This window comes from Rhodococcus sp. MTM3W5.2, assembly GCF_001984015.1.
GTDB classification, from domain to species: Bacteria; Actinomycetota; Actinomycetes; order Mycobacteriales; family Mycobacteriaceae; genus Rhodococcus_G; species Rhodococcus_G oryzae.
In genome coordinates, this window is sequence record NZ_CP019572.1 from 1,374,724 (window position 1) to 1,432,394 (window position 57,671).

The window sequence follows — 57,671 nt, forward strand, 5'->3', positions numbered from 1 at the left end:
CCACGACCGTCACCTGCGTCATCGGCTGCTGGGCGGGTTGTACGAGCAGAAGCCGCTCGGCGTCGTAGCCGGGCCACGCGTCCTCCGTCGCGGCCGGCTCCGAACTCGCGCGCGGATCGCTCAGCGGGCTTCCCCGAGCGCACCGGACCCGCGGCGTTCCGTGGTCGTCGATCAGGACGATGGTCCCGGCCTCGAGCACCGCCTGGAATGACGTGGCGCGTTGTCCGCTGTAGCCGTGGTTGGTCACCCTCGTGTCCGCGCGCAGCAGTACGGGTGTGAGGGTCCGCACGTAGCTCCGCACGTCGTCGACATCGAGCACGCCGGACCAGGCCTCCACCTTGATGGGATCGCTCTCGAGGTCCGCGACCAGCCGCTCCCGGTCGCACAGGACCCGGTCGAGGCTTCCGCCGTACAGACCGACGCGATCCCCTGAGACGCTGAGGCCTGCGTCCGCGCTCGGGAGGTCGGCGCCCGGCGGACCGGGCGGGACGACAGTCGGGATCTGCGGGGGTAGCAGGCGGTCGGTCCATGGCAGTCGGCCGTCGGAGATCACACGGTCAAGCGCCAGGGGCCGCGGCTGCGTCTCCGGCCCGTTCGAACACGCCGCGACCAGCACGGCACACGCGACCACGAGCCATCGCCCCGGCACGTGTCCCACACGCGGACCGGTCCTTGCGACAGTGCTTCGTCGGGCAAACCGTGCGGCCTGCCCGGCGATGACGGTGGCCACGCACACATCGTAAGCACTGTGGTGGGGAGCCGGGCTCTATTGCGGGACCTCGGGCGCGCTGCTCAGCGAGCCGGTTCGGGCTCCAGGTCCGCGGCCGCGGTGGGGGCGACGACGGACGCGGGGACCCGACGCGGGATGAAGGCCGCGATGAGCAGCGCCAGCATCGCGGCCGCGGCACCGATCAGGAACGTCACCACGAACGCCCGGTGCGTCGGCACAAGGGCAGGGCCGAACGACATGGTCATGTTGGCGAGCACCACGGTCATCACGGCACTCGCGAACGACGTTCCGACCATCCGCATCAGGGAGTTGAGGCCGTTCGCGGCGGCCGTCTCGTGCAGTGGGACCGAGCGCATGATCAGCGCGGGCATGGCCGCGTACGCGATGCCGATTCCCGCGCCGATGATGGTCGAGACGAGCGCGATCTGCCAGACCTCGTTCATCAGCACGGCGCCGATCAGGTAGCCGACGGCGATGACGACGGTGCCGACCATCAGCGTGGTCCGCGGGCCGTACCGGTTGGTGATGCGGGCCGACACCGGCGAGAGCAGCATCATCACGATGCCTGCCGGCGCCATGCACAGCCCGGCCATGACCATCGACTGGCCGAGTCCGTAGCCGGTCTCGGGCGGTGACTGCAGCAGCTGCGGAACCGTCAACGACGTTGCGTACATGGCGAATCCGGTCATGACCGAGGCCAGGTTGGTCAGCAGGATCGGTCGGGAGGCGGACACCCGGAGGTTGACGAGGGGCTCCGCCGTGCGCAGCTCGGCGAACCCCCACACGAGGAACACGACGACGGCCGTGGCGAGCAGCCCGAGGGTGGTCGCACTGGTCCAGCCCCACTCGGCACCCTTGGTGATCGCCAACAGCAGCGAGACGAGGCCGGCCGCGAGCCCCACCGCGCCGAGGTAGTCGAACCGACCCGGATTGCGGACGGGTGACTCGGGGACCAGGATCGCGACCGCGATCGCGACCAGGGTGCCCAGCACGGCGGATGCCCAGAACAGCATGTGCCAGTTGAAGTTCTGCGCCGTCGCCGCGGCCAGCGGCAGGCCGATCGCACCGCCGACGCCCATCGTCGAACTCATCACCGAGATCGCGCCGCCCACCTTCTCGGCGGGCAGTTCATCGCGAAGGATGCTGATGCCGAGCGGAATCGCCCCGGTCGCCGCGCCCTGCAGGATGCGGCCGATGATCACAAGGGGGACGGTGTCGCTCAGCGCGCACACCACCGATCCCGCGACCAGGAAAGCCATGCTGACCAGGATCATTCGCCGCTTGCCGAACATGTCGCCGAGGCGGCCCGAGACCGGCGTGACGACGGCCGCGGCCAGCAGGGTGGAGGTGATGACCCAGGATGCGGTGGACGCCGAGGTGTTCAGCAGCTCGGGCAGGACGTGGATCAGCGGCACGACGAGGGTCTGCATGAGCGAGACCACGATGCCGGAGAACGCCAGCGTGGCGAGGATCCAGGTGGAGGAGCGGGTGCGCCGCGTCGCGCTGTCGGCAGCAATGGTCACGACGGACCTCTTCTCTTGTGTTCTATGCACTGATCGAGTTCGAAAAAGGGCAGCAGATGTGTACGGTACACATCGTATGTATCGTGCACAATCGGCAGGAGTATGACGGCGTGATGCGAGGATGACCCCGATGGAATCCGAGGAGATCGACCCGGGTCGCGGGTTGGAGCGCGAGATCACGCTGATGGCCCGCCACACCACCCTGGTGACCAAGCGTTGGCTGGAACAGCAGGCGCTCGACCGATCGGCGTATCTGCTGTTGAGTCGCCTCGAGATCGGCGAGCCGATGACGTTGAAGGAACTGGCGGACTCGTTCGGCCTCGACGTCTCCACGATCAACCGGCAGACCGCTGCTCTCGTCCGGCAGGGACTGGCCGAGAGAATTCCCGACCCGCATGGCGGCACGGCGAGGAAACTCCGGCCGACGGACGGGGGACTGCGCGCGCTGCGTTCCGACCGGCAGCACAACGTCGACGGCATCAACTCCCTCGTCGCCGATTGGGACGAGAAGGATCGACGGGATCTGGTTACCTTGTTGCGGCGGCTGAACGAACAGATCGAGGACCGACAGGGTCTCAGCTGGCCGAGGGACTGACCGACAAGCTGCGAGGGAGTTGCACGGATGGGCATCAACGAGGGACGCGTCGTGATCGTGACCGGCGCCGCGGGCGGCATCGGCCGTGAGCACGCGCTCGAGTTCGCCAGGCAGGGAGCGAAGGTCGTCGTCAACGACCTCGGGCCCGCCGAGGCGGTCGTCGAGGAGATCAAGGCGCTCGGCGGCGAGGCCATCGCGAACAAGGACGACATCTCGGACTTCGACGGTGCGGGCCGGCTGGTGCGCAGCGCGATCGACACGTTCGGGACCGTGCACGTGCTCGTCAACAACGCTGGCATCCTCCGCGACAAGATGTTCGTCAACATGACGGTCGATCAGTGGGACGACGTCATGCGCGTGCACCTGCGGGGGACGTTCGCGCCCTCGCAGCACGTGGCGTCGTACTGGCGGGAACAGCACAAGGCTGGCACCCCGGTCGCGCACCCGCGCATCATCAACACCTCCTCGCCCTCGGGCCTGTACGGCAACATCGGGCAGGCGAACTACGGCGCCGCGAAGGCGGGCATCGCGGCGTTCACCGTGATCCTCGCCGACGAGCTCGCCCGGCTCGGCGTCACCGTCAACGCGATCGCCCCCACCGCTCTCACCCAGATGACCGCGGGCCTCGAGGGTTTCGTCGCCGCGATGGAGGCCGAGAAGGAACGCACCGGCTTCGATGCCGCCGCACCGGCGAACATCTCACCGACCGTGGTCTGGCTCGGATCGCCGGAGTCCGACGGCATCACCGGCCGGATCTTCAATGTGCACGGCGGTTCGATCAGCGTCGCGGAGACATGGGTGGCGGGCCCCGGGGTGTCGAAGAACGCCCGTTGGGATCCGGCGGAGCTGGGGGAGGTCATCCCGACGCTGGTCGCCGAGGCGCGACCGAACTCGGACATGGCCGGGCAGTCGCGCAACGAGAACTCGCGTCAGGGCCTGTAGCCCCGCGCTCACCCCTGCCCGAGCAGATCGAGAGCGAAGCGCGCGTACTCCGCGGCGATCTGCTCGGGCGAGGACGGTCCATCGATCCGGAACCACTGCGGCAGTGATGTGCACATCGTCGAGATGGCCCGTCCGGCATCCCTCGGATGCCGCGTCGTGAGGCTTCCCTCGGCGATCGCGGCGTCGATCTCGTCGTCGAGAAGGTATTGAATCTGATTGCGGGAGTCGGTGATCCGCGCCCGGTTCGCCGGTTCGAGGCTACGCATCTCGCTGGCGCCGATGAACGCGAGTTCCCTGCGGTGCGTGTGATAGAGCGCGAGCGCCTCGACGATGAGGCCGACCCGCTCGATCCCGCCGGTGCCCTGGTCCCGGGCCGCCCGCACCCGCCAGTGCAGCTCGTCCATCGTGAGATCGAGCGCCCGCACCAGTAGCTCCTGCTTGTCCCGGTAGTGGTGGTACATGCCGGGAACGCTCATGCCCGCCCGCTCGGCGATCGACCGCATGGTCGCGCCGTGATACCCGGTCTCCACGAACGAGTCGATCGCGGCCGCGAGCACCGGGTCGATGCGCAATGACGGGAACACCCGCCAGTCACCCGCCGACTGTGTAGCTGCCGTCGCCGCTCCTGGGGATTCGCGCCGGGAAGTGCGCACTCGGCGGTCCGCCGTGGAGTGTCCGCGGGCGGAGGTGGTGCCGGCGTCACCCATCAGCTGTGCGGCGGTGGTGCCGAGCGCCCCGGCGAGGGCGTGCAGTCGCTCGACCGAGACGCCGGTCTTGCCGTTCTCGATGGCGCTGAGCGTCGCCGGGCTGATCGCCAGCCGCCCCGCGAGCTCTCGCAACGTCAGGCCCGCCGACCGGCGCGTCCGCCTGATCGCGTCGGGCAGGGGTTCCGGCTTGGTCAACTCTCCATCCAATCTGTTCAGTAATACTGAACATGCTACATGTGGTCGTCTGCTGAACTCCTTTGACGGCCAGCCAAACCTGTGCAATCGTGGAGAGGCCATGGGCCGAGCGATCGTTCGGCCAAGCGCTGCAGGAGGAGCGAGTGTGTCGATCGATCTGAGCTATTCCCCCGAGGTGCGGGACCTCATCGACCGCACCAGGACCTTCACCCGCGACGTCGTCCTGCCCATCGAGGACGAGCATGCCGGCGACATCACGGCAGGCGGCGGCGACGCGCTGCGGATCGGCATGCAGCAGGCGGCCAAGGACGCCGGGGTGTTCGCCCCGCACGCCCCGCTCGAGTTCGGCGGCCACGGGTTGAACATGTCGGACCGCGCTCCGGTGTTCGAGGAGGCCGGCTATTCACTGTTCGGTCCCACCGCGTTGAACATCGCGGCGCCCGACGAGGGCAACGTCCACATGCTGGCGCACATCGCCAACCCGGAGCAGAAGCAGCAGTTCCTCGCGCCGCTGGCCCACGGGACGTCCGTTCGGCCTTCGCGATGACGGAGCCGGCACCAGGAGCGGGATCGGACCCGTCGGCGCTGACCACCCGCGCGGTCCGGGCGGAGGGCGGCTGGCGGATCAACGGGCACAAGTGGTTCATCACCGGCGCCGACGGCGCCGGCTTCTTCATCATCATGGCGCGCACCTCGGGCGAGCCCGGTCAGCGCGGCGGCGCCACGATGTTCCTGGCGCCCGCGGACAGCGCCGGGATCCGGGTTGGACGACACATCGACACCCTGGACCGGGCGATGATCGGCGGGCACTGCGAGGTCTTCTTCGAGGACCTGCTGGTTCCCGACGCCGCGGTGCTCGGCGAGGTCGACCGCGGCTTCGAGTACGCCCAGGTGCGGCTCGGCCCGGCGCGGATGACCCACGTGATGCGCTGGCTGGGTGCCGCGCGCCGCGGCCATGATGTCGCGGTCGCCCGGGTGGCCGAGCGGGAAGGCTTCGGATCCAGGCTGGGCGACCTCGGCATGGTTCAGAAGATGGTGGCGGACAACGAGATCGACATCGCCGCCACCCGGGCGCTGCTGGTGCGGGCCTGCTGGGAGCTCGACAGCGGCGACCCGGCGTCGAATGCGACATCGATCGCGAAGACCTACGCCGCCGAGGCGGTCTTCCGGATCGTGGACCGCAGCATGCAGATGTGCGGCGGGATGGGGTCTCCGGTGACCTGCCGCTGGCGCGGCTCTCGCGCGAGGTCCGTCCGTTCCGGGTCTACGACGGGCCGTCCGAGGTGCACCGTTGGGCGATCGCCAAGCGGGTCGTCGGGGCGGCCAAGCGCGAGCTGAGGGGCGAGAAGTGAGCCTTCCCGGAATGAACATTGCTGCGCTGCAGCGGTTCCTGTCCGACAGCTGCATCGAGCTGAGCGGGGAGCTGCATGTCGAGCTGATCAGCGGTGGCCGATCCAATCTGACCTATCGGGCCTGGGACGACCGGTCGTCGTGGGTGGTGCGGCGGCCACCGACCAGTGGGCTGACCCCGTCGGCGCACGACATGGCTCGGGAGTACACCGTGACCTCGGCGCTGCAGGGCACGGCCGTGCCGGTTGCGCGGACCGTCGCCTTCGATGCCGACGGCTCTGCCCTCGGCGCGCCGATGACGGTGGTCGAATTCGTCGAGGGCACGGTGGTGCGGGATCAGACCGACCTCGCCGGGCTCTCCGACGATCAGGTCGCGGCCAGTGCCGACACGCTGGTGCGAGTCCTGGCAGATCTGCACGCGGTGGATTACCGGGCGGTGGGGCTGGGCGACTTCGGGCGGCCCGACGGCTTCGTCGCGAGGCAGGTGAAACTCTGGGCGGGACAATGGGATCGGGTCAAGACGAGGGAACTGCCCGATGTGGCGGTCCTGCATGCCGCGCTCACCGAGGCCATGCCCGCGACCTCGGCCGCGTCGATCGTGCACGGCGATTTCAGAATCGACAACACGATCCTGGATCCACGTGACCCGGGCGGGTCAGGGCCGTGGTGGATTGGGAGATGTCGACGCTGGGTGATCCGCTGACCGACGTCGCCCTGATGTGCGTGTACCGGGATCCGGTGTTCGACCTGGTGCTCGGATCCCAGGCGGCCTGGACGAGCGATCGGCTGCCGTCGGCGGGGGCGCTGGCGCAGAGCTACGCCGTCGCGTCCGGCCGCGACCTCGGCGACTGGAACTTCTACCTCGCGCTCGCCAACTTCAAGTTGGGTGTGATCGGTGAGGGCATCACCCATCGCGCGCTGCAGGGATCGGACTCCGGCGCGGGAGCGGTGCGGGCCGCAGAGGCGACGCCCGAGTTCATCGCGGCGGGGCTGCGGGCACTGAAGGGAGTGACGCTGTGAGCGGCGGCGAGAACAGGACTGCCCTGGTCACCGGGGCCTCGCGGGGATCGGGCTCGGGATCGCGACTCGGCTCGCGCAGTCGGGATATTCGTTGACGATCACGGCAAGGGACCCCGCGCGGCTCGACTCCGTCGCGGATGGACTGCGCGCCGCAGGGGCGCCCGAGGTGGTGCCGATCGCGGGCGACATGGCCGACGAGACCGATATCGCCAGGGTGACGGCGGTACACGCGGACCGGCTCGGCCCGATGACCGCGCTGATCCTGAACGCGGGAGTCGGCACCGCGGGGGAGATCGGGGACTTTCCGTTGCGCCGGTTCGACAAGACCGTTGCGGTGAACTTCCGCGGGCCGTTCCAGTTGCTCCAGGAGTCGCTGCCGTTGCTGCGGGCGGGCGCCGCCGCGAACCCGGGCCGTGGCGCCAAGGTGATCGCGCTCGCGTCCATCACCGGTGTGTACGCGGAGCAGGGCCTCGCGGTTTACGGCGCGACGAAGGCGGCGCTGATCAGCATGGCGGCGACGTTGAACGCCGAGGAGTCCGGCCGAGAGGTGTGCGCCACGACCATTGCGCCCGCGTTCGTGGACACCGATATGAGCGCGTGGACCCACGAGCAGGTGCCGCCGGAGGCGATGCTCGAGGTCAACGATGTCGTCGAGGTGGTCGACGCGCTCCTGAGGCTGTCGTCGCGGGCCGTGATCCCGAATATCGTCATGGCCAGGGCGGGCACCGACGGCTATCGCGCCTGAAAGTCGCGCGCGCGGCGGCCTGACCGCGTAGCCTCCCGCGGGTGATCACTCTGGCCGATCCCGCGATACGCGAGTTCCTGTCGGCGGGCACCCGGACGGGCAAGCTCGGTTTCACCGCGTCCGACGGCAGGCCGCTGGTCGCTCCTGTGTGGTTCGTCGTCGACGGTGACGATCTGGTCTTCAACACCGGCGCCGGCTCCGCCAAGGGCCGCGCCGTCGCGCGCGATGGCCGGGTGGTGCTCTGTGTGGACCTCGAACACCCGCCGTATGCCTTCGTTCAGGTGCAGGGCGTGGCGACCGTGTCCGAGGACCCCGACGAACTGATCCGGATCGCGACCGCGATCGGTGGCCGGTACATGGGGCCGGACCGCGCGGAGGAGTTCGGACGTCGAAACGGCGTGCCCGGGGAGCTGGTGGTGCGGCTCCGTCCGACCAAGGTGATCGCCGATCTGGACGTCACCGGATGACCAGATCGTGTCCCAAGGTCACGGCCTGTGACCGAATCACAATACCGCTGTGACTAGCGCACAAGGCCCGTTCATGCTCCGTGAAACGGCGTTGACCTGGGCAAATGATCGAATCGGCGCCGCGTAGGAGCGCTGGGTGAGCGTGCGAATCGCGACAATCCGGGCGAGGTCTTGGACGCTTGTTAGAAGAAATACCAAAAGGGCATGACCGGACCTGGTTGAGATGTAGATTACATCCTGCGGTGCGGGCAGAACTCGCCGCGATTTCGGGACGTTGCCACTCGTGGCGGCGTGATTGTTCCTCGGGAGGGCGATCAATGAGCGCAGGGTGGATCCATGGACTCGGTGCGCAGGGGGCTGCTTCGGTGTCCTCCACGATGAGGTTGAGACCTCGTCGCAGTTCGGCGATTGCGCGAACCGCGGGAAGTTGTGTGACCACGTGACAGGTCGCATGACCAGACGATAGTTCTCAGTGCGCACGGCGCGCACCCGTTCCCGCTCGCACTTCTCGGCGATGCGGTCTCTTCCTTGTCGAATCTGATTTGGATCCCTATCTGTCTTTGCTGCGCCCATGGGCTGGGGGCGAGGGATTCAAGTGGTTGTTTGGGACTCCGCGGTGTTCCGGAAAATGAGGTATCAGTTGAAGCCGACCATGCTCAACGGAGACAACGACGGCCGCAGCTCGCTCGAGTGCCAGCCCGATGTCTTTCCGCTGTCGCCCGCGCAGCTCGGAATGTGGTACGCGCAGCATGTCGACCCTGAGGTCCCCATCAACATCGCGCAGTTCGTGGACCTGCGTGGCCCGCTTGATCTGCAGATCCTCGACGACGCCAGCCAGATCGGATCCGCTGAGTTCGGCACCGGGTTCCTCCGCCTGATCGAGGTGGACGGAACCCCGCACCAGGTGATCGACCTGACCATCGACGACCATGTCGGTTACCAGGACTTCCGCGGTTACGAGAACCCGGAACGCGCCGCGCACGACTGGATGCAGGCCGAGTTCAGCGCACCCATCGACCTGCTCGAAGACCGTCTCATCGCCGCGGTCGTGCTGCAGATCGAGGATGAGCGCTACTTCTGGTACTCCCGCGTGCATCACATCGCGCTCGACGGCTTCGGCGCGATGGCCTACATGACCCGCGTCTCCGAGCTGTACTCGACGCTGATCGAGGGGCGCGAGCCCGCTCCGTCCAACGCGAGCACGCTGCGCAGCCTCTACGAATCCGAGGTCGCGTACCGCGAGAGCACCCGGTTCCAGTCCGATGCCGCCTACTGGGCCGAGCGCGTCAAGGGCATGGAGGAGGGCACCAGCCTGACCGAGCGGACCGCGCCGCCCGCCGCGCTCAACGGCATCGCGAGCGCGGCGCTGTCCGGCGGCACCGAGGCGCTGATGGCCGAATCGGTGGCCAGGCACGACTCGTCGCCGTCGGGGCTGCTCATCGCGGCGTTCGCCGCGTACCTGGCCCAGATGACCGACGCCGGCGACGTGATCCTCAGCCTGCCGGTGACGGCTCGGACGACGGCCTCGATGCGCAAGTCCGGCGGCATGCTCTCCAACGTGGTGCCGCTGCGGCTGCAGGTGGGCACGGGCACGACCGTCGAAGAGCTGCTCAAGTCCGTTCAGGTCGCGGTCGCCGGGGCGCTGCGCCACCAGCGGTACCGTCACGAGGACATCCGACGCGACTCGTCCAACAGCACGATGGCGCGCGAGTTGCTCGGCCCGCTGGTCAACATCATGTTGTTCCACAACGAGCTCGCCCTCGGTCCCGTCGTCGGCCAGCTCAGCATCCTGTCCACCGGCACGGTCGAGGACCTCGCCGTCAACTTCTACCAGAGTGTCGCAGGCACCCGGACGCACGTAGATTTCGAGACCAACCCGAACCTGTACACCGAGGAGCAGGCGAAGGGGCACCACGACCGGTTCCTCGCCTTCTTCGATCAGTTCCTCGCCGCGGACCCGGCCCAGCGGGTGTGGGACCTGACCGTCACCACCGAGGCCGAGCGGACCCTCGCGCTGTCGGGTTGGAACGCCACCGATCGGGTGGTCGAGGACGGCACGTTGGTGTCGATGTTCGACGCTCAGGTGGTGCGCTCGCCCGGTGCGGTCGCGATGTCGTTCGACGGTGAGTCGGTGACCTACTCGGAGTTCGATACTCGGGTGAACCGCCTTGCACGGCACCTGATCTCGCGGGGTGTGGGACCCGAGTCGTTGGTGGCGTTGGCGATGCGTCGGTCGATCGACCTGTTGGTCGGCGTGTACGCGGTGGTCAAGGCCGGTGGTGCGTACGTGCCGGTGGATCCGGATCAGCCGGCGGATCGAATCGGGAACATCCTCGACACCGCCGCGCCCGCGTGCGTTCTGTCGACGTCGCGTGACGAGTTCACGGCAGCGGGGGAGAGCCCTGTCCTTCTGATCGACTCGGTGGATCTGACCGGGGTCGACGGTGGGCCGGTGTCGGATGTGGATCGGTTGGCGCCGTTGGTGCCGGAGAACACGGCGTATGTGATTTTCACGTCGGGTTCGACGGGTCGGCCGAAGGGTGTGGCGGTCTCGCATGCGGCGATTGTGAATCGTTTGTTGTGGATGCAGGGTGAGTATGGGCTGACCGCTGATGATGTGGTGTTGCAGAAGACTCCGGTGACGTTCGATGTGTCGGTGTGGGAGTTGTTCTGGCCGTTGCAGGTTGGTGCTCGGATGGTGATCGCGGTGCCGGATGGTCATCGGGATCCGGCGTATCTGGCTCGGGTGATCGTGGAGGAGTCGGTGTCGACGGCGCATTTTGTGCCGTCGATGTTGGCGGTGTTCGTGGCGGAGCCGTCGGTGGTGGGGGCGTCGTCGTTGCGGCGGGTGTTCGCTTCGGGTGAGGCGTTGCCGGCGCAGACGGCGGCGTTGTTGCGTGAGGTGTTGCCGTCGTCGCGGTTGCACAATCTGTATGGGCCGACGGAGGCGGCGGTGGATGTGACCTTCCATGAGGTCACTGCGGCGGATGAGGTGTCGGTGCCGATCGGTGCGCCGGTGTGGAACACGCAGGTGTTCGTGTTGGATTCGCGGTTGCGGCCGGTGCCGGTGGGGGTGCCGGGTGAGTTGTATCTGGCGGGTGTGCAGTTGGCTCGGGGGTATGTCGGTCGTGCTGATCTGACGTCGGATCGGTTCGTTGCGAATCCGTTCGGGGGTTCGGGTGCGCGGATGTACCGGACCGGTGACCTGGTTACTTGGACCGCTGCGGGCGAGCTGGAGTACATCGGCCGTACCGATTTCCAGGTGAAGTTGCGCGGTCTGCGGATCGAGCTGGGCGAGATCGAGGCCGCCCTGCTCGCCGACGAGCGCGTGGCGCAGTCGGTGGCCATGGTGCGCGCCGACGCGGGTGCGGGTGAGCGCCTGGTCGCCTACGTGGTGCCCGCCGCGGGCGCGGTCGTGGACGTCGAGGAGCTCGAGACCGGGGTCGCGGCGGTCCTTCCGTCGTACATGGTGCCGTCCGTCGTTGTCCTCGAGGCGTTCCCGCTGAACGCATCCGGAAAGTTGGACCGCAAGGCACTGCCGGTCCCCACCTTCGCGCCTCGCGACGCCGTGTTCCGCGCGCCCCGCAGCCTCTCCGAGGAGATCGTGGCCGGCATCTTTGCCGACGTGCTCGGCCTCGGCCGGGTCGGGATCGACGACAGCTTCTTCGAACTCGGCGGCGACTCGCTCGTCGCCAACCAGGTCGTCTCCCGCATCGGAGCGGCCTTCGGGGTCCGGCTCGGGGTGCGGACGCTGTTCGAGGCGCCGACGGTGCTCGGCCTCGCCGCGCGGGTCGAGGCACTGTCGGATTCGGCCGATGCCCGGCTCGAGCTGGTCGCCCGCCCGCGGCCCGAGATCATGCCGCTTTCGCTTGCGCAGCAGCGCATGTGGTTCCTCAACCAGTACGACCCGTCCGCTCCCACCTACAACCTGCCCTTCGTGGTACGCCTGACCGGCCGGGTCGACGCGGCGGCACTGGCGTCGGCGCTGACCGACGTCCTCGAACGCCACGAGTCCCTGCGCACGGTGTTTCCCGACTCCGAGCAGGGGGCGCATCAGGTCCTCGTCCCCACCCACGAGATCGACCTGTCCACCGTTGCCGAACCGGTCACGGAGGGCGACCTGCCGCAGCAGCTGGCCGAGTTCGCCGGCGTCGGCTTCGACGTCACGACCGAGATCCCGATTCGTATCCGGGTGTTCGAGGTGGCCGGAGCCGCCGCGACCGAGGAGCGTTCCGAGTTCGCTGTCGCGATGGTGGTCCATCACATCGCCGCCGACGGGGTCTCCCTGGCCGTGTTCGCCAGGGATGTCGTGGCCGCCTACACGGCCCGTCACGAGGGCGAGGTGCCTGCCTGGGCACCGCTGCCGGTCCAGTACGCCGACTACACCCTGTGGCAGCGTGAACTGCTGGGCTCCGAGGACGATCAGGATTCGTTGTCGGCCAAGCAGATCGACTTCTGGCGGATGCGCCTCGCCGGGCTGCCCGATCAGCTCGACCTGCCCGCGGACCGCCCGCGCCCGGCCATTCAGTCCTTCGAGGGCGGTCGGCTCGGGTTCGAGATCCCGGCCGCCACCTATGAGGCGCTCGGTGGATTCGCGCGCGCGCGGGGGTGACGCCGTTCATGGTGACGCACGCCGCGCTGAGCGTGCTGCTCTCGCGGCTGAGCGGCACCTCGGACATCGCGGTGGGCACCGTGGTCGCGGGACGCGGCGAGCAGGCGCTCGACGACCTCATCGGCATGTTCGTCAACACGCTGGTGCTGCGGACCGAGGTGGACCCGAACACCTCCTTCGCCGACCTGCTGACCCGGGTGCGAGACGAGGATCTCGCCGCGTTCGGCCATGCCGACGTTCCGTTCGAGCGCCTCGTGCAGGTGCTCAACCCGGCCCGATCGACCGCCCGCCACCCGCTCTTCCAGGTGGTGCTGTCCTTCGAGAACATGGACAGGGCCGAGGTCGAGCTGCCCGGCCTGACGGTGTCGGCCGACGAGGTCCGCGTGGACGTGTCGAAGTTCGACCTGCAGCTGACGATCGCCGATCGGTCGGTCGACACCGGCGCTGCCAGGACGGGTGTCGCCGCCGAGTTCATCTATGCGAAGGACCTTTTCGACGAGTCGACGGTCAACGGATTCGCCGAGCGGTTCGTCCGCATCCTCGATGCCGTCCTCGCCGATCCCGGAGCGCCGGTCGGCGACGTCGAGATTCTCGACCCCAGCGAGCGTGCGGATCTCTCCGACCGGTGGGGTGGCGTGCTGCCCTCCGTGCCGTCGGACATGCCTGCGCCGCAGACGATGGACCAGATCTTCGCGGCGGCGGCCGGCGTGGACCCCGACGCGATCGCGCTGGTCGGTGCCGGTGGACGGGAGCTGACCTACCGCGAGCTCGACGAGCGGTCCTCGCGCCTGGCGCGCGTCCTCATCGCCGAGGGTGCCGGTCCGGAATCCACGGTGGCCGTGGCGATCACCCGATCGATCGAATCGGTGCTCGCAGTGTGGGCAGTGGCGAAGGCCGGTGCCGCGTTCGTGCCGGTCGACCCGAACTACCCCGCCGAGCGCGTCGCGCACATGGTGTCCGACTCCGGCGCGGTGATCGGTGTGACGCTCGGGGAGTTCGCGGACCGGCTACCCGGTGCGCTGCGCTGGTTGGCGCTCGATGATGCCGAACTCGTTCGGCGCAGCGCGGACTTCTCGCCCGCTCCTGTGTCGAACGCCGACCGGACCGCCCCGCTTCGGCTCGAGCACCCGGCCTACGTCATCTACACCTCGGGGTCGACCGGTCGTCCCAAGGGCGTCGTCGTCACCCACATGGGACTGATGAACGTCGTCGAGCACCAGAAGGTCCTTTACCGCCTGGCGCCGAGTTCGCGTTCGCTGCACGTGGCCTCGCCGAGCTTCGACGTCGCCGTCTACGAGGCGCTGATGGCCTTCGGGTCGGCGGCGACCATGGTGATCGTCCCGCCCGGCGTGTTCGGTGGCGTGGAGCTCGCCGAGCTGCTGCGCGATCAGCGGGTCACCCACGCGATGATCACCCCAGGCGCGCTCGCGACGGTGGATCCGAGCGGACTCGACGACCTCGCGACGCTGATGGTGGCGGGCGAGGCCTGCCCGCCCGAGCTGATGGCGCGGTGGTCGGTTGGTCGCCGCTTCATCAACGCCTACGGTCCGACCGAGTCGACCGTGCTCGCCACCAGCACCGGCGTGCTGTCGGCAGGCGACCTGGTCACGATCGGCGGCCCGGTCGCAGGCCTCGGCGCGATCGTGCTCGACGGACGGCTGCACCCGGTGCCCGCCGGTGTGGTCGGAGAGTTGTACGTGTCCGGACCCGGCCTGGCTCGGGCCTACCGTGGTCGCCCCGACCTGACGTCCGAGCGTTTCGTGGCCAACCCGTTCGGGGAGCCGGGACAGCGGATGTACCGCACCGGCGACCTGGCGCGCTGGACCGCGGACCGCGAGATCGAGTACCTGGGCAGGTCAGACTTCCAGGTGAAGGTCCGGGGGTTCCGGATCGAGCTCGGTGAGATCGACGCCGTGCTCGCGGCGCAGCCCGGCGTCGACTTCGCGGTGACCATCGGTCACCAGGGTGCCGGGGGCTCCACCTCGCTGGTGTCCTACCTGTGCGGGGCCGACGGAGTCGACCTCGATGTGGCCGCGATCAGGGAGGCCGCCGCGCAGGTCCTGCCCGCGCACATGGTGCCCTCGTCGATCATGGTCCTCGGTGCGATTCCGTTGACCCCGGTCGGCAAGCTCGACCGAAAGGCCTTGCCGGAACCTGTTTTCGAGCTCCGAGCCTTCCGTGCCCCGTCGACGCGGTTCGAGACGATCGTCGCCGAGGTGTTCGCCGAGGTGCTCGGTCTCGAGCGGGTCGGCGTCGACGACGACTTCTTCGAGCTCGGTGGCAACTCGCTGATCGGCACCCAGGTGACCGCACGGCTGGGGGCCGCGCTCGACGCGACCGTCCCGGTCCGCGCGCTGTTCGAGTCGCCCACCGTCGCCGCACTCGCCGTGCGCGCCGAGTCGTACCTCGGCGAGCGCAGGACGGCGCTGACCGCGGGCGAGCGTCCCGATCGCATTCCGCTGTCGCCTGCGCAGCAGCGGATGTGGTTCCTCAACCGATTCGACCCGGAGTCGGTCGCGTACAACCTGCCTCTCGCGATCGCGATGTCGGGCGAGCTGGACGTCGATGCGCTCGAACTGGCCGTCGCGGATGTGATCGGGCGCCACGAGGCGCTGCGGACGATCTACCCGGACGCCGAGTCGGGTGCGCACCAGGTGGTCCTCACCGCCGAAGGAGTCGCGCCCACGCTCGCCCCCGTCGCGGTGGCGGAGGCCGACCTGTTCGGTTCGCTCGCCGCGTTCTTCTCAGCCGGCTTCGACGTGACCGAGCAGGTTCCGCTGCGGGTGGTGCTGATGCAGACCTCCGCGACCGAGCACGTGCTGGCGATGGTCGTGCACCACATCAGCGCGGACGGCTGGTCGATGGCACCGCTTGCCCGCGATGTGATGGCCGCGTACGTGGCGCGGGCCGCGGGAGCGGAGCCGGTGTGGTCGCCGTTGCCGGTGCAGTACGCGGATTACGCGCTGTGGCAGCGTGAGGTGCTCGGGTCCGAGGAGGATCCGGCATCGGTGGTGTCGGCGCAGTTGGCGTACTGGACCCGGGCGCTGGCCGGCTTGCCGGATCAGTTGGATCTGCCGAGTGACCGGCCGCGGCCGGCGGTGGCGTCGTACCGCGGTGCGATGCATCGCTTCTCGATCGATGGGGATCTGCATCGGTCGTTGAGTGGGCTGGCGAGCGAGCAGGGTGCGACGCTGTTCATGGTTCTGCACGCTGCTTTGTCGGTGTTGCTGGCGCGGTTGTCGGGTACCTCGGACATCGCGATCGGCGCGCCGGTGGCCGGGCGCGGCGAGGCCGCGCTCGACGACCTGGTCGGCATGTTCGTCAACACGCTGGTGTTGCGGACCGAGGTGGACACGGACCGCTCGTTCACCGAGATTCTCTCGCGGGCTCGGGCAACCGATGTGGGCGCGTTCGGGAATGCGGACGTGCCGTTCGAGCGGTTGGTGGAGGTGCTCAGCCCGACGCGTTCGCAGGCACGGAACCCGCTGTTCCAGGTGGTGCTCTCCCTGCAGAACCAGGCCCGCACGGAACTGGAGCTGCCTGGCCTCAGTGTTCGCGCGCTCGAGTACGACGAGCAGATCTCCAAGTTCGATCTCCAGCTGAACCTGACCGAGACCGCAGGCGACGATTCCGGTGCTGCCGGTCTGGCGGCGGAGCTCACCTACGCGACCGATCTGTTCGACGCGGAGACGATTCACGAGTTCGAGCGCCGTTTCGTCGGGGTCCTCACGGCGATCGTGGCCGACCCGGCTGCGCCCGTCGGCGACATCGACCTGCTCGGCGCGGACGAGCGTGAATGCGTTCTGACGCAGTGGAACTCCTCCGGTGTCGACTCCGGAGTCGAGCGGACGCTGGTGGCAGGGTTCGAGGAGGTCGCGGTTCGCCGCGCCGACTCGGTCGCCGTGCGGTTCGAGGACGTGTCGCTGACCTACGGGGAGCTCGACGAGAAGGCGAACCGCCTGGCCCGCGTGCTGATCGAGGCGGGGGTGGGTCCGGAGTCGCTGGTGGCGGTGGCCCTACCCCGAAGCGCCGACCTGGTGGTCGCGCTCGTGGCCGTGCTCAAGGCAGGCGGTGGGTACCTCCCGGTCGACCCGACTTACCCGGCGGACCGCATCGAGTACATGCTCTCCGACGCGGCACCGGTGTGCGTGGTGACCTGGACCGGCCGCGAGATCGGGCTGCCAGCCGGTCTGCCGGTGATCGAGCTCGACGCCGTGGACCTGGACGCGGTCTCGGCCGCGGCGATCTCGGATGCGGACCGCCGTTCCCCGCTGCTGCCGGACAATGTCGCGTACGTGATCTACACGTCGGGTTCGACGGGTCGTCCGAAGGGTGTGCAGGTTCCGCACCGGACGGTGGGTCGACTGATGTCGAACACCGAGGATCGGTTCGGTTTCGACGAGTCCGATGTGTGGACGATGTTCCACTCGTATGCGTTCGACTTCTCGGTGTGGGAGCTGTGGGGTCCGTTGCTCTACGGCGGCACCCTTGTGGTCGTCGACTACTACACCTCGCGTTCGCCGGAGCAGTTCCTTGAGCTGCTGGCGCGTGAGCGGGTGACGGTGCTGAACCAGACCCCGTCGGCGTTCTACCAGCTGGTCGAGGCGGATCGGCAGGCTCAAGCGGAGCTGTCGCTGCGGTATGTGATCTTCGGTGGCGAGGCGCTCGAGCTGCGTCGCCTGAGCGACTGGTACGACCGGCACCCGGACACGGCTCCGACGTTGGTGAACATGTACGGCATCACCGAGACCACGGTGCACGTGTCGTTCCGCCAGATCGACGCGGTGATGGCGGCGTCGGCGTCGGCCTCCGTGGTCGGCCAGGCGATCGCGGGATTGCGCGTCTACGTCCTCGACGAGCGACTCAGCCCCGTTCCCGTCGGCGTACCGGGTGAGATGTACATCGCCGGTGCGCAGTTGGCGCGTGGCTACCTCGGACAGCCGGCGCTCTCGGCGTCCCGGTTCGTCGCCGATCCGTTCGGAACCGGCGGTTCGAGGCTGTACCGCTCGGGCGATGTGGCGCGCTGGAACCGCAACGGGGACCTCGAGTACCTCGGCCGCGCGGACGATCAGGTGAAGGTTCGCGGCTTCCGCATCGAGCTCGGCGAGATCGAGTCGGCGCTGCTGGCCCAGGAGTCCGTCGCGCAGGTCGCGGTGATCGTGCGCGAGGACGTCCCGGGTAGCGCGCGGCTGGTCGCCTATGTGGTGCCCGCCGCCGGTGTGACGGTGGACGTTCCCGCCGTGCGCGAGGGCACGGCCGCGGTGTTGCCGGAATACATGGTGCCGTCGGCGTTCGTGGTGGTCGACGAGATCCCGCTCACGGCAAACGGCAAGCTGGACCGGCGCGCGTTGCCCGCTCCCGCCGCCGAGGTCCGCGAGTTCCGTGCGGCGTCGACGCCCGCCGAGGAGATCGTGGCAGGCGTGTTCGCCGAGGTGCTCGGTCTCGAGCGCGTCGGTCTGGACGACGACTTCTTCGAGCTCGGCGGCAACTCGCTGATCGCCGCGCAGGTTGCGGCCCGGATCGGCGCGGCGCTCGATACCCGCGTCCCGGTGCGGATCCTGTTCGAGTCCTCGACCGTCGTCGCGCTCGCGGCCGCGGTCGGCGTCCTCGCGGGCGAGGGCGGACGACTGGCACTCGTCGCCGGGCCGCGCCCGGAGCGGATCCCGCTCTCCTCGGCTCAGGCGCGGATGTGGTTCCTCAACCAGTTCGACACCGAGTCCGCGATGAACAACATCCCGGTCGCGGTGCGGCTGACCGGTTCGGTCGATGTCGAGGCGCTGCGTGCGGCCGTCGCCGACCTGCTCGACCGTCACGAGGTCCTGCGCACGGTGTACCCGGACACGGCCGACGGCCCGGTCCAGGTGATCGTCCCTGTCGCGCAGGCGATGCCCGATCTGACGCCCGTCGCGGCGAACGAGAGCGAGATGTTCGACGCGCTGGTTCGGGAAGCGGCGACCGGGTTCGACGTGACCGATCAGGTCCCGCTGCGGGTGACGCTTCTGCAGACCTCGGCTACCGAGTACGTTCTTGTGTTCGTCGTGCACCACATCAGTGCCGACGGCTGGTCGATGGGCCCGCTGGTGCGGGACGTGATGGCCGCGTACGCGGCGCGCGCCGCGGGTGCGGTGCCGGCATGGTCGCCGTTGCCGGTGCAGTACGCGGACTACGCGCTGTGGCAGCGCGAGCTGCTCGGGTCCGAGGAGGACCCGCAGTCGTTGGTGTCGACGCAGCTGCAGTACTGGTCGGAGGCGCTGGCCGGATTGCCGGACCAGCTGGACCTGCCGAGCGATCGTCCGCGGCCTGCGGTGGCGTCGTACCGCGGTGCGGCGCATCGTTTCACCATCGACGCCCGCCTGCATCGCGACCTGAACGGCTTGGCTCGCGCCAAGGGCTCGACCCTGTTCATGGTCGCCCATGCGGCGCTGTCGGTGTTGCTGGCGCGGTTGTCGGGTACCTCGGACATCGCGATCGGTGCGCCGGTGGCCGGGCGTGGCGAGGCCGCGCTCGACGACCTGGTCGGCATGTTCGTCGGCACCCTGGTGCTGCGCACCCAGGTCGACACCGGGGCGAGCTTCGAGGAGATCCTCGGGCGGACCCGATCGGTCGACGTCGCGGCCTTCGCCAACACGGACGTGCCGTTCGAGCGGCTCGTGGAGGTCCTCAGCCCGGCCCGCTCGCAGGCAAGGCACCCCCTGTTCCAGGTGGCACTGACCTTCCAGAACATGGACGTGCCGACGCTCGAACTGCCCGGGCTGACCGTGAGCGGCGTCGAGATCGACGCCCGCGTCGCGAAGTTCGACCTCCAGGTCACCCTGGCGGAGACCTTCTCCGACGACGGTGTGCCGTCCGGGATCTCGGCTGAGCTCACCTACGCCACCGATCTCTTCGACGACGCGACGATGCGCGCGTTCGCGCAGCGGTTCGTGCGACTGCTCGACGGGGTCGTCGCCGACCCGACCACCGCGGTCGGCGACGTCGACCTGCTGTCGGACATCGAGCGTCATCAGGTTCTCGAGCACTGGCCTGCGGCGGGACCGGATGCCGGTGCCGACACCACCCTGGTCGAGTGGTTCGGTGCCGTTGCGGCCCGATTCCCCGAGCAGGTCGCGGTGCGCTTCGGCGAGGGGGAACTGACTTACCGGGATCTCGACGAGCGGACCAACAGGCTGGCACGCGAGCTGATCGCATCCGGCGTCGGGCCCGAAACCCTTGCCGCGGTGGCGCTGCCGCGCTCGCTCGACCTGGTTGTCGCGCTGCTCGCCGTGCTCAAGGCGGGCGGCGGCTACCTGCCGGTCGACCCGACGTATCCGGCGGACCGCATCGAGTACATGCTCGCCGATGCGGCGCCGGTGTGCGTCGTCGCGGAATCGAGCCGCACAATCGCGTTGCCCGACGCCCTGCCGGTGCTCGAGCTGGACACGATGGACCTGTCCACGCGCTCGGCCGATCCGGTCACCGATACCGACCGGATCGCTCCGCTGCTGCCGGAGAACGTCGCGTACGTGATCTACACGTCGGGTTCGACGGGGCGCCCGAAGGGTGTGCAGGTGCCGCACCGCACCGTGACCCGCCTGATGCGGAACACCGAGCGGCGGTTCGATTTCGACGAGTCGGACGTGTGGACGATGTTCCACTCGTATGCGTTCGACTTCTCGGTGTGGGAGCTGTGGGGTCCGTTGCTCTACGGCGGCACCCTTGTGGTCGTCGACTACTACACCTCGCGTTCGCCGGAGCAGTTCCTTGAGCTGCTGGCGCGTGAGCGGGTGACGGTGCTGAACCAGACCCCGTCGGCGTTCTACCAGCTGGCTGAGGCGGATCGGCAGGCTCCGGCGGAGCTGTCTCTGCGGTACGTGGTCTTCGGTGGTGAGGCGCTCGAGTTGCGGCGCCTGAGCGACTGGTACGACCGGCACCCGGACACGGCTCCGACGTTGGTGAACATGTACGGAATCACCGAGACCACGGTGCACGTCTCCTACCGACGAATCGATGCCGCGACCGCGGCCGCGGCGTCCGCGAGCATCGTCGGCCAGGCCATCGACGGCCTGCGCGTGTACGTGCTCGACGAGCGCCTGCAGCCCGCACCGGTGGGTGTGCCGGGCGAGATGTATGTCGCCGGTGTGCAGTTGGCCCGTGGCTACCTGGGTCAGCCGGCACTGACCGCCGGTCGGTTCGTGGCCAACCCGTTCGACGCGCAGGGGTCTGCGCTGTACCGCTCGGGCGACCTCGCACGGTGGAACAGCTCCGGTGAACTCGAGTACCTCGGCCGCGCGGACGACCAGGTGAAGGTGCGCGGCTTCCGCATCGAGCTCGGCGAGATCGAAGCGGCCGTGCTGGCACAGGACTCGGTGGCCCAGACCGCGGTGATCGTGCGCGAGGACACGCCCGGCAACCCGGTGCTCGTCGCCTACGTGGTGGCGAGCGGGGCCGACGTGGACGTTGTCGCGGTGCGCGACGGCGCCGCGGAGCGACTGCCCGAATACATGGTGCCGTCCGCTTTCGTTGTGCTCGACGAGATCCCACTGACCGCCAACGGCAAGCTGGACCGGAAGTCGTTGCCTGCCCCGGTGATCCAGGCTAGGGAGTACCGCGCCCCGTCGACACCCGCCGAGGAGATCGTGGCAGGCGTGTTCGCCGAGGTCCTCGGTCTCGAGCGGGTCGGTCTCGACGACGACTTCTTCGACCTCGGCGGCAACTCGCTGATCGCCGCCCAGGTGGTCGCCCGGATCGGTTCGGCGCTCGACACTCGCGTGCCGGTACGGACGCTGTTCGAGGCCTCGACCGTCGCCGCGCTCGCGGTCGTCGTCAGTGGTCTTGCCGGCAGTGGCGCCCGTCCGGCTCTGGTGGCCCAGCCTCGCCCGGAGCGGCTGCCGCTGTCGTTGGCGCAGCGTCGGATGTGGTTCCTGAACCGCTTCGACACCGAGTCCGCGATCAACAACATCCCGATGGCGATCCGGCTCTCCGGCGCACTGGACCTCGCCGCGATGGGAGTCGCGCTGGCGGACGTCGTCGCCCGGCACGAGTCGTTGCGGACCCGCTACCCCGACACGGCGGACGGCCCGATCCAGGTGATCGAGGCACCGGAGGTGTTGACCGGTGAGCTGATCCCGGTTCCGGTCAGCGCGGACGAACTGCCGCAGCGCCTCTACGAACTCGGCACCACCCAGTTCGACGTGACGGCCGAGATCCCGTTGCGGATCAGCCTCTTCCAGCTCGACGAGTCCGAGTTCGTGCTCGCCGCCGTGGTGCACCACATCGCCGCCGATGGTGCGTCGATCGCGCCCTTCGTTCGCGACATCATGACCGCGTACACGGCCAGGCGGGTCGGCGAGGCTCCCGGTTGGGCGGAGTTGCCGGTGCAGTACGCCGACTACGCGCTCTGGCAGCACCGGGTGCTGGGGTCGGAGGAGGATCCGCAGTCCACGATCTCGAGCCAGCTCGACTACTGGCGCGGCGAGCTGGCGGGCCTGCCTGCGCAGCTGGATGTGCCGAGCGATCGTCCGCGGCCCGCGGTCGCCACCAACAAGGGTGCGACGCGCCGGTTCGAGGTCGAACCCGCTCTGCTGGCACAGCTCAATGCGGTTGCCAAGGAATACAACACGTCGTTGTTCATGGTGATGCACGCGGCCGCGGCCGTTCTGCTGGCCCGACTGTCGGGCACGTCGGACATCGCGATCGGTACGCCGGTCGCGGGCCGCGGCGAGGCGGCGATCGACGAGGTCGTCGGCATGTTCGTCAACACCCTGGTACTGCGAACCGAGGTCGACACAGCGGAGTCCTTCGCCGGACTGCTGTCCCGGGTCCGCGCGAGCGATCTGGGCGCATTCGGGAACGCCGACGTGCCCTTCGAGCGGCTGGTGGAGGTGCTCAACCCGGCCAGGTCACAGGCGCGGCACCCGCTGTTCCAGTTCGCCATGTTCTTCCAGAACCACGGACAGACCGCGGTGGAGCTTCCCGAGCTGAGCGTGAGCGCGGTCGACTTCGATCCGCAGATCGCGAAGTTCGACCTGCAGTGGACGTTCATCGAGGCGGCACCCGAGGCGGGTGCGGCGGCTGGGATGACGGTCGCGATCACCTACGCGACGGACCTCTTCGACGAGGCCACCGCCACGGCGGCGTTCGCGGACCGTTTCCTGCGCGTGCTCGAGGCCGTCGCGACGGCACCCGAGCGTCCGGTCGGCGACTTCGCGATGCTGGAGGCGGACGAGCTCGATCAGGTCCTGGTCGGGTGGAACGATTCGGCTCACCCGGTCGACCCCGACGAGCTGCTGCTCGACGCGTTCGTCGGACAGGCCGCGGTGACACCGGACGCGATCGCGGTGACCTTCGAGGGCGAGTCGCTGACGTACGCGGACCTCTCGGAGCGCGTCAATCGGCTGGCCCGGTTGCTGATCGCGCAGGGCGTCGGTCCGGAGTCGTTGGTGGCATTGGCTGTTCGTCGTTCGCTCGATCTGGTTGTCGGCATGTACGCGGTGATCACCGCCGGTGGCGCCTACGTGCCGGTGGATCCGGATCACCCGGTCGACCGGATCGGCCACATTCTCGACACGGCGGCGCCGGTGTGCGTGCTCACCACCGCGCGAGACGGCTTCGAGGTCCCAGGGGACAGGTCTGTCCTCTGCATCGACACGGTCGACGTGTCCGGCTTCTCCGCTCGTCCGGTGACCGACGCGGACCGCGTGGCGGTGCTGCGGCCCGACCACCCGGCGTATGTGATCTTCACCTCGGGGTCGACCGGCAAGCCCAAGGGTGTGGCCGTGAGCCACGCCGCGATCGTGAACCAGCAGGCGTGGATGCAGGCCGAGTACGGGTTCGAGTCCTCGGATGTGTACCTGCAGAAGACCGCGACGACGTTCGATGTGTCGCTGTGGGGTTACTTCCTGCCGCTTCGGGTCGGTGCACACCTGGTGGTGGCGACACCCGACGGTCACCGCGATCCCGGGTACGTGGCGGAGACGATCCGGGACCTTGCTGTGACCATCACGGACTTCGTGCCGTCGATGTTGACCGTGTTCTCCGACGTCGTGTCCTCGGATCTCCGCACGTCGGGCGAGCAAGCGGCAGCGTTGACTTCCCTTCGGCACGTGTTCGCGATCGGTGAGGCGTTGCCGGCAGAGACCGTCCGCGGCTTCGCTGACATCACCGATGCCCGCCTGCACAACCTGTACGGCCCGACGGAGGCCGCGGTCTCGATCACCTACGCGGACGTGACGGGCACCGCCGCGAGCGGCTCGGTGTCGATCGGTCGGCCGGAGTGGAATTCTCAGGTGTTCGTGCTGGATTCGCGGCTGCGGCCCGTTCCGGTCGGCGTTCCCGGCGAGCTGTACCTGGGCGGCGTCCAGTTGGCACGCGGCTACTACGGCCGGGTGGATCTGACGTCGGACCGGTTCGTGGCGAACCCGTTCTCCTCGACCGGTGAGCGGATGTACCGCACCGGCGACCTGGTCACCTGGGCCGCGACGGGCGAACTGGACTACATCGGGCGCACCGACTTCCAGGTGAAGTTCCGCGGGCAGCGGATCGAGCTCGGCGAGATCGAGACTGCGCTGTTGGCGCATCCGTCGATCAGCCAGTCGGTCGCAGTGGTGGCGGCGACGCCCACCGGTGATCAGCTGGTCGGATATGTGGTGCCGTCGGCGGGGGCCGACGTCGATGTCGAGGAGCTGCGCGGTTCGCTCGGGCAGGCACTGCCCGCATACATGGTGCCCGCGGCGCTGATGGTGCTCGAGGCGTTCCCGCTGAACTCGAGCGGCAAGCTGGACCGGAAGGCGTTGCCCGCTCCGATCTTCGAGTCGAAGACGTTCCGCGCGCCCACTACCCGGGTCGAGCAGGTCGTGGCCGACGTCTTCAGTGAGGTGCTCGGCGCCCCGCAGGTCGGCTTGGACGACGATTTCTTCGAGCTCGGTGGCAACTCGCTGGTCGCGACGCAGCTGATGGCACGGATCGGGGCGGCACTCGACACCCGAGTGCCGGTCCGTGAGCTGTTCGAGGCGTCGACCGTTGCGGCACTCGCGGCCCGTCTGCAGGTGCACGCAGGCTCGGGTGGCCGGATCGAGTTGGCCGCCAGGCCGCGTCCCGAGGCCATCCCACTGTCGATGGCCCAGCAGCGGATGTGGTTCATCAACCAGTTCGACACGACCTCCGCGGCCAGCAACATCCCGGTGGCGGTTCGGTTGACCGGAGGCCTGGATGTCGACGCGCTCAAGGCCGCGATCGGTGACCTGATCGCGCGGCACGAGGTGCTGCGTACGGTGTACCCGGCCCTCGACGGCACCGGCCATCAGGTGATCCTGCAGGCCGAGTCCGCCGCGCTGGAGCTCGCCGAGATCGAGATCGGCGCGGACGAGGTGCTCGAGCGGGTGATCGCGGTCGCGACGCAGGGCTTCGACGTCACGGCTGCCGTGCCGGTGCGCGCGGTCCTGTTCTCCGTGGCGGGAACCGATGAGCACGTGTTGGTCCTCGTGGTCCACCACATCGCCGGCGACGGCTTCTCGATCGGCCCCCTGACCAGGGACGTCATGATCGCCTATGCGGCCAGGTCGGCCGGTGAGCTGCCCGGATGGGAGCCGCTGGCGGTGCAGTACGCGGACTTCGCGCTGTGGCAGCGGGAGGTCCTCGGGTCCGAGCAGGATCCGGAGTCGCTGATCGCCCAGCAGATCTCGTACTGGACGCAGACCCTCGACAACGTGCCGGTCCAGCTCGATCTGCCCGCGGACCGCCCGCGACCGATGATCGCCTCTCACGTGGGCGACACGGTGGAGTTCACCATCGGCACCGACCTGCACCGCGGATTGATCGAACTCGCGCGAGATCACAACTCGACGATGTTCATGGTGCTGCACTCGGCGCTGGCAGTGCTGATGGCGCGGCTCAGCGGCACCGAGGACATCACGATCGGCACGCCGGTCGCCGGCCGCGGTGAGGCGGCACTCGACGATCTGGTCGGCATGTTCGTCAACACCCTGGTCCTCCGGACCGAGGTGGCGCCTGCCCGTTCGTTCGCCGAGTTCCTCGCGTCCACCCGCGAGGTGGACCTGTCCGCCTTCGCGAATGCAGACGTTCCGTTCGAGCGGCTCGTCGAGGTGCTCAGTCCCGAGCGCTCGCAGGCCCGGACCCCGCTGTTCCAGGTGGCGTTGTCGATGCAGAACATCGGGCAGACCTCGCTCGAACTGCCGGGCCTGCGGGTCGACGTCGTGGACGTGGACCCGAAGGTCGCCCGCCTGGACCTGCAGGTGAACCTGTCCGAGACCTTCGACGGCGAGGGTTCGGCCGCGGGTGTCGCGGGCGGCTTCACCTACGCGACGGACCTGTTCGACGGCGCGACGGTCGAGGGCTTCGTGGCCCGGTTCATCCGGGTGCTCGAGTCGATCGTCGCGGACGTGGACGCGCCCGTCGGCGACATCGAGATCCTGTCCTCGACCGAGCGCGGCGACCTCGCGAGCAGGATCGGTGCCGGCGTGACCGAGCCGGTTTCGCTTCCCGAATTCCTCTCCACTGCAGCATCATTGGATCCGTCGGCGGTCGCGCTCTCCGCGCCCGGACGATCGGTGACCTACCGTGAACTCGATGAGGAATCCTCTCGCCTGGCACGGATTCTGATCGCCCGCGGCGCGGGTCCGGAATCGGTCGTCGCGATGGCCCTGCCTCGTTCGGTGGAATCGGTGCTCGCCATCTGGGCGGTGGCGAAGACCGGTGCCGCCTATGTGCCCATCGACCCGAGCTACCCTGCGGACCGGATCGAGCACATGGTCACCGATTCGGAGGTCGTCGTCGGTGTCACCGCAGGACTGTTCGCGGATGCACTGCCGAGTTCGGTCCAGTGGCTCGTTCTCGATGACGGCGACCTCGTCGCGCAGTTGTCCGAGTCCTCGGCCGCGCCGATCACCGACGCAGATCGCATCAGTCCGGTCCGGCTCGAGCAGCCGGCCTGGGTGATCTACACGTCCGGCTCCACGGGTAAGCCCAAGGGCGTCGTGGTCACCCACGTCGGCCTGGCGGACTTCGTCGAGTTCCAGCGCCGGGCCACCCTGGTGACCGCGGATTCGCGTGTCCTGCATTTCGCCTCGCCGAGCTTCGACATCTCGATCAACGAGATGCTGCTCGCCGCGAGGGTGGGTGCGTGCCTGGTGATCGCCCCGACCACGATCTACGGCGGTGCGGAACTGGCGGCGCTGCTGCGTGGCGAGCGGGTGACCCACGCGATGATGACCCCACGACGCTGTCCTCGGTTGACCCGTCCGAACTGCCCGACCTGGGCATGATCGGCGTCGGCGGCGAGGCGTGCACGCCGGACCTGGTGGCCAGATGGGGTGGTGACCGAGAGTTCCTGAACGGATACGGACCCACCGAGACGACCATCGTCGTCTCCTTCACCGAACCGCTGGTTCCCGGACAGCCCATCACCATCGGCCGCCCGGTCTGCGGGGTGCGGGCACTGGTGCTCGACACCCGGTTGCGGCCCGTTCCCGACGGAGTCGTCGGCGAGCTGTACATCGGTGGGTCCAGCCTGGCCCGCGGCTACCGCGGGCGTCCGGATCTGACGGCGGACCGCTTCGTCGCGGATCCCTTCGGCCAGCCGGGCGGGCGCATGTACCGGACCGGCGACCTGGTCCGGTGGACCGGTAACGGCGAACTCGACTACGTCGGGCGGTCGGACTTCCAGGTCAAGGTCCGCGGCTTCCGGGTCGAGCTGGGTGAGGTCGACTCGTTGCTCACCGCGCAGCCGGGCATCGAGTTCGCGGTCACGCTTGGGCACTCCGGCACCGGGGGCGTCAGCTCCCTGGTGTCCTATGTGCTGGCGGAGGACGGCGTCGAGGTCGACGTCGAGGCGCTCAAGTCCGTGCTCGGACAGTCGCTGGCCCAGCACATGGTCCCGTCGGTGATCATGGTGCTGGACGAGATCCCGCGTACCCCGGTCGGCAAGCTGGATCGAAAGGCGTTGCCGGCGCCCGCGTTCGCGGCGAAGGCGTACCGCGCGCCGACCAATGCCGTCGAGGAGGCGGTCGCGTCCACCTTCGCAGATGTGCTCGGGATCGAGCGCGTCGGACTCGACGACGACTTCTTCGATCTCGGCGGAAACTCGCTGATCGCAACCCAGGTCACGGCCCGTCTTGGCGTGTCTCTGGACGCGACCGTGCCGGTGCGCACGTTGTTCGACGCCTCGACCGTCGAGGCACTCGCGGCCGCGGTCGAGCAGTACGTCGGGAAGGGCAGCCGCGAGGCGCTTGTCGCACAGGAGCGCCCGGACCGGATTCCGCTCTCGCTCGCGCAGCAGCGGATGTGGTTCCTCAACCGGATGGATCCGGGCTCGGCGGCGTACAACATTCCCGTCGCGATCCGGCTCACCGGCGATCTCGACACCGCGGCGTTGGAGTCCGCCGTCGTGGACGTGCTCGAGCGGCACGAGTCGCTGCGCACCGTCTACCCGGCGGTCGACGGGGACCCGCAGCAGGTGATCGTGCCGGTCGCGCAAGCGGTTCCGGATCTGACCCCGGTGGTCGTCACCGAGGCCGAGATCCTCGACCGGGTCGTCGCGCTGATGTCGGCGCCTTTCGACGTCGTCGCCGAGGTGCCGCTGCGCGCGGCGCTGTACACGACAGGCGAACGCGACTATGTCCTCGTCCTGTCTGTTCACCACATCAGCGCCGACGGATGGTCGATCGCGCCGCTGACCCGCGACGTGATGGTGGCCTACTCGGCGCGGCGATCCGGCGGGCTCGGACCGGACTGGTCGCCGCTGCCCGTGCAGTACGCCGACTTTGCGCTCTGGCAGCGCGGGCTGCTCGGCTCCGAGGACGATTCGGACTCTCTGATCGCGAACCAGCTGGACCACTGGCGCGGCGCACTCGACGGCCTGCCGGGCCTGCTGGAGCTGCCGACCGACCGGTCCCGGCCCGCGATCGCGAGCAATCGGGGCGCAACCGTGTCCGCCGAGATCGGCCGCGAGCTGCGCGGGGGCATCGAGCGGCTCGCCAGGGAGCAGGGCGTCACGGAGTTCATGGTCGTGCACGCCGCCCTCGCGGTGCTGCTCGCCCGGCTGTCAGGTACCGAGGACATCGCGATCGGCGCCCCGATCGCCGGCCGCGGTGAAGCAGGGCTCGACGATCTGGTCGGCATGTTCGTCAACACGGTGGTGCTGCGCGCACGGGTGGAGGCAGGCGAGTCTTTCGCGGCCCTGGTCGCCCGGGTCAGGGACACCGACGTGACCGCCTTCGGGAACGCGGACGTGCCGTTCGAAAGACTCGTGGACGTCATCTCGCCGGTCCGGTCGCAGTCGCACTCGCCGCTGTTCCAGGTCTCGTTGACGTTCCAGAACCTGACCCGTGCCGATCTGGAACTTCCCGGACTCACGGTCAGCGCTCTGGACGCGAACATGGTGGTCGCCAAGTTCGACCTCGACTTCACGATGTCGGATCGCCTCGATGTCGACGGCCTGGTCGACGGCATGGACGTGGTCGTCACCTATGCCACAGACCTGTTCGACGAGCAGACCGTGCGGTCGTTCGCCGATGGCCTCGTCGCCGTGCTCGATCAGGCGACCGCCGACATCGATCGGGTGGTCGGTGACCTGGACCTGGTCTCGGAGTCGGAGCTGCAGCGGACGCTGGTCGACTGGAATGCCACCACCGCCGAGGTCCGGCAGGGGACGCTCGTCGACTGGATCGACGACGCCGCAGCACGATTCGCCGCGCATCCGGCAGTCTCGTTCGACGGGACCACGATCTCGGCCGCGGAGTTCGACGCTCGGGTGAACCGGCTCGCGAGGGCGCTGATATCCCGCGGCGTCGGGCCGGAGTCGACCGTTGTCGTCGCGGCGCGCAGGTCGGTGGAGATGCTGGCCGCGATGTTCGCAGTGGTCAAGGCGGGCGCGGCGTTCGTGCCTGCGGATCCGGACCAGCCGGAGGAACGCCTGGCCACGGTGTACGAGATCGCGGAACCGGTGTGTGTGATCACGACGTCGTTCGACGGTGTCGAGGTGCCCGCGGGACTCGCGGTCGTCGAGGTCGACACGGTCGACCTGGCCGAGTTCAGCGACGCCCCGGTGCGCGACGCGGACCGGGTCTCGCCGCTGCGTCCCGAAAACCCGGCATATGTGATCTTTACGTCGGGATCGACGGGCGTGCCGAAGGGTGTGTCCGTCCCGCACGCGGCGATCGTGAACCAGCTGTCGTGGTTCGTCGACGAGTACGCGGTCACCGCGGACGACGTGGTGCTGCAGAAGACGCCTGTGGTGTTCGACCCGTCGGTGTGGGAGCTGTTCGTGCCGTTCCTCGCGGGTGCACACCTGGTGATCGCCCGGCCCGACGGGCACCGGGATCCGCGCTACCTCGTGGAGATGTGCCGCGAGTGGGGTGTGACGCTGCTCGGCTTCGTGCCCTCGATGTTGGCGACGCTGATGTCCGAGCCGGAGACGGCGTTGCCGCCGACCGTCCGGGCGCTGCAGCTGGCAGGCGAGGCACTGAGCCCCGAGCTGGCGGCGCGCACGCTGGAGGCGTCGGATGTGCGACTGAACAACGCCTACGGACCGGCCGAGACGACGTTGACGTCGGTGCACCACTGGTGCGACGGGGCCGAGACGGACTCGATGCCGATCGGTCGCGGCGTATGGAACATGAAGGCGTACGTGCTCGACTCGCGCCTGCACCCGGTCCCGATGGGTGTGTCGGGTGAGGTCTATTTGGCCGGCGCCCAGGTCTCCCGCGGCTACCACGGTCGGCCCGATCGGACGGCGGAGCGATTCGTCGCGAATCCGTTCGACGGTGCCGGTTCGGTGATGTACCGCACCGGCGACCTGGCCCGATGGGATCGGCGGGGTTGGCTGGAGTACGTGGGGCGCACCGACTTCCAGGTCAAGCTGCGCGGTCAGCGGATCGAACTGGGTGAGATCGAGTCGGCGCTCGAGCGGTTGACCGGAGTCGCGCAGGCCGTGGTGGTGCTGCACACCGGCGCAGCAACGGGTGACCAGTTGGTCGCCTATGTGGTGGCGCCCGGCGCGAACGGCGCGGACCTGCGCGCGCAGGTGGCAGGCACGCTGCCGGGGTACATGGTCCCGGCGACGGTGATGGTGCTCGACGCGTTCCCGCTGAACACCGCAGGCAAGCTGGATCGGAAGCTGTTGCCTGCCCCGGTGTTCGCGGCGCGGGTGTTCCGCGCGCCGGTGACGCCCACCGAGCAGACGGTGGCGGCGGTGGTCGGTGACGTGCTCGGTATCGAGCAGGTCGGTCTCGACGACGACTTCTTCGAGCTCGGCGGCAACTCGCTGCTCGCCATGCGGTTGGTCTCCCGGATCGACGCCGCGCTGGGATGCGCGCTGGCGGTGCGGGAGGTGTTCGAGGACGCAACGGTGGCGGGCCTGGCCGCCCGTGCCGATGCCACCACAGGAGCGGCACGGGGGACCGCGCTCACCGCGCGGGTCCGGCCGGACCGGATCCCGTTGTCCCTCGCACAGAATCGGATGTGGTTCCTCAACCAGTTCGATCCGTCGTCCTCCGCCTACACGGTCCCGCTGGCAATCAGCCTGCGCGGACGCCTCGACATCGAGGCGCTCGAACTGGCGGTCCGGGACGTGCTCGAGCGGCACGAGTCGCTGCGTACCGTGTTCCCGAACGACGAGCAGGGTCCGGCGCAGGTCATCCTCCCGGCCGACCAGGTCGTGCTGGACCTCGAGCCGGTGGACACCCAGGCGCACGAGGTGACCGATCGGGTGATCGAGATCCTCGGGGCCGGATTCGATGTGAGCGAGCGGGTGCCCGTGCGCGGCGCGGTGCTGCGGACCGGCGTCGACGAGCACGTGCTCGTGATGGCGATCCACCACATCAGCACCGACGGAGTCTCGACCGGGCCGCTGGCCCGTGACCTGACGCTCGCCTATGTGGCGCGCGCGGCGGGTCAGCAGCCGGCCTGGGCGCCGCTCCCGGTGCAGTACGCCGACTTCACCCTGTGGCAGCTCGAGCGGCTCGGTTCCGAAGACGATCCGGAGTCGTTGGCCGCCGGGCAGATCGGGTTCTGGAAGGACACCCTCGCGGGACTCCCGGACGTGCTCGAACTGCCCACCGACCGGCCCCGGCCCGCGGTGGCGTCCGGTCGCGGATCACGACTGCCCTTCGAGATCGACCCGGAGGTCGTCGCCGGCATCGAGGCGCTGGCCCGTGAATTCGGCGTCACCACCTTCATGGTCGTGCACGCCGCCTACTCGGTGCTGCTCGCGCGCCTGTCCGGCGGCACCGACATCGCGGTCGGCACGCCGATCGCCGGCCGCAGCGAGGCGGAGCTCGACGACCTGGTCGGCATGTTCGTCAACACCCTGGTGTTGCGCACCGAGGTCGACCCGTCCGGCTCGTTCGGCGACCTGCTCCGGAAGGTCCGGGTGGCCGACCTGGCCGCGTTCGGGCACTCCGAGATCCCGTTCGAGCGACTCGTCGAGGTGCTCAACCCGGCTCGCTCGCAGTCGCATTCGCCGCTGTTCCAGGCGTCGATGACCTTCGAGCACAACGAGAACACCACCCTCGAGTTGCCCGAGCTGACGATCAGCGGTGTCGACTACGAGGTCGACAGCAGCCAGTTCGACCTGACGTTGATCGTCACCGAGGGAATCGAGGTCGGGGGTCGTCCCGACGGGATGGGTGCCGCGTTGCGGTACGCCACCGACCTGTTCGACCGGGCCACGATCGAGGCGTTCGCGCAGCGGTTGGTCCGGATCCTGCGCGCCGCGGTCGCGGACCCCGGCGTCCGGGTGGGCGACATCGACCTGCTCGGCGACGCCGAGCGGGAGCGTGTGCTGTTCGACTGGAACGCGACGGACGAACTGATCGTCCCGCAGACCCTCGTCGATCTGTTCGACGAGCAGGTTGCCGCGACGCCGACCTCGGTGGCGCTCACGTTCGACGGTGAGTCGCTCACCTACGCCGAGTTCTCGGCGCGGGCGAACCGTCTGGCCAGGCACCTGATCTCGATGGGCGTCGGTCCGGAATCGCTCGTCGCGCTGGCCGTGCGCAGGTCCTTCGATCTCCTCGTCGGGATCTACGCGGTGCTCGAGGCGGGCGGCGCGTACGTGCCGATCGACCCGGACCAGCCGGCCGATCGGATCGGACACATCCTCGACACAGCCGACCCGGTGTGCGTCCTGTCGACCACGCGGGACGGATTCGAGGCACCAGGGGACAGGTCTGTCCTGAACATCGATGCGCTGGAGCTTTCCGGCGTGGAAGCCGGACCGGTGACGAGCGCCGAGCGCAGCGGCGTGCTGATCCCGTCGAGCACCGCCTACGTCATCTTCACCTCGGGATCGACGGGCAGGCCGAAGGGCGTCGCGGTCAGCCACGGCGCGATCGTCAACCGTCTGATGTGGATGCAGGCGGAGTACGGCCTCGACGCGCGGGACGCCGTGCTGCAGAAGACCCCGGTCACCTTCGACGTGTCGGTCTGGGAGCTGTTCTGGCCGCTGCAGGTCGGTGCACGCCTGGTGATCGCCGTGCCCGACGGCCATCGGGACCCGGCGTACCTGGCGCAGGTGATCGCCGACCAGTCGGTGACCACCGCCCACTTCGTGCCGTCGATGTTGGCCCTGTTCGTCGCGGAACCCTCTGTGACGGAGGCGCACTCGCTCGTTCGCGTGTTCGCGTCCGGCGAGGCCCTGCCTGCCCAGACCGCGGACCGGTTGCGGGAGGTCGCGCCCCAGGCGCGGCTGCACAACCTGTACGGCCCGACGGAGGCCGCGGTGGACGTCACCTTCCACGAGGTCACCGCCGCGGACCGGGTGAGCGTGCCGATCGGTGCGCCGGTGTGGAACACGCAGGTGTTCGTCCTGGACGCACGGCTTCGCCCCGTTCCGATGGGGGTCGCGGGCGAGCTCTACCTGGCAGGCGACCAGCTGGCCCGCGGGTACGTGGGACGCACCGACCTGACCGCCGACCGGTTCGTGGCCAATCCCTTCGTGACCGGGCAGCGGATGTACCGCACCGGTGACCTGGTGCGCTGGATCCACACGATGGACGGCACGACCGGCGAGGTCACCGGCGGCGAGCTCGAGTACCTGGGCCGCACCGACTTCCAGGTGAAGCTGCGCGGTCTGCGCATCGAACTCGGCGAGATCGAGACGGCGCTGCTGGCCGTGCCGGCGATCGAGCAGTCCGTGGTGACCCTGCACCGCGACGAGCGGTCCGGCGAGGCGCTCGTCGGTTACGTCGTGCCCGCCGCGGGGGAGACCGTGGACCTGGACGAGGTCAGGACCGCGCTCCGCGCGAGCCTGCCCGCCTACATGGTGCCGTCGGTCTTCGTCGTGCTGGACGCGTTCCCCCTCAATGCCAGCGGCAAGCTGGACCGCAAGGCGCTTCCCGCTCCGGTGCTGCAGGCCAGGCAGTTCCGGGCGCCGTCCACTCCGACCGAGGAGATCGTCGCGAGCGTGTTCGCCGATGTTCTCGGCGCAACGCGAATCGGTGCCGACGACGACTTCTTCGAGCTCGGCGGCAACTCCCTGATCGCCACCCAGGTGACCGCGCGACTCGGCGCGGCGCTGGACACCACGGTGTCGGTGCGGACGCTCTTCGACGCGTCAACGGTTGCGATGCTGGCGGCCGCGGTGGCGTCGCACGCCGGTGAGGGTGCGCGTCCGGCCCTCGTCGCGGGCGACCGTCCCGACGAGTTGCCGTTGTCGTTGGCACAGCAGCGGATGTGGTTCCTCAACCGATTCGACCCCGAGTCGGCGGCGTACCACATTCCGATGGCCATCCGGCTGACCGGCGAGCTCGACACCGCGGCGCTCCAGGCGGCGGTGGTCGACGTGCTCGAGCGGCACGAGTCGCTGCGCACCGTCTTCCCCGAGGTCGACGGGGCGCCGCAGCAGGTGATCGTGTCTGCGGCACAAGCCGTCCCGGATCTGACTCCGGTGTCGATCGCCGAGTCCGAGGTGTTCGACAGGGTCGCCGCACTGGTCACGACGCCGTTCGACGTCTCAGCGGGTGTGCCGCTTCGGGGGTCGCTGTTCCTGGTCGGTCCGAACGAGTTCGTGCTGGTGCTGGTCGTGCACCACATCAGCGCCGACGGTTGGTCGATCGCCCCGCTGACCCGCGACGTGATGCTCGCCTACGCGGCGCGCAGCCTCGGCCAGGCGCCCGCCTGGGCGCCGCTCGCGGTGCAGTACGCGGACTTCGCGCTCTGGCAGCGCGCGGTGCTCGGATCCGAGGAGGATCGCTCGTCGCTCGTCGCCCGTCAGGTCGGGTACTGGACGGAGACGCTTGCCGGTCTCCCCGATCTGATCGAGCTGCCGACCGACCGGCCGCGCCCGGCGGTCGCGAGCAATCGCGGAGCAAAGCTGGTCTTCGAGATCGACGCCGAGGTACATCGCGGTGTCGAGCGGATCGCACGCGAGCACGCGGTGACCCAGTTCATGGTCGTGCACGGCGCACTCGCGGTGTTGCTGGCACGGCTGTCCGGAGGCACCGACATCGCGATCGGTGCGCCGGTGGCCGGTCGCGGCGAGGCCCAGCTCGACGACCTGGTCGGCATGTTCGTCAACACCCTGGTGCTGCGTACTCAGGTCGATCCCGCCGCGGGATTCGGAGCATTCCTGGCTCATGTCCGGGACCAGGACCTGGCCGCTTTCGGGCATGCGGACGTGCCATTCGAGCGGGTCGTCGACGCGATCTCGCCGGTGCGCTCTCAGTCGCACTCGCCGCTGTTCCAGGTCGCGCTCACGTTCCAGAACCTGGCCAAGTCCGAGCTGGATCTGCCGGGGCTGCACGTGGCGGGGCTCGACATCGATGCGGTCGTCACCTGGTTCGACCTCGACTTCACGATGGTCGACCGCTATGACGAGGACGGCGCTCCGAACGGGTTGACGGCGCAGCTCACCTACGCCGTCGACCTGTTCGACGCCACCACGGCGGAGGCCATCGCGGCGACGTTCGGCCGCATCCTGGCCGCGGTGGTGGGCGGCGACGAGACCCCGGTCGGCGACATCGAGCTGCTGGCCGACGCGGAGCGTGCCGTGGTGCTCGGCGACTGGAACGACACCGTGGTCGAGGTCGCACCCTCCACCCTCGTCGACCTCATCGACACCCAGGTCGCTCGCCGCCCCGACGAGGTGGCGGTGATCTTCGAAGGGGTCGAGCTGACGTACGCGCAGTTCGATGCCCGGGTGAACCGGCTGGCCAGATGGCTGGTCGCGGAGGGCGTCGGTCCGGAGACCCGTGTCGGGCTGGCGATCCCGCGTTCGATCGAGATGCTCGTCGGCATGCACGCGATCGTCAAGGCCGGTGCCGCCTATGTGCCGATCGATCCGGATCAGCCGGTCGAACGCAATGCCTACGTGGTGGAGTCCGCAGCACCGCTGCTGGTTCTGACCGCAGGAACTCCGATCTCCCTCGAGGTTCGGACGGTGGACATCGCGGCCCTCGATCTGTCCGGTCACAGCGATGCGCCGGTGCGGGACGGCGAGCGGACCTCGCCGCTGCGGCCCGCGCACCCGGCGTACGTGCTCTACACCTCCGGTTCGACCGGGCGGCCCAAGGGCGTCACCGTCTCGCACGCCGCGATCGTCAACCAGATGCGGTGGCTGGAGGGCGAATACGGGGTCACCGATGCCGACTGCGTCATGCAGCGGGCGCCGTTCACCTTCGACGTCTCGGTGTGGGAGTGCTTCCTGCCCCTGTGCGTCGGCGCTCGACTGGTCATCGCGCGTCCCGGTGGGCACCTCGACATGGGGTACCTGGCGGGCCTGATGCGTACTCACGGCGTCTCCATCGCCGAGTTCGTGCCGTCGGTGATCGCGGCGATGGTCGCCGAGGGTCATGCGGAGGCACTGTCGTCGCTGCGCCATCTGCACAGTGGCGGCGAGGCCCTGTCCGCCGAACTGGTCGACACCGTGCGCGCGCACTTCCACGGCGGGCTGCACAACACCTACGGTCCGACCGAGGCCGCCATCACCACCACCGGACACGAGATCACCGGTCCCGTCGACGGGATCGTGCCGATCGGCGGTCCGGCGTGGAACACGAGGGCCTATGTGCTCGACGAGCGCCTGCACCCCGTGCAGGCGGGTGTGCCGGGTGAGTTGTACCTGGCAGGCGCGCAGCTGGCCCGTGGTTACCACGGCCGCGTCGACCTGACCGCAGACCGGTTCGTCGCCGATCCGTTCGCCGCGACCGGAACGTCCTCGGAGCCGGGTGCCCGGATGTACCGGACCGGTGACCTGGTGCGGTGGAACGAGCTCGGTGAGCTGGTGTACCTGGGCCGCACCGACTTCCAGGTGAAGCTGCGCGGACTGCGGATCGAGCTCGGCGAGATCGAGTCGGCGCTCATGCGCTGCGACGAGGTCACCCAGTCACTCGTGACGATGGTGCGCGACCCGCGCGCGGGCGAGCACCTCGTCGGCTACGTGACGGTTCGGGCCGGTACCGCACCGACGGCCGCCGAGCTGCGGGCCGTGGTCGCGGCCGAGCTGCCGGCCTACATGGTGCCGTCGCAGGTGCTGGTGCTCGACGAGTTCCCGCTGAACTCGAGCGGCAAGCTGGACCGGAAGGCGCTGCCGGCGCCGGTGTTCGAAGCTGCCGAGTTCCGGGCGCCGACGACTCCGGTGGAGCAGGTTGTGGCCGGCACGTTCGCGGACCTCCTCGGGGTGGCGCGGGTCGGTCTCGATGACGACTTCTTCGCTTTGGGCGGCAACTCGCTGATCGCGATGCAGGTTGCGGCGCGGTTGAGCAGCGCACTCGATGCCAGGGTTGCGGTGCGGGAGCTGTTCGAGGCCTCGACGGTCGAGGCGTTGGCCGCGCGGTTGGCGTCGTCTGCCGGTGCGGGCGGTCATGTCGCGCTGGCGGTGCGGGAGCGTCCGGAGCTGATTCCGCTCTCGCCCGCGCAGTCGCGGATGTGGTTCCTCAACCGATTCGACCGGGATTCCTCGGCATACAACATCCCGATCGTTGTGCGGCTCTCGGGCGCGCTCGACTTCGCTGCGCTGCAGGCCGCGGTGGCCGATGTGGTGGCGCGGCACGAGGTGCTGCGCACGGTGTACGTCGACATCGACGGGATCGGTCACCAGGTGGTGCTGCCCGCAGACCAGGCGGCGATCGAGCTGACTCCGGTGGTCGCGGCCGCCGAGTCGGTGGCCGCGATGGCCGTGGAATTCATCTCGGCCCCGTTCGACGTCACCGAGCAGGTCCCGTTGCGGGCCCGGCTGTACGAGGTCGAGGCCGGTGCCGAGTACGTGCTGGCGATGACCGTGCACCACATCAGTGCCGACGGTTGGTCGGTTGCTCCGCTGACTCGCGACGTGGTGGTGGCCTACGCCGCCCGCAGCACGGGGCAGCAGCCGTCGTGGGCGCCGTTGCCGGTGCAGTACGTGGACTACACGCTGTGGCAGCGTGAGGTGCTCGGTTCCGAGCAGGACCCGCAGTCGCTGATGTCGGCTCAACTGGCCTACTGGACCGCCGCGCTTCGCGGCGCGCCGGATGTGCTGGAGCTCCCGACTGATCGTCCGCGCCCCGCGGTGATGTCGAACCTCGGTGCGGTGCAGCCGTTCACGATCGACGCCGAGTTGCACGCGGCGATCGATGAGGTCGCCCGCCGCAGTGGTGCGACGCTGTTCATGGTGATGCACGCCGCGCTCGCGGTGCTGCTGGCACGGCTGTCGGGGACCAGCGACATCGTCATCGGCACCCCGGTGGCCGGTCGCGGCGACGCCTTGCTCGACGACCTGGTCGGCATGTTCGTCAACACGCTGGTGTTGCGCCTCGAGGTCGACGGCGGTGCGTCGTTCGGCGAGATCGTCGCCCGCGCTCGGGAGACCGACCTCGGTGCCTTCGGCCATGCCGATGTTCCGTTCGAGCAGGTCGTCGAGGTGCTCAACCCCGTTCGTTCGCAGGCATACTCGCCGCTGTTCCAGGTGTCGCTGTCCTTCGAGAACCTCGACTCCCCGGAGGTCGAGCTCGGTGGACTGACGGTCTCCGGTGTGGACTCGGATGTGGTGCTGTCCAAGTTCGATCTGGAGTTCGGGTTCGTAGACAGCTATGACGCCGACGGTGCGCCTGCAGGCCTACACGGTGCGGTGACCTATGCCACGGCACTGTTCGACGCCGCCGGTGTCGAGCGCATGGTCGACGGTCTGCTTCGAGTCCTGCGTGCGGTGACGGCGGGCACCGAGTCGCCGGTCGGCGACACGGTGGGCCCGAACGTGGTGGTCGGCGATATCGACCTGCTCGGTGCAGGTGAGCGGGAGTTGGTGCTGCGGGAGTGGAACGCGACCGATGCGCCTGCGCCGGTGGGGACGTTGGATTCGTTGTTCGCCGATCAGGTTGCGCGGACTCCGGGTGCGGTCGCCCTCGTCAGCGGGGCGGAGACGCTCACCTACCGTGAGTTCGACGACCGGGTCAATGCGGTTGCGCGGCATCTGATCGGCCTCGGTGTCGGGGTCGAGTCGCGGGTGGTGCTCGCGATGCGCCGGTCGATCGACCAGGTGGTCGCGATGTATGCGGTGGTCCGTGCCGGTGGTGCGTATGTGCCGGTCGACCCGGATCAGCCGGCGGAGCGGATCGGGCACGTGATCGAGACGGCCGACCCGGAGTACGTGTTGGTTGATGCCGACCTGGGCGAGATCTCGTTCGGGCGGACCGCTGTCGTGATCGCAGGCGTCGATCTGGCCGATGTCCGGCCGGTGACTGCGGCCGACCGCAGGGGCTCGCTGGTCGCCGAGAACACGGCGTATGTGTTGTTCACGTCGGGTTCGACGGGGCGGCCGAAGGGTGTTGCGGTTTCGCATGGGGCTGCGGTGAACCAGTTGGTGTCGATGCAGGCCGAGTACGGGCTCGACGAGCGGGATTCGGTGCTGCAGAAGACGCCTGCGACGTTCGATGCGTCGGTGTGGGAGTTCTTCTGGCCGCTGCAGGTCGGTGCCCGGTTGGTGCTGGCGTCGGTGGATGGTCATCGGGATCCGCAGTATCTGGCGGCGGTGTTGGTGGAGCAGTCGGTGACGACGGTGCAGTTCGTGCCGTCGATGTTGCCGATGGTGTTGGCGGCGTTGCCGGAGTCGGGGGCCCCGGCGTTGCGGCGGGTGTTCGCCGGTGGCGAGCCGTTGCCTGCGGTGGTGGCGGCGGAGTTCGTGCGGGTCACCGGTGCTGCGGTGCACAACCTCTACGGTCCGACCGAGGCGGCGATGCAGGTCACTCGCCGTGAGGCGGCCGAGACCGATGCGGCGGTCGTGCCGATCGGTGGTCCGGTCGAGGGCACGAAGGTGTTTGTGCTCGACGGGCGTCTGCGTCCGGTTCCGGTTGGCGTGCCGGGTGAGCTGTATCTGGCGGGCGTGCAGTTGGCCCGCGGCTACCAGTCGCGGCCGGATCTGACGGCGGAGCGGTTCGTGGCGAACCCGTTCGGCGGCGGTGAGCGGATGTACCGGACCGGCGACCTGGCTCGCTGGTCGTCGGCGGGTGAGCTGGAATTCTTGGGCCGCACCGATTTCCAGGTGAAGCTGCATGGTCTGCGGATCGAGCTCGGCGAGGTGGAGGCGGCGTTGGCCGCGCATCCGTCGGTGGGTCAGTCGGTGGCGGCGGTTGTCGACACCGCGGCGGGCAGGCATCTGGTCGGTTATGTGACGGCGGCTCCCGAGGCCGTTGTCGATGTTGCCGACGTGATGGCGGTCGCTGCGGATCGGTTGCCGGCGTACATGGTGCCGTCGCAGGTGCTGGTGCTCGAGGAGTTGCCGGTCACGTCGAGTGGCAAGGTGGATCGGAAGGCGTTGCCTGCGCCGGTGTTCGAGGCGGCCGAGTTCCGTGCTCCGGTCACCGAGGTCGAGCGGGTTGTGGCGTCGGTGTTCGGGGAGTTGCTCGGTCTCGAGCGGGTCGGTCTGGACGACGACTTCTTCGCCTTGGGTGGTAACTCACTGGTCGCGATGCAGGTTGCGGCGCGGTTGAGCAGCGCACTCGATGCCAGGGTTGCGGTGCGGGAGTTGTTCGAGGCCTCGACGGTCGAGGCGTTGGCCGCGCGGTTGGCGTCCTCTGTCGGCGCCGGTGGTCATGTCGCGCTGGCGGTGCGGGAGCGTCCGGAGCTGATTCCGCTCTCGCCCGCGCAGTCGCGGATGTGGTTCCTCAATCGTTTCGATTCTTCGTCGTCGGCGTACAACATCCCGGTAGCGGTGCGGCTCTCGGGCGCGCTCGACGTCGCTGCGCTGCAGGCCGCGGTGGCCGATGTGGTGGCGCGGCACGAGGTGCTGCGCACGGTGTACATCGACATCGACGGGATCGGTCACCAGGTGGTGCTGCCCGCGGATCAGGCGGTGATCGACTTGATGCCGGTGCTGGTGGACCCGGAGTCGGTGGCTGGTGCGGCGATGGAGTTCGTCTCGGCCCCGTTCGACGTCACCGAGCAGGTCCCGTTGCGGGCCCGGCTGTACGAGGTCGAGGCCGGTGCCGAGTACGTGCTGGCGATGGTGGTCCATCACATCAGCGCCGACGGTTGGTCGGTTGCTCCGCTGACCCGTGACGTGATGGTCGCGTATGCCGCTCGCAGTGTCGGGCAGGAGCCGTCGTGGGCGCCGTTGCCGGTGCAGTACGTGGACTACACGCTGTGGCAGCGTGAGGTTCTCGGTTCCGAGCAGGACCCGCGGTCGCTGGTCTCGACCCAGCTGGATTACTGGACTGCGGCGCTTCGGGGTGTTCCGGATGTGCTGGAGCTCCCGACTGATCGTCCGCGCCCGGCGGTGATGTCGAACCTCGGGGCCTTGCATGAGTTCACGCTCGACGCCGAGTTGCATGCGGCGCTCGATGCGGTGGCCCGCCGCAGTGGTGCGACGCTGTTCATGGTGATGCACGCCGCGGTCGCGGTGCTGTTGTCGCGGCTGTCGGGGACCAGCGACATCGTCGTCGGCACCCCGGTGGCCGGTCGCGGTGATGCTGCTCTCGACGACCTGGTCGGCATGTTCGTCAACACGCTGGTGTTGCGCCTCGAGGTCGACGGCGGCGCGTCGTTCGGCGAGATCGTCGCCCGGGCTCGGGAGACCGACCTCGGTGCGTTCGGCCATGCCGATGTTCCGTTCGAGCAGGTCGTCGAGGTGCTCAACCCCGTTCGTTCGCAGGCATACTCGCCGCTGTTCCAGGTGTCGGTGTCGTTCCAGAATCTGGATACGCCTGAGGTCGAACTCGGTGAGCTCAAGGCTGCAGCCGTGGACTCGGATGTGGTGTTGGCGAAGTTCGATCTGGACTTCGGGTTCGCCGACAGCTACGACGCCGACGGCGTGCCGGCCGGTGTGACGGGTGTGCTGACTTATGCCACCGCGTTGTTCGACGCCGCTGGTGTGGCGCGGGTGACCGATGGCCTGGTGCGGATCCTGCGTGCGGTGACCACCGACACCGAGTCGCCGGTCGGCGATATCGACCTGCTCGGTGCGGGTGAGCGGGAGTTGGTGCTGCGGGAGTGGAACGCGACCGATGCGCCCGCGCCGGTGGGGACGTTGGATTCGTTGTTCGCCGATCAGGTTGCGCGGACTCCGGGTGCGCTCGCGATGGTCGACGAGTCGATGGCCCTGACCTATCGGCAGTTCAATGCCCGGGTCGATGCGGTTGCGCGGCATCTGATCGGCCTCGGTGTCGGGGTCGAGTCGCGGGTGGTGCTCGCGATGCGCCGGTCGATCGACCAGGTGGTCGCGATGTATGCGGTGGTCCGTGCCGGTGGTGCGTATGTGCCGGTCGACCCGGATCAGCCGGCGGAGCGGATCGGGTACGTGATCGAGACTGCTGACCCGCTGTTGGTGCTCGTCGACGCCGGTATGCCCTCGGATATTGGGTTCGGGCGCCCGGTCATCGACGTTGCGGGGATCGATCTGGCCGATGTCCGGCCGGTGGCGGCCGCGGATCGGATCGGTGTGTTGGGTCCGCAGAACACGGCGTATGTGTTGTTCACGTCGGGTTCGACGGGGCGGCCGAAGGGTGTTGCGGTTTCGCATGGGGCTGCGGTGAACCAGTTGGTGTCGATGCAGGCCGAGTACGGGCTCGACGAGCGGGATTCGGTGCTGCAGAAGACGCCTGCGACGTTCGATGCGTCGGTGTGGGAGTTCTTCTGGCCGCTGCAGGTCGGTGCCCGGTTGGTGCTGGCGTCGGTGGATGGTCATCGGGATCCGCAGTATCTGGCGGCGGTGTTGGTGGAGCAGTCGGTGACGACGGTGCAGTTCGTGCCGTCGATGTTGCCGATGGTGTTGGCGGCGTTGCCGGAGTCGGGGACCCCGGCGTTGCGGCGGGTGTTCGCCGGTGGCGAGCCGTTGCCTGCGGTGGTGGCGGCGGAGTTCGTGCGGGTCACCGGTGCTGCGGTGCACAACCTCTACGGTCCGACCGAGGCGGCGATGCAGGTCACTCGCCGTGAGGCGGCCGAGACCGATGCGGCGGTCGTGCCGATCGGTGGTCCGGTCGAGGGCACGAAGGTGTTTGTGCTCGACGGGCGTCTGCGTCCGGTTCCGGTTGGCGTGCCGGGTGAGCTGTATCTGGCGGGCGTGCAGTTGGCCCGCGGCTACCAGTCGCGGCCGGATCTGACGGCGGAGCGGTTCGTGGCGAACCCGTTCGGCGGCGGTGAGCGGATGTACCGGACCGGCGACCTGGCTCGCTGGTCGTCGGCGGGTGAGCTGGAATTCTTGGGCCGCACCGATTTCCAGGTGAAGCTGCATGGTCTGCGGATCGAGCTCGGCGAGGTGGAGGCGGCGTTGGCCGCGCATCCGTCGGTGGGTCAGTCGGTGGCGGCGGTTGTCGACACCGCGGCGGGCAGGCATCTGGTCGGTTATGTGACGGCGGCTCCCGAGGCCGTTGTCGATGTTGCCGACGTGATGGCGGTCGCTGCGGATCGGTTGCCGGCGTACATGGTGCCGTCGCAGGTGCTGGTGCTCGAGGAGTTGCCGGTCACGTCGAGTGGCAAGGTGGATCGGAAGGCGTTGCCTGCGCCGGTGTTCGAGGCGGCCGAGTTCCGTGCTCCGGTCACCGAGGTCGAGCGGGTTGTGGCGTCGGTGTTCGGGGAGTTGCTCGGTCTCGAGCGGGTCGGTCTGGACGACGACTTCTTCGCCTTGGGTGGTAACTCACTGGTCGCGATGCAGGTTGCGTCTCGCCTCGGAACCGAGCTGGAGGCTCAGGTTCCGGTGATGTGGCTGTTCACCACGTCGACCACTGAGGCACTGGCCGCCAGGATCGTGTCTGCACGACTGGGGCTCGAGAACATGGCCGAGGACGCGGCATTCGACGTGTTGCTCCCGCTGCGGCCCGGCGGATCCAAGCCGCCGGTGTTCTGCATCCACCCGATCATCGGGCTCTCGTGGGCATTCGCCGGATTGTCTGCCCACATCGACAAGGAACGGGGGATCTACGGACTGCAGTCACCCGCCCTGTCCGGAGCGGCGCCGCTGCCCGAGACCGTGGAGGAATGGGCTCGGGTGTACGTCGAGCAGATCCGGACCGTGCAGCCCGAGGGTCCGTACAACCTGGTCGGCTGGTCGCTCGGCGGCGTGATCGCTCACGCGATGGCGGCGCTGCTGCAGTCCGAGGGCGACGAGGTCGCGCTGCTGGCCATGATGGACAGCTTCGCGGAGCGGCCCGCCGACGGGGTGCTCGCCGATCGGGCCATGACCGCCGGCGACCTGCTCGGAGGCCTGCTCCCGGCACTCGTGGCCGACGCTCCGGAGGGCTCGGCCGAGGCCATGTCCGCCGAGGTGCTGTCCGAGGAGATGCTGGGCGGATTCGTCGAGAACCTGCCGGCGCCGTTCAACGCGCTCGGGGCGGAGCGAATCATCGCAGCGGTGGAGGCGGCGGGCGCTTCGGTCGCCGTGATGGATGCCTACCTGCCCGCGACGTACAAGGGTGACCTCGTGTACTTCGCCGCGCTCGCGGACGATCCAAGCGGCAAGGTCGGCGCGGGCACCTGGCAGGACGGAATCGATGGCCGGATCATGACCCACGGCATCGACGAGACCCACTGGGGGATGGCCTCACCCGCCGCGCTCGCCAAGATCGGCGAGGCACTGCGAGAGGTGTGGGACGCCGAGGAGGTCGAGGCCGACGAATAGGGAGTCGGGGCCCGCAGGCGGGCGACGTTGGGCAAAAGAAACTGCAGGACAAGAGCATTGATCGAGAAAGGCGCTACACATGAGCAACCCCTTCGATGATGAGGACGGCCAGTTCCTGGTGTTGGTGAACGACGAGGGTCAGCACTCGCTGTGGCCCATGTTCGCCCAGGTTCCCGCCGGCTGGGTCGAGGTCCACGGCCCGACCTCACGTCAGGAATGCGTCGACTACGTCGAGGCGAACTGGACCGACATGCGGCCGAAGAGCCTGATCGAGGCGATGGCGGGAGACGCCGACAAGTAGGCACGATTGAACGAACCCGCCGCCGCAGCGTTCGCTCCGGGGCGGGTTCCTTCATGGTTGTGAGCACCTGTCGGCGACCCGGTGTGGGTCGCCGACAGCTCGCCGCGTGGCGGCGAATCTCGGGGCCGACGCAGGTCTGGCCCTCTCATCCCCAACGGTAAGGAGTTCGGCCCCGTGTGTTCGATCCTCGGCATTTTCGGTCTGCAGTCCGGCGACGATCTGGCCGCGCTGCGCGTTCAGGCCGTGGAACTGTCGCGCAGGCAACGGCACCGCGGGCCCGACTGGAGCGGGGTGTTCGTCGGTGACGGCGCGATCCTGGTGCACGAGCGCCTGGCGATCGTGGACCCGGCCAGCGGGTCGCAGCCGCTGCGCTCGCGGGACGGGCACCTCGCGTTGGCGGCCAACGGGGAGATCTACAACCACCGTGAGCTGCGCGAGGCCAGCGGGTACGACTTCACCACCGGCTCCGACTGCGAGGTGATCAGCGCCCTCTACCGCGAGGGGACACCGATTTCGTGAACCGGCTCAACGGTATCTTCGCGTTCGCGTTGTTCGATGCCGAGCAGCAGCGGTTCCTGATCGCCCGCGACCCGATCGGGGTGATCCCGCTGTACTGGGGTCACGACGGCGACGGCCGCATCCTGGTCGCGTCGGAGATGAAGGCACTGGTCGGGGTGTGCGAGGACGTGGCCGCGTTCCCGCCGGGCCACCTCTACGACAGCGCGACTGGTGAGCTGCGCCGCTACTACGACAAGCCGTGGCGTGAGCACTCGGCCACCGTCGGCACCCGGGTGTCCCCGCAGGAGCTGCGGGCCGCGTTCGAGCAGGCGGTGCACCGGCAGATGATGACCGACGTCCCCTACGGTGTGCTGCTCTCCGGCGGTCTGGATTCGTCGCTGGTGGCCGCGTGCGCGGCCAAATTCGCCCGCGACCGGGTCGAGGACGACGACCGCAGCGAGGCGTGGTGGCCGCACCTGCATTCGTTCGCGATCGGGTTGGAGGGCTCGCCGGACCTGGCGGCCGCCCAGCTCGCCGCCGATTCCCTCGGCACCGAGCACCACGGCTTCGTCTACACCTTCGCCGAGGGCCTCGACGCGTTGCCGGAGGTGATCCGGCACATCGAAACCTACGACGTGACCACCATCCGGGCCTCGACCCCGATGTTCCTGCTGGCCCGTCGGATCAAGGCGATGGGCGTGAAGATGGTGCTCTCCGGGGAGGGCGCCGACGAGATGTTCGGCGGCTACCTGTACTTCCACAAGGCGCCGTCCGCGCGGGCCTTCCACGAGGAGACCGTCGCCAAGCTCGACGCCCTGCACAGCTACGACTGCCTGCGCGCGAACAAGTCGATGATGGCCTGGGGTGTGGAGGCGCGGGTGCCGTTCCTGGACCTGGAGTTCCTCGACACCGCGATGAGCATGGACGCCACCCACAAGATGGCAGGCGGCGGCCGGATCGAGAAGGCCGTGATCCGCGAGGCGTTCGAGGGCGCGCTGCCCGAGCAGATCCTGTGGCGGCAGAAGGAACAGTTCAGCGACGGCGTCGGCTACGGCTGGATCGACGGCCTCAAGGACCACGCCGAGGCCGTGGTCACCGACGTCGAGCTCGCGTCCGCCGCGCAACTGTTCCCGCACAACACCCCGGAAACCAAGGAGGCCTACCTCTACCGGCGGATCTTCGCCCAGCACTTCCCCGGCGAGGCCTGCGCGGCCACCGTGCCGGGCGGCAAGTCCATCGCCTGCTCCACCCCCGCCGCACTCGAGTGGGACCCGGAATTCGCCGCGATGGCCGACCCCTCCGGCCGCGCCGTCCAGGGCGTCCACGAACAGGCACTCGCCCGCTAGCAACCAACCGCATGATCGATGCGGGCGGCCGGGCGGAGCGGATCAAGGGGGGTCCTCGGGCGACCGTGGGCGCTCCGTCGTCGGGTCCGCCCTGAGGGGTGTCTGGGGCCGCCCTGATCGCTGCACCAGACGCGGAACTGGCGGTTCACGTATCTTGTCACTCTGGATCGCACTATGCGATGGTCAGGTCGAGTGGTACCGGGGGGGATCGACGTGGCTTTGGCTCGATACCTTCGGAGTACGTCTTGTCGGATTTCCCTCGGTCGGTCGCCGCCCTCGCGGCGGCCCGCCCCGACGCGGTCGTCGTGCATGTCGACGATGTGTCGGTGACATATCGGGAACTCGATGAACGACTCCAGATGCTGGCAGGACCGCTCGCTGCCAGGGGATTGGACCCCGAGGCCATCGTCTCGGTGACCCTGTCCGGACTGGCGCCGATGGTGATCGCAGCCGAGGGCGGCCTTGGCGCGGTCCTGGATACCATCGCGCGGGATGCCAAGGCGCTGGAGGCCCCGCCGGCACGGAGCACTCTTGCGGATCTGTTCGACGAGCAGGCGGCCCGCACGCCGGAGTCGGTCGCGCTGGTGTTCGAGCGTCACGTGCTGACCTACGCAGAGTTCGATGCCCGCGCCAACCGGCTGGCGCGCCGTCTCATCGCCGACGGGGTCGGTCCGGACACAGTGGTCGCGCTCGCGATGCGTCGGTCGATCGACCTGCTGGTCGCCGTGTACGCCGTCGTCAAGGCCGGCGGTGCCTACCTCCCCCTCGATCCGGACCATCCGGCCGAGCGCACGGCGCACGTGCTCGAGACCGCCGCGCCGGTTGTCGTGCTCACCGCAGGCGCCGACGGCGCGGCTCTGCCCGCCGGATCACCGGCTGTGGTCCTCGAGCAATTGGACCTCGAAGGATTCTCCGAGGCGCCGGTCACCGATGTGGATCGGTTGGCGCCGTTGGTGCCGGAGAACACGGCGTATGTGATTTTCACGTCGGGTTCGACGGGTCGGCCGAAGGGTGTGGCGGTCTCGCATGCGGCGATCGTGAATCGTTTGTTGTGGATGCAGGGTGAGTACGGGCTGACCGCCGACGACGTGGTGTTGCAGAAGACTCCGGTGACGTTCGATGTGTCGGTGTGGGAGTTGTTCTGGCCGTTGCAGGTCGGTGCGCGGTTGGTGATCGCGGTGCCGGATGGTCATCGAGATCCGGCGTACCTGGCTCGGGTGATCGCGGAGGAGTCGGTGTCGACTGCCCACTTTGTGCCGTCGATGTTGGCGGTGTTCGTGGCGGAGCCGGGTGTGGCGGGTTGTAGTTCGCTGCGACGAGTGTTCGCCTCGGGTGAGGCGCTTCCGGCGCAGACGGCTGGGTCGCTGCGTGAGGTTCTACCGTCGGTGCGATTACATAATCTGTACGGGCCGACGGAGGCCGCGGTGGATGTGACCTTCCATGAGGTCACAGCCGCGGATCGGGTGTCGGTGCCGATCGGTGTGCCGGTGTGGAACACGCGGGTGTTTGTGTTGGATTCGCGCCTGCATCCGGTGCCGGTGGGGGTGCCGGGCGAGTTGTATCTGGCGGGTGTGCAGCTGGCCCGCGGGTACGTGGGTCGTAGTGATCTGACGTCGGATCGGTTCGTTGCGAATCCGTTCGGGGGTTCGGGTGAGCGGATGTACCGGACCGGCGACCTGGTGCGATCCCACGCATCCGGCGAGCTGGAATATGTGGGGCGCAACGACTTTCAGGTGAAGCTGCGCGGTCTGCGGATCGAGCTGGGCGAGATCGAGTCCGCGATGCTCGCACACCCGACGGTGGCGCAGGCGGTCGTGGTGGTCAGGGAGGACGTTCCCGGAAATCAGCAGCTGGTCGGCTACGCGGTCGCTGCCGCCGAGGCGCTGATCGACGGCGATGAGCTGCGCGCGTTCCTTGGCCGCTCGCTGCCCGAGTACATGGTGCCGATCACCGTGCTGACGCTCGCGGAGCTTCCGATCACTGTGCACGGCAAGCTCGATCGAAAGTCGCTGCCGAGGCCGGACTTCGAATCCGCGCCGGGTGAGCACGGCGAGCCGTCGACCCCGGCCGAGGTGGTGGTCGCGCGGATCTTCGGTGAGATCCTCGGGGTCGAACGGGTTGCGGCCCAGGATTCCTTCTTCGATCACGGCGGCAACTCGCTGTCCGCCGCACGGGTGGTGGCTCGGGTCAACGCCGCACTCGGATGCGACGTGAGTCTGCGAGAGGTGTTCGACGCGCCGACCGTCGCGGGGCTCGCCGCCCTGGCGTCGACTCGGGCCGACGGCGCGCGTCGTCGGCCCGAACTGGTGGCCGGGCCACGCCCGGATCGGGTCCCGCTGTCCCTGGCACAGGCCAGGATGTGGTTCATCAACCAGTTCGACATCTCATCGCCCGCATATAACCTCCCGCTCGGGATCCGGCTGGTCGGAGAACTCGACCACGAGGCGCTGCGAACCTCGGTCCAGAGCGTGTTGGGTCGGCATGAATCGCTGCGCACGGTGTTCCCGGACGACGGTGAGGGACCGCGGCAGGTGGTGATCCCGGTCGAGGGGGTCGATGCGGATCTCCGTCCGATCCTGGTTGTGGACGAGGCGGACCTGCGCGGCAGGTTCACCGCGGCTGCGGCGGCCGGATTCGACGTGACGGTCGAGCCGCCGGTCCGGGTGCGACTGTTCCAGCTCGGCGGGGGCGAGCACGTGCTGCTGTTCCTGCTGCACCACATCGGGGCCGACGGCGCCTCGATGGCGCCGCTCGCGCGTGAGGTGGTGGCCGGCTACACGAGTGCGGTGGCAGGCGGCCGATATGATCCCGAGCCGCTCCCGGTGCAGTACGCGGACTACTCGATCTGGCAGCGCGAACTGCTCGGCAGCGAAGACGACCCGGAATCCCTTCTCTCGCGCCAGGTCCGGTACTGGCTCGACGAACTGTCCGGCATTCCCGACCTGCTGCCCCTACCCACCGACCGCCCACGCCCGGCCGCCGCCTCGCTCGAGGGTGGGCGGGTGGAGTTCGAGATCGAAGCGGACCTGCACCGCCGGCTGTCGGCGCTGTCCCGCGAGCACGAGGCAACCCTGTTCACCACCATGCACGCGGCGTTCGCGTTGCTGCTGTCGAAGGTCTCGGGCATCGACGACGTCGTCATCGGGACGCCGACGGCCGGCCGCGGGGAGCACGTACTCGACGACCTGGTCGGCATGTTCGTCAACACGCTCGCCCTGCGGACCGTGCTGGACCACTCGGTGTCGTTCGCCGAATTGCTCCGCAGTACAAGGGAATCGGACATCGGTGCGCTGGCACACGCAGAGGTGCCCTTCGAGCGGCTGGTGGAGGTCCTCGCGCCGGAACGGTCCACCGCGCACGCTCCGATCTTCCAGGTCGTCCTCGCGTTGGAGAATGCCGAGCCCGCGGTCCTGGAGTTGCCCGGCTTGGCGGTGAGCGAGGTCGATCCCGGGTTCGCGTACGCGAAATACGATCTACAGCTCTCACTGGGGGAGCGGGCCGACCGATCGGGAATCGCGGGCACCTTCATCTATGCCACGGACCTGTTCGACGAGTCGACCGTGACCACACTGGCCGCACGGTTCGTCCGGCTGCTCGACGCGGTGGCGCAGGATCCATCGGCGCCGATCGGGGACGCCGAGGTGATGGACGCCCGTGAGCGCACGGCGCTGTGCCCGGTCGTCGGCCGCCCCCCGGAGCCACCGGTCACCCTTGCCGAGCTGCTGGCTGCGGCTGTCACCGAACGGACGGCGCCCGCACTGGAGTTCGGCTCCCGCACCGTGACCTACGGCGAGCTCGACACCCGTTCGAACGCTCTGGCGCGCTTGCTGATCGCGCGCGGTGTCGGACCGGAGTCGTTCGTCGCGGTCGCCCTGCCCCGATCGGTCGAGTCGATGCTGGCGCTGTGGGCGGTGGCGAAGACCGGCGCAGCCGTCGTGCCCATGGACCCCGCCTACCCCGCCGATCGCCTCGGGCACATGCTCGCCGACTCGGGGGCGGTGGTCGGCCTCACCGTCGCCGAGTACACGGACGCCCTGCCTGACGCGGACTGGGTGACGCTCGACGCCGACGCCGTTGTGGTGGAGTTGGCCGCGCTCTCGACGGCGGCGGTCGCCGATCGGGACAGGCTCGTTGCGATGCACCCGGCCCAGCCGGCGTACATGATCTACACCTCCGGCTCGACCGGGGTTCCCAAGGGCGTGGTGGTCACGCATCAGGGCATTGCGAGCTTCGCCCTCGAGCAGCGGCAGCGGTACTCGGTGACGGTCTCGTCTCGGGTACTGCACTCCTCGTCGCCCAGTTTCGATGCATCGATCCTCGAGATCCTGATGGCGACGGCGGCCGGAGCGGCCCTGGTGATCGTGCCCCCCGGCGTGTACGGGGCGGTGAGCTGGCGGACATCATCGATTGCCAGCGGGTCACCCATGCCTTCATCACCCCGTCCGCTGCGGCCGCGCTCGCGCCCGACGGACTCGATTCGCTGCGGGTGGTCGTCATGGGCGGCGAGGCGCTGAGCTCGGACCTGGTGATCCGCTGGGGTGCGGACCGGGACCTGTACAACGCCTACGGGCCGACCGAGATGACCGTCATGGTGTCGGCCAGCGCGGCGCTTCAGCCCGGTGCGGCGGTGACGATCGGCGGCCCGATCCGCGGTGTGACCGCGATGGTGCTCGATCGACGGCTTCGCCCGGTGCCGGTTGGGGTGGTCGGCGAACTGTACGTCGCGGGTCCGGCGATGGCGCGGGGATATCACAATCGGTCGAGTCTGACCGCGGATCGCTTTGTGGCGAACCCCTTCTCGTCGATCGGTGCACGGATGTACCGGACGGGCGACATGGTGCGGTGGCTCGCCCCCGCGGCACAGGGCCGACTGTCGGACCTGGAACTCGAGTACGTGGGGCGCGGGGACTTCCAGGTGAAGATCCGCGGCTTCCGCATCGAACTCGGCGAGGTCGACGCGGCGCTGACCGCGCACCCGTCGGTGGATTTCGCGGTGACGATGGGCCGTCCCGCCCCGTCGGGGGCGACGGTGCTGGCCGCGTACGTGGTGGCGGCCGCAGGCGGGGCGGCGGACCCCGAGGAGTTGACTGCGTTCGCCGCGAGGGCCCTGCCCTCGCACATGGTGCCGTCGGTGGTGACGGTGCTGGACGAGATCCCGTTGACGGTGAACGGGAAGCTCGACCGCGGCGCTCTGCCCGCGCCGGAATTCGTGTCGACAGCGTTCCGCGCACCGTCGACACCGGTCGAGGAGATCGTCGCAGGGACGATCTCGGAGGTGCTCGGTCTTCCGAGGGTCGGGTTGGACGACAACTTTTTCGACCTCGGTGGGAACTCGTTGATCGCGACGCGGGTGGCGGCGCGTCTCGGCTCCGTGCTGGGCGTGACGGTTCCGGTTCGGCTGTTGTTCGAGTCCCCGACGGTGGCGGCGCTCGCGGTGCGGGTCGAGCGGGACTCCGGGTCGGCGCGAGCGGTGCTGGCGCCGAGGCCCCGACCGGATCGCATTCCGCTGTCGCTGGCGCAGCAGCGGATGTGGTTCCTGAACCGGTTCGATCCGGAGTCGGCCGTGAACAACATCCCGGTCGTCGTGCGGTTGTCGGGTGCACTCGATGTCGCGGCACTGCGTGCCGCGATTCGCGACGTGCTCGAGCGACACGAGTCGTTGCGCACGATATATCCGGAGTCGAGTGATGGTCCGTCTCAGGTGATCGTGCCCGCCGCGTGGGTGGTCCCGGATCTGGTCCCGGTCGAGGTGTCGGTGGATGACCTGTCCGATCGGGTGGCCGAACTCGTGGTTGCGGGTTTCGACGTCGCGGCCGAGGTCCCGGTGCGGGTGGCCCTCTTGCGTGAGACAGGCGTGGAGCCTGCGGAATGCCCAGAGAGCACAGGCGTGGAGCCTGCGGAATGCCCAGAGAGCACCACGAGTGAGCACGTGCTGGCGATCGTGGTGCATCACATCAGTGCCGACGGCTTCTCGATGGGGCCGCTGACGCGCGATGTCATGGCGGCCTATGTCGCGCGGGCCAGGGGCGAGGTACCGGTGTGGTCACCGCTGGCCGTGCAGTACGCCGACTTCGCGTTGTGGCAGCGTGAGGTTCTCGGTGACGAGTCCGATCCCTCGTCGCTGGTGGCGCGGCAGCTCGGGTACTGGCGTGGCGCGCTGTCCGGGCTGCCCGCGCAGCTGGATCTGCCGTCGGATCGTTCGCGTCCGGCGGTCCGGACGCACGCGGGTGCCCGGGTCGATATCCCCATCAGCGAGCTCACCCGCGCAGCACTGTCCGACTGGGCCGCACAGCACAATGCCTCGCTGTTCATGGCGGTGCACGCGGGCCTCACGGTGTTGTTGAGCAGGCTCAGCGGTACCTCCGATATCGCGGTCGGCACCCCGGTGGCGGGTCGCGGCGAAGCCGAACTGGACGATCTGGTCGGCATGTTCGTCAACACCCTGGTACTGCGGACGTCGGTCGAGGGGGCGGAATCGTCGACGGAACTCCTGGCGCGCGTGCGTGAATCGGATCTGGGTGCGTTCGGGCACACGGAGGTGCCGTTCGAGCGCGTGGTGGAGGCGCTCAATCCGGAGCGGTCCATGTCGAGGCACCCCTCTTCCAGGTGATGCTGTCCTACCAGAACATCGAGCAGCCGGACCTGGAGCTGCCGGGCCTGCATGTCTCTGGGGTTGGCGCGCCGGTCGAGGTGGCGAAGTTCGACCTGCAGGTGACGGTCGTGGAACAGGCAGGAGCAGGCGGACTGTCGGTTTCCTTCGTCTACGCGACGGACCTGTTCGACCGGTCGACGGTGGAGGGTTTCGCGCGGCGGTTCGCCCGGATTCTCGACGCGATGGCGGCCGACCCGCAGTGCCCGGTCGGCGACATCGACCTGGTCGGCGAGGAGGGTCTCGAGGCGATCCTGGGCGAGTGGAACGCCACCGCACGTCCGGTGGCGCCGCAGACGTTGGTCGATATGTTCGACGGGCAGGTGGCGCGGACGCCGGATTCGATGGCGCTCGTGTTCGTGGGCCAGGCTCTGACCTATGTCGAGTTCGATGCACGGGTGAACCGCCTTGCGCGGCACCTGATCTCGCGGGGTGTGGGACCCGAGTCGTTGGTGGCGCTGGCGATGCGCCGGTCGATCGATCTACTGGTCGGTGTGTATGCGGTGATCAAGGCCGGTGGCGGGTACGTGCCGGTGGATCCCGACCAGCCGGGGGAGCGGGTGGCGCACGTACTCGGGTCCTCGTCGCCGGTCTGCGTGTTGAGCACCTCTCGCGACGGTTTCACGGCCGCGGGGGCCGAGGTCGTCGAGATCGACACGGTCGACCTTGCGTCGTTCTCGGATGCGCCGGTGTCGGATGTGGATCGGTTGGCGCCGTTGGTTCCGTCCAATACGGCGTATGTGATTTTCACGTCGGGTTCGACGGGTCGGCCGAAGGGTGTGGCGGTCTCGCATGCGGCGATTGTGAATCGTTTGTTGTGGATGCAGGGTGAGTATGGGCTGACCGCTGATGATGTGGTGTTGCAGAAGACTCCGGTGACATTCGATGTGTCGGTGTGGGAGTTGTTCTGGCCGTTGCAGGTTGGTGCTCGGATGGTGATCGCGGTGCCGGATGGTCATCGGGATCCGGCGTATCTGGCTCGGGTGATCGTGGAGGAGTCGGTGTCGACGGCGCATTTTGTGCCGTCGATGTTGGCGGTGTTCGTGGCGGAGCCGTCGGTGGTGGGGGCGTCGTCGTTGCGGCGGGTGTTCGCTTCGGGTGAGGCGCTTCCGGCGCAGACGGCGGCGTTGTTGCGTGAGGTGTTGCCGTCGTCGCGGTTGCACAATCTGTATGGGCCGACGGAGGCGGCGGTGGATGTGACCTTCCATGAGGTCACTGCGGCGGATGAGGTGTCGGTGCCGATCGGTGCGCCGGTGTGGAACACGCAGGTGTTCGTGTTGGATTCGCGGTTGCGGCCGGTGCCGGTGGGGGTGCCGGGTGAGTTGTATCTGGCGGGTGTGCAGTTGGCTCGGGGGTATGTCGGTCGTGCTGATCTGACGTCGGATCGGTTCGTTGCGAATCCGTTCGGGGGTTCGGGTGCGCGGATGTACCGGACCGGTGACCTGGTTACCTGGACCGCTGCGGGAGAGCTGGAGTACATCGGCCGTACCGATTTCCAGGTGAAGTTGCGCGGTCTGCGGATCGAGCTGGGCGAGATCGAGGCCGCCCTGCTCGGGCTCGACGGGGTCGATCAGGCCGTGGCCGTGGTCCGGCAGGACGGCCTGGGACATCAACAACTGGTCGGGTACGTCGTCGGCGACCCGTCGTTCGATCCGGGCGTCGCCCGCACCTCCCTCGGCCGCACGCTGCCGGAGTACATGATTCCGAGCGTGTTCGTGACGCTGGGGGAGTTGCCGCTGAACGCGTCCGGCAAGCTTCACCGCTCGGCTTTGCCCGCGCCGGAGCCTGTCGCCCGCGAGTATCGCGCACCGGTGTCCGCGACGGAGGTCGCAATCGCAGAGGTGCTGGCCGAGGTGCTCGGCGTCGGCCGGGTCGGGTTGGACGACAACTTCTTCGAGCTCGGAGGTAACTCGCTGATCGCCACCGGCGTGGTGGCTCGGCTGTCGGCCCGCCTCGGATCCGAGGTCCGCGTCCAATGGATGTTCTCCGACCCCACCCCGGCGGGGCTCGCCGACCGGATCGATTCGGGTACGAGCGCTGACGTCGACGGTGAGACGTCCTTCGAGGTGCTGCTCCCGATCCGCGTCGGTGGATCTGAGCCGCCCCTGTTCTGCGTGCACCCGATCGGCGGGCTGTCCTGGGCGTTCGCCGGCCTGGCCCGGCACCTCGAGTCCGACCGCGGAATCTACGGCCTGCAGTCGCCCGCGCTCGGGAACTCCGGCTGGGCGCCGGATTCGATCGGTGAATGGGCCGACAGGTACGTGCGCGAGATCCGTTCTGTTCAACCCGAGGGCCTTATCACCTGCTCGGGTGGTCGCTCGGTGGCGTGATCGCGCAGGCGATGGCGGTCCAATTGCAGTCAGAGGGTGAGGATGTCGCGCTATTGGCGATGATGGACAGCTTCGCCGATCACGAGGCCGCGCCCGCACGGTCGGTCCTCGATGAACCCACCCAGGACGAGCTGCTCGGTGGGCTGGTCCCGGAGGGGATCCGCATCGATGACCGGGCACAGGCCATGGAATCAGTGGTGGCGTCCCTCGTACTGCTGGCCGCGCATCGTCCGAAGTCGTTCGCGGGTGACGTGCTGTATTTCACTGCGGTGCAGGAAGACAGGAGCGGGTCGCTCGGGGCCTCGACCTGGCGGTCAGTGGTGGACGGCGCGATCCACAATCATCGGGTGGAATCGACGCACTGGGGATGGCCTCGCCCGAGGCCCTGTCAGTGATCGCCCGCATCCTCGACGACTGGTGGACCGGCGCGGAGGCGGTGACCCACTAGCGCCCGGTGACGACTACACCGTCAGTCCCAGATCCCGACGTCTTCGAGGTGGCTGATCAGTCGCTGAGCCCCGTCGAGGAAGTGCGCCCGGGATTCGCGCCCGGCCTTCTCCGCGTCGCCCACTGCCATCGCGGCGATCAGCCGGTCGTGGCTCGCGATGGCGGCATCGCCCCAGCCGTGGTCCGCCGAGTAGAAGTGCACAGGCGTATACCGGGTCGCATTGAGCAGGAACCGGGAGAGCTTGGCGGAACCCGCCAACCGATTGAGGATCCGATGGAAGTCGAACTCGAGGTCCTCGATCCGTGCCGCATCCGAATCCTCCACGGCACGTGCCAATTTCGCATTGATGGCGCGGAGCTCGTCGAGGGTCTCCTTGTCGATTGCCGCGGTGGCCCTCGAGGTCAGCTCCTCGGCGATCTGCCCCTGCAGCCAGAAGACGTCGTTGATGTCGCCACGACTGAGAGCGGCGACGACGTACCCGCGGTGCGGCACCAGCTCCACCAGGCCTTCGCTGCGCAGTGTCAGCAGGGCCTCGCGGACAGGGGTGACGCTGACCCCGAGCTCGGCTGCGGTCTCGTCGAGACGGATGAACTCGCCCGGCCGCACCCCGCCCGACATGATGAGGTTGCGGACGTGCACCGCGACGTCATCGGAGAGCTGGGGGCGGCGACGGAGCGCGCGCGCCTCCTTGGGCGGGGTGTGGCGGACGAGGTCATCGAGTCTCCTTCTGACGGCAATCAGCTTAAACGCCCGCCAGTGGCTACAAGCCGTACGTCTTGCCGATGATGTCGCGTTGGATCTCGCTGGTCCCGCCGAAGATGGTGGACACCAGCGCCCCGCGGACGTGCTTCTCCATGTCGAACTCGGTGGCGTAGCCGTACCCGCCCATCATCTGCATGCCCTCGAGGGCGACGCGCTTGGCGGTCTCCGTCGCCTTCAGCTTGGCCATCGAGGCCTCTCGGGCGAGGACCTTGTCCGGGTTGGCGTCCGCCTCACGCGCGACGTTGTAGACGAGCAGCTTGGTGCATTCGATCTCGGTGGCGAGGTCGGCCATCCGGTGCCGCAGCGACTGGAAGCTGCCGATCGGCCGGCCGAACTGCTTGCGCTGGGTGATGTACCCGAGGGTGTCGTCGAAGGCCCGCTCCGCGGTCCCCAGGATCATCGCGGCAAGGATCAGCCGTTCGAAGTTCAGTCCGGTC

Annotated in this window: 12 protein-coding genes and 8 pseudogenes (2 of these 20 only partly in view); 15 read left to right on the top strand and 5 right to left on the bottom strand. The window is 68.8% G+C overall.

The features are described 5' to 3' along the window. Positions 1 to 730 carry the 5' portion of a DUF6777 domain-containing protein gene (locus BTZ20_RS06515; RefSeq protein WP_223263657.1) on the bottom strand. The gene continues 323 nt to the left of window position 1, outside the view, so 730 of the gene's 1,053 nt are visible here — the first part of the coding sequence; the start codon lies at positions 728 to 730; the stop codon falls past the left edge of the window. A gap of 62 nt (positions 731 to 792) precedes the next feature. After that, positions 793 to 2,253, bottom strand: coding sequence for an MFS transporter (locus tag BTZ20_RS06520; RefSeq protein ID WP_077040804.1), 1,461 nt, complete (start codon positions 2,251 to 2,253; stop codon positions 793 to 795). A gap of 130 nt (positions 2,254 to 2,383) precedes the next feature. Between BTZ20_RS06520 and BTZ20_RS06525 the strand changes: the two genes are divergently transcribed. Together BTZ20_RS06525 and BTZ20_RS06530 are read left to right on the top strand one after the other, a co-directional pair. Then, on the top strand, positions 2,384 to 2,848 hold the full coding sequence (locus BTZ20_RS06525; protein ID WP_077043535.1) for a MarR family winged helix-turn-helix transcriptional regulator: 465 nt from the start codon (positions 2,384 to 2,386) through the stop codon (positions 2,846 to 2,848). 27 nt (positions 2,849 to 2,875) lie between these two features. Beyond that, positions 2,876 to 3,790 (top strand): SDR family oxidoreductase, encoded by a 915-nt coding sequence (locus tag BTZ20_RS06530; RefSeq protein WP_077040805.1) that lies wholly within the window; start codon positions 2,876 to 2,878, stop codon positions 3,788 to 3,790. A gap of 8 nt (positions 3,791 to 3,798) precedes the next feature. Here the strand turns inward: BTZ20_RS06530 and BTZ20_RS06535 are convergent, their stop codons facing one another. Beyond that, complete coding sequence (locus BTZ20_RS06535) at positions 3,799 to 4,692, bottom strand: TetR family transcriptional regulator (protein WP_077040806.1); 894 nt, start codon at positions 4,690 to 4,692, stop codon at positions 3,799 to 3,801. Between the two features lie 145 nt (positions 4,693 to 4,837). Here BTZ20_RS06535 and BTZ20_RS06540 point away from each other — a divergent pair. The 13 genes and pseudogenes from BTZ20_RS06540 to BTZ20_RS29720 form a co-directional block, all read left to right on the top strand. Next, positions 4,838 to 6,044 (top strand): annotated as a pseudogene (locus tag BTZ20_RS06540) (acyl-CoA dehydrogenase family protein). Between the two features lie 11 nt (positions 6,045 to 6,055). Next, a pseudogene (locus BTZ20_RS06545) lies at positions 6,056 to 7,062 on the top strand (phosphotransferase family protein). Beyond that, positions 7,059 to 7,807, top strand: a pseudogene (locus BTZ20_RS06550) (SDR family NAD(P)-dependent oxidoreductase). Before BTZ20_RS06545 ends, BTZ20_RS06550 begins: the two co-directional pseudogenes overlap by 4 nt. A gap of 41 nt (positions 7,808 to 7,848) precedes the next feature. Further along, on the top strand, positions 7,849 to 8,274 hold the full coding sequence (locus tag BTZ20_RS06555) for a PPOX class F420-dependent oxidoreductase (protein WP_077040807.1): 426 nt from the start codon (positions 7,849 to 7,851) through the stop codon (positions 8,272 to 8,274). Positions 8,275 to 9,007: 733 nt separating this feature from the next. After that, positions 9,008 to 24,645, top strand: a pseudogene (locus BTZ20_RS29700) (non-ribosomal peptide synthase/polyketide synthase); the annotation flags it as partial. Between the two features lie 81 nt (positions 24,646 to 24,726). Further along, positions 24,727 to 27,054: pseudogene (locus tag BTZ20_RS29705) on the top strand (condensation domain-containing protein); the annotation flags it as partial. After that, positions 27,003 to 44,900 (top strand): non-ribosomal peptide synthetase, encoded by a 17,898-nt coding sequence (locus tag BTZ20_RS29710; RefSeq protein ID WP_077040809.1) that lies wholly within the window; start codon positions 27,003 to 27,005, stop codon positions 44,898 to 44,900. The pseudogene BTZ20_RS29705 and the gene BTZ20_RS29710, both read left to right, overlap by 52 nt. Positions 44,901 to 44,979: 79 nt before the next feature. Next, entirely contained in the window at positions 44,980 to 45,201 is a 222-nt protein-coding gene (locus BTZ20_RS06575) for an MbtH family protein (RefSeq protein ID WP_077040810.1), read from the top strand. A 174-nt stretch (positions 45,202 to 45,375) separates the two neighbouring features. Beyond that, positions 45,376 to 45,720, top strand: coding sequence for a hypothetical protein (locus BTZ20_RS28940; RefSeq protein ID WP_262982513.1), 345 nt, complete (start codon positions 45,376 to 45,378; stop codon positions 45,718 to 45,720). Beyond that, positions 45,717 to 47,045, top strand: a complete 1,329-nt coding sequence (gene asnB / locus BTZ20_RS06580) for an asparagine synthase B (protein ID WP_262982514.1) — start codon at positions 45,717 to 45,719, stop codon at positions 47,043 to 47,045. The genes BTZ20_RS28940 and asnB overlap by 4 nt, the downstream gene beginning before the upstream one ends. Positions 47,046 to 47,433: 388 nt before the next feature. After that, a pseudogene (locus tag BTZ20_RS27780) lies at positions 47,434 to 53,888 on the top strand (condensation domain-containing protein); the annotation flags it as partial. A gap of 150 nt (positions 53,889 to 54,038) precedes the next feature. Next, positions 54,039 to 55,721 (top strand): annotated as a pseudogene (locus tag BTZ20_RS29715) (amino acid adenylation domain-containing protein); the annotation flags it as partial. A gap of 132 nt (positions 55,722 to 55,853) precedes the next feature. Further along, positions 55,854 to 56,419 (top strand): annotated as a pseudogene (locus tag BTZ20_RS29720) (thioesterase domain-containing protein); the annotation flags it as partial. Between the two features lie 74 nt (positions 56,420 to 56,493). Here BTZ20_RS29720 and BTZ20_RS06605 read toward each other — a convergent pair. Together BTZ20_RS06605 and BTZ20_RS06610 are read right to left on the bottom strand one after the other, a co-directional pair. Then, the gene (locus tag BTZ20_RS06605; protein ID WP_083742900.1) at positions 56,494 to 57,090 is read right to left on the bottom strand and encodes a GntR family transcriptional regulator; all 597 of its coding nucleotides are present in this window, start codon (positions 57,088 to 57,090) and stop codon (positions 56,494 to 56,496) included. 142 nt (positions 57,091 to 57,232) lie between these two features. Beyond that, positions 57,233 to 57,671, bottom strand: partial view of an acyl-CoA dehydrogenase family protein gene (locus BTZ20_RS06610; protein ID WP_077040812.1) — the final stretch only. Its footprint extends 707 nt past the window's final position; the window shows 439 of its 1,146 coding nt (coding positions 708-1,146); the start codon falls outside the window, past its right edge — the gene reads right to left on this strand; its stop codon occupies positions 57,233 to 57,235.

Coding starts and splice junctions, on each gene's coding strand:
- BTZ20_RS06525 (WP_077043535.1), top strand. CDS start 2,384: ATGGAATCCGAGGAGATCGACCCGGGTCGCGGGTTGGAGCGCGAGATC.
- BTZ20_RS06575 (WP_077040810.1), top strand. CDS start 44,980: ATGAGCAACCCCTTCGATGATGAGGACGGCCAGTTCCTGGTGTTGGTG.
- BTZ20_RS06530 (WP_077040805.1), top strand. CDS start 2,876: ATGGGCATCAACGAGGGACGCGTCGTGATCGTGACCGGCGCCGCGGGC.
- BTZ20_RS06605 (WP_083742900.1), bottom strand. CDS start 57,090: ATGTCGGGCGGGGTGCGGCCGGGCGAGTTCATCCGTCTCGACGAGACC.